The sequence below is a fragment of the Mycobacterium dioxanotrophicus genome, from assembly GCF_002157835.1.
Classification (GTDB): Bacteria; Actinomycetota; Actinomycetes; order Mycobacteriales; family Mycobacteriaceae; genus Mycobacterium; species Mycobacterium dioxanotrophicus.
The window spans coordinates 4,964,813-5,021,133 of record NZ_CP020809.1 but is presented as its reverse complement, the minus strand read 5'-3'; the positions used below and the strand labels follow the sequence as shown (position 1 = coordinate 5,021,133).

Below are 56,321 nucleotides of genomic sequence, written 5' to 3'. Positions count from 1 at the left end.
ACAGGCCCCGGTCTGTGAGTGTTCGGCAACCAAACCCTTACCGACGGCTACACGAACGAAACATCCGGGTGACGCCCCGGACATCGCGGCCCGCTTATCTATCACTTGACAGATATGGACCGGGCGGTAGCGCCCCGCACCCGAGAGACATCGCCTATGACCAGTAGCGCAACAGCGCCAGGACGCGACGTGTCCGACCACACCGGCGACCATCACGACCTGGCCGAATTCGGTTACGACCAGCAGCTGCACCGCAGGCTCGGGCGGTTCGAGTCGTTCGCGGCGGGCTTCTCGTTCGTGTCGATCCTGACGACGATCTTCCAGTTGTTCGGGTTGGGCTTCGGATTCGGCGGCCCGGCGTTCTTCTGGACTTGGCCCGCGGTATTCCTCGGGCAGTTCTTCGTCGCGCTGTGTTTCGCCGAACTGGCGGCGCGCTATCCGATTTCGGGTGCCATCTACCAATGGTCGCGACGCATGGGCGGCGAGGTGATCGGGTGGTTCGGCGGCTGGTTCATGATTCTCGCCCAGATCGTCACCGCCTCGGCCGCCGCCATCGCACTGCAGGTCGTACTGCCCACAATCTCGGCGCGGTTCCAGATCATCGGTGACGACCCGGCTTTGACCTCGCCGAGCGGGGCGGCCAACGCCGTGCTGCTGGGCACGGTCTTGCTTGTGGTCACGACGACGATCAACTGCCTTGGCGTCAAATGGATGTCGCGGGTCAACAGCGCGGGTGTCGTGTGCGAGATCGTGGGTGTCATCGCGGTCATCGGGGTGTTCTTTACCCACGCCCAGCGTGGCCCCCAGGTGGTGTTCGACACGGGCAGCCCTGGCCAACAGCCCGGTTACATGTGGGCGTGGATCATGTCCGGCCTGATGGCCGCCTACGTGATGGTGGGATTCGGCTCGGCCGGCGAACTGGCCGAGGAGACCCGTAATCCGCGCCGGGTGGCGCCGCGCACCATCCGGTTGGCGTTGTCGGTGTCGGCGCTCGGCGGCGGCCTGATGATCTTGGGAGCGCTGATGGCTGCGCCCAGCCTCACCGACGGGCGATTGGCCACCGAGGGGTTGCCCTATGTGCTCGACACCGTGCTGTCCTCGCCGTGGGGAACGGTCCTGCTGGTCGACGTGTGTATCGCGATCACCATCTGCACACTGGCCATTCAGACCGCGGCGTCGCGGCTGATGTTCTCGATGGCGCGCGACAACCGCCTGCCCGGTTCGGCGATCCTGTCCCGGGTCAACGGCCGTACCGGGACGCCCATCTGGCCCTCGGTGCTCATCGGCGTGCTGTGCATCGGGGTCCTGCTGGTCAACGTCGGCAACGCGGCCATTTTCGCGACCTTGGCCAGCGTGTGCATCATTCTGATCTACCTCGCATACCTGATGGTCACCGCGCCACTGTTGTACCGCAGGCTCAAGGGCTGGCCCGCCGAGCGCAATCAGGCTGATTCCGAAGGCCTTCCGCTGTTCTCGCTGGGCCGGTTCGGTGTGGTCGTCAACGTTCTCGCGGTGGCCTATGGCGCCCTGATGATCGTCAACCTGGGTTGGCCGCGAGCCGCGATCTTCAACCCGACCGGCGACATGCCGATCCTGCAATGGGCCGGCCCGCTGAGCATCGCCGTCACCGTGCTGCTCGGCGTGGCCTGCTTCCCCCGCGGGAAGACGCATCCCAAACCCGTCACGATTGGAGCCTGAGCATGACCACTGCGACCACTGCCGGTGCACGCGACCACGCGCGCGCCCAGGCCGGCACCATCACTGACTCGATGCCTGTTGTCCCGGCATCGAATTGGCCGACACCACCGCCGGGGGTGGATCCACAGCGGCTGACCTGGGCCGAGACGGTACCCGGTGGGCGCTACACCACCAAGGTGCTGGCCCGCGGCACCCGGCTGCGATTGCGTGACCTGGACGGCAGCGCGTGCGCCCATGTGTTGATGTGGCGTGCCGACGCCCCATGGGAACGGCTCAACGTCGCCGACACCGTGAAAGTGCCGTGGCAGGCCTACCTTTCGGCCGGGCATCCGGTACTCAGTGATCAGGGGCGAGTGCTGGCCACTGTCGTATCGGATACCTCACACCACCACGATGCGCTATGCGGTACCACCACGCTCACCGGCAACGGCGCGAAATACGGTGCCGGTGAGGCACAGTCGGCAAGCCCCGCCGGCCGCGAGCTCTTGGCGCTCGCCGCGCTGAAGAATGGTCTGACCCGCCGGGACGTCGCACCCAGTGTGTCGTTCTTCCATGGAGTGCGGGTGGAGTCCGACGGCGCACTGGTGTCGACCGGGTCTGCCGGCCCGGATACGGCGGTGGAACTGATCACGCATCTTCCGCTGATCGTGGCCATCGCCAACACCGCTCATCCGCTGGACCCGGCACCGGTGTTCGATGTCGGGCCGGTCGAGGTAGTGGCCTGGTCGGCAGTTGACGACCTCACGGCCATCGGGGACGGGCTCAGTGCCCGCGACCCGGAATACCAACGCGCTTACCTGAATTCCGAAGACGTCTGGAGTGCCCGATGACTGTGCTTGTTGCCGAGACCATCGTTGACGAGATCGTTCCGCCGCGAGCGCCGTGGTCGAAGACTGTGCGCGCCGGTGACGTGCTGACCATCGTCGACCTGCATGGCAATCAGGCGGTGGACACCCTGTTCTACGGAACCGACGATCGCACTGTGCGCTACAGCGCTCCGGTGACGATTGCCATGCAGGGCAACATCTTCCTGACGACCGGGTCGGTGCTGCGGGACAGCGACGGTGCGCCGATGCTGACGATCGTCGAGGACGAGGTCGGTAATCACGACACCCTCGGCGGCGCCTGCTCGCAGGAGTCCAACACACTGCGCTACGGGCACCACACCAAGCACCAGCACGCCTGCGTGGAGAACTTCATCGGCGAGGGTGCGCGCTGGGGGCTGACCAAGGCCGACATCGTCAGCAATATCAACTTTTTCATGAATGTGCCGGTGGATCCGGACGGTTCACTGGGCATCGTCGACGGCTTGTCCGCACCGGGCAAGAAACTGTCGCTGCGCGCCGAGATCGACACCCTGGTGCTGGTGTCGAACTGCCCGCAGATCAACAATCCCTGCAACGGATTCGATCCGACCGCTGTGCGGATGGTGGTGACGCGCCCGTGACGGGTTTCTCGTGTGCTCCTCGCGTGCGGGGGGTGGAGGTCGTCCGGCCCGGCATGGCCACCACCGTCCAAGACTGGCCGGGGCGGGTCGGCTACTGGCAGATCGGAGTTCCGCCGTCAGGACCCATGGACGATGTGTCATTCCGGTTGGCCAACATCGCGGTGGGCAATCCCGAAGGCACGCCGGGGCTCGAGGCCACCATGGCCGGCCCCGCGTTGCGCTTCGACACCGACACCTGGGTGTGTGTCACCGGCGCGCCGGCCCCGGTCACGATCGACGGGATGCGGATACCGCAATGGGAGCCGGCGCTGGTGCGGGCCAATCAGATCCTCGACGTTGGTACGGTCGCCGGCGCCGGTTTGCGCTCGTACATCGCGGTGGCCGGTGGGCTGCGTGCTGACGAATATCTCGGCAGTGCTGCGACATTCACCCTCGGCCGGTTCGGTGGACACGAGGGCCGGGTGCTGTGCGTCGCCGACAAACTCGAAATTGCCGATGCCCCGGGGGCCCGGCGTCGGCGCATCCTGTACGACGAGCAACCCGCCATCGGCAAGCACTGGTACATCGCGGTCACGGTGGGCCCGCATTCAGCACCAGAGTTCTTCACCGACAGTGATATCGACATCCTGTTGCAGCACGACTATGAAGTGCACTTCAATTCCGACCGCACCGGGGTGCGTTTGATCGGTCCGAAACCCGAATGGGCCCGGCCCGACGGTGGCGAGGCTGGACTGCACCCGTCGAACATCCACGACAACGCCTACTCGGTCGGATCGCTCGACTTCACCGGGGACACACCGATTCTGCTGGGGCCCGACGGTCCCAGCCTGGGCGGCTTCGTCTGCCCGGTCACCGTCACCGCCGCCGATCGGTGGAAGCTTGGTCAGCTCGCGCCCGGCGCCACGGTGCGGTTCGTCCCGGTGCGGGCCGATGCGGCACCGTCACCCGCCACCGTCGGCAGGTCGCGGCGCGCCTTCATTCCGGCCGTGTTCTCCTCCGGTGGTGACGAGGACAACGGAATCCTGCACCGGACAACCTCATCCGACGGATCGACGACGGTGACATACCGGCGCTGCGGTGACGACAACGTGCTCGTCGAGTACGGGGAGATGCGTCTCGATCTGGCGCTGCGGGCTCGTGTGCATGCCTTGCACCATGCGCTGGAACAGGAACGGCCCGCCGGCCTGGTCGACCTCACGCCAGGCGTGCGCTCGTTGCAGGTGAAGGTGGACCCGGCCCGGCTGCCGCTGTCGAAGCTGGTGCCCCTGTTGACCGAGCGGGAGGCGTCGTTGCCCGCAGCGCATGATCTCGTCGTGCCCAGCCGCACCGTGCGGCTGCCATTGAGTTGGGACGATCCCGCGACTCGTGAGGCGATCGAGCGGTACATGCACGGCGTGCGGTCGGATGCGCCGTGGTGCCCCTGGAACATCGAGTTCATTCGCCGGATGAACGGCCTGGAGTCAACCGCCGACGTACACCGGATCATCTACGACGCAGAGTATCTCGTACTCGGCTTGGGTGACGTGTATCTCGGTGCGCCGGTGGCGACTCCGCTGGACCCACGACACCGGCTGGTGACCACCAAGTACAACCCGGCTCGCACCTGGACTCCGGCGAACGCTGTGGGCATCGGCGGGGCGTACCTGTGCATCTACGGCATGGAGGGCCCTGGCGGCTATCAGTTCGTCGGGCGCACGACCCAGATCTGGAATCACCGTCATCCGCTTCGCGCCCAGGGGTTCGAACCTGAACATCCTTGGCTACTTCGGTTTTTCGACCGTATCCGGTGGTATCCGGTCTCCGCCGACGAGTTGCTCGACCTGCGGGCCGACATGGCTGCCGGGCGCGGCCGCGTCGAGATCGCCGACGGGACCTTCTCACTGGCCGAACACGATCGGTTCCTGGAGGCCAATGCCGGCGACATCGCCGCCACTCGCGCGGCGATGGAGGCCGCCCGCGCCGAGGAACGGCAGCGGTGGGCCGCGGCAGGGGAGTTCGCCAAGAAGGAGTCCGCATGAGTGAGCTCGCGAGCAAATCATCGGCCATGAATGACGTCAGCGAGATCTACCGGCGCATCGAGAACAGCGGCCGCAGTGAGGTCTTCATCCACCTGCGCCAGCAGGCCGACGTCGAGCGTGACCGCCGACGTGCGACGGGTCCCTTGGCCGGGCTGTTGTTGGCGGTGAAAGACAACGTCGATGTGGCCGGTGTACCCACCACGGCGGCGTGCCCAGGCTTCAGTTACTGTCCCGATGCCGACGCACCGGCGGTCGCCGCTCTCAAGGCCGCCGGTGCCGTCGTCATCGGGAAGACCAACCTGGACCAGTTCGCCACCGGACTGGTCGGAACCCGCAGTCCCTATGGTGCCGTACGAGATTCACGTCGGCCCGAATACATTTCGGGCGGATCGAGCTCAGGTTCGGCGGTCGCGGTCGCGCTGGGGTTCGCCGACATCGCGATCGGTACCGACACCGCCGGATCCGGGCGGGTGCCCGCCGGACTACAGGGTCTGGTCGGGATCAAGCCGACCATCGGCGTCGTGAGCACGGAAGGCGTCGTGCCTGCGTGCGCCAGCTATGACTGCGTGACCATCTTCGCGACCGACCTGGCGACCGCACAGGCTGCCATGGCGGTCATGAGTTCGGGTGCGCCGCAACGAAGCTGGCCTGCCGACATTCCGCTGGCCGCACCGCCTGCTCCGCGCGTCGCAGTGCCTGCGGAATTACCCGAACTCGATGCCGCCTGGCGCTCGGCTTTCGAGGCGGCGGTGCATCGAGCACGGGCGGCGGGATGCGACACCGTGCCCGTGGCCATGGACTCGTTCTTCACCGCCGCCGACCTGCTGTACAACGGCGCGCTTGTTGCCGAACGCTGGGATGCAGCAGGGGGGTTCGTGTCACGCGCTATCCCCGACGCGGGATTGGACCCGACCGTCGCAGCCATCATCATGGCAGCGGGCAGGCACTCGGCGGCAGATCTGCTGCGGGACCGCCGCCGGGTGCAGGAGTTGCGATCCGAGGCGCTGGCACAACTTGCCGGCTGCGACGCGCTCTTGGTGCCCACCGCACCCACACATCCACGTATCGCCGACGTCGCGGCCGACCCGGTGGCGGTGAACGCCCGCATGGGCCGCTACACCAACTTCTGCAACCTGTTCGACATGTGTGCGGTCGCCATTCCTGCCGGAACCGTCGCCGACGGCGCGCAGTTCGGTATCACGCTGCTGGCTCCGGCTTTTCACGACGCCGTCATTGCCGACCTCGCCGGCCGTCTCCTCGGTGAGCCGTCAGCTGCCGGTTGGCCTGAGCGCGGCGGGGCAGCGGTCACGGAGCTCGCCGTGTTCGGCGCGCACCTGCGGGGCCAGCCGTTGGAGCACCAATTGACCAGTCGAGGTGCCCGGTGGGTCGGCGCCGTCAAAACCGCGCCGCACTACCGGCTGTACGCCCTCGATACCGTCCCAGCCAAACCCGGGTTGGTTCGCGTCACGCAAGGTGGCGCGACCATCGTGGGGGAGCGGTGGGCGTTGTCGCGGGCCGCTCTCGGCGACTTCCTCGATGAACTGCCCCAGCCGATGATGCTCGGCAAGGTCGAGCTCGACGACGGTTCTTGGATCACCGGATTCGGTTGCGACCATGCCGCTGCCGAGCACGGCCGGGACATCACCCAATACGGCGGATGGTTGGCAGCGCTTGCGGGCTGACACCCAGACGGTTCTTGATTTCGATCAGCGATCGGTCGTCATCGCGGGCAGGTGTCGACTCCGGCCTGCGGCACGATGAGCGCGACCATGGTTTGCAGTTGCCGGGCCGCTTGCCGGTAGGTCATCGGGCCGGTCTGGGCCTGCAGCAGCGCGCCCCAGAAGACAGACTCCAGCGTCGCGAGCACTTCTGGCCAGGCGCCGGTTCCCAGCGCCGTCGAAATCCGCCGGCGTACCTCATCGGAGATGCGTGATCGGACGTCGGCAATCGCGTCGTCATCGGTACTCACCAGCACGCGGGTGCACATGCGGGCCAACCTGGGCTCGTCGGCCAGCAGCAGGGTCATCGCTGTGAGCTGGTCGCTGACCCGGTCGGCAATGCCAATGTCTGGGTCGATGTCGAGCGGCAGTGTCGTGACCCGATGTAGGTAGAGCTCGGCGAACACCACCTCGAGCGACGGGAAGTGGGCACGCAACGTCGCGGGCGCCATCTGGGCCTGTGCGGCCAACCGCGACACCGAAACGTCGGCATCGCCCTCGAGCAGTTGTGCCGCGGCACCGAAGACGCGGCGGCACGTATGTGCGCGCCGACCGTAGGCGTCATGCAGACAGGTGACTGTCGCCACCGTCGAGCTGGACATGTGTCCAGAATATCGAGCATCGGGCTCTTGGGCAATCAACTGCTCAAGGTACCGCCAGGACAACGGACTTAACGCGCCGACGGTGAAGCGTGGGCATCATGGCGTCGGTTCGAGCCGGGGAAATGCGCAGAGAGGGCACTAATGATGGACAACTGTCCAAATTGAGATTCACCGCGCGATCTCGGTCTCGGGTTCCTTGGGTGCGTGGGTGGCCAGTACCGATCCGGCCAGGATCAAGCCGAGGCCCGCCACATTCCACACCGTCAGCGGCTCGCCGAGGATGATCACCCCGGCGGCCAGCGCCACGGCCGGGTTGATGTAGGTGACTACCAGTGCGCGGGCCGGGCCCACCTCGCGGATCAACGCGAAAAAGATGATGAACGCAAGCGCCGTGCAGACCACGGCCAACACGGCCAGCGCCAGAAGTGCGCGCAGCGACGGCATCTCGTGCGGCCAGGCCGCTACGGCAGGAGCGGTGTAGATCACGGCGGCGAGAGTCAGACATGCCGCGGTCAATGGCAGGGCAGGTACGTCGCCGAGATAGCGCGCGGCCACCAGTGGCGCGATCGCGTAACACGTCGCGACGAGCAGCACCTCGAGGATCGGCACGCCGTGGCCTCCCGTCAGGCCAGGGCCCGCCAGCACCGCCACACCGGCCATCCCGACGGCCAGCCCTGCGATGCGCCGGGCACTCAGGCGTTCTCCGCCGGTGAGCCGGTCGAGCATCGCCGCGATGATCGGCGCCGCGGCGATCAGCAAGCCGGTCATCGAACTGCTCAGCGTGCGTTCGGCGTCTGTGAGCAGTACCCAGGCCGCGATGATCTCGAAGAATGCGAAGGCCAGCACCGGTTTCCAGTGCCGCAGTACCGGCGCCCAGGCCGCGCGGGACAGCGCCAGCGGCAGGAGCACCAGCGCCCCGACGGCGGTGCGGGCCAGAACCAACACAGGCACGGAGACGCTCTCGACCGCAACCTTGATCAGCAGGTAGGGAATGCCCCAGATGATGCTCATCGCGCTGAACAACAACCACCCGCGCGCGCTCACTCCCACACCTTACGGACGCATCACCCCGCCGGGGCGGATTCTGTCGTGAGATCCAGTGCGATGTCGACGAGCAGGTCCTCCTGGCCGCCGACCATGCCACGACGGCCGGCTTCCTCGAGCAGCGTGCGTGCGTCGATGCCGTAGCGCTCGGCCGTCGACTCGGCGTGCCGCAGGAAGCTCGAATACACCCCGGCATAACCGAGAGTCAGAGTTTCCCGGTCCACTCGAACCGGGCGGTCTTGCAAGGGACGCACGATGTCGTCGGCGGCGTCCTGCAACGCGTGCAGGTCGCAGCCGTGTGAGGCGCCGAGCTTGCTGATCGCGGCGACGAACACCTCAAGGGGTGCGTTGCCCGCACCCGCCCCCATGCCGGTGAGCGACGCGTCCACGCGGTGCGCGCCGTGTTCCACGGCCGTGATGGAATTGGCCACGCCGAGTGCCAGGTTGTGGTGCGCATGGATACCGATATCAGTTGTGGCGGAGAGGGTTTGGCGTAGCGCACTGACACGTTCGGCGACATCACGCATGGTCATCGCACCCCCCGAGTCGACGACGTAGACACACGTCGCGCCATAGCCCTCCATCAATCGGGCCTGCTCGGCCAGCACGTTCGGCGTCGTCATGTGGCTCATCATCAGGAAACCGGCGGTGTCCATGCCGAGTTCGCGGGCCGACGCGATGTAGCGGGCGGAGAGGTCGGCTTCGGTGCAATGGGTGGCGACCCGAACCACGGTGGCGCCGGCGTGGTGGGCGTCGGTCAGATTTCGGACGGTCCCGATTCCCGGCAACAGCAAGGTGGCGACCTTGGCCCGGGTCACCGTGTCGGCGACGGCTTCGATCCACTCCAGATCGGTGTGGGCGCCGAAGCCGTAGATGCAGCTCGAACCGCCCAGCCCGTCGCCGTGGGCCACCTCGATCGAGTCGACCCCGGCGGCGTCGAGGGCCTGCGCAATCCGCACGGCCTGGTCGATGCGGTACTGATGACGCACCGCGTGCATGCCATCGCGCAGCGTCACATCGCTGATGTACACGGGGCGGGTCATGAACCAGTTCCATTGGCGTGGAGGGCGATGTGCTCCGCGGTCGCCTTGGCGGCCGCGGTCACCATGTCGAGGTGACCGGCGTAGGCCGGTAGGTGATCGGCCGCGCCGGTGACCTCCAGCATGACGGTGACGCGCGTACCCGTGAACGGGCCGGCCTCCGGGACGTACAGCGGGCTCTCGGTGCCGAACGTCTCGAATTGCACGCGTTGTTTGAGGCGGTAGCCCGGCACGTACCGGCTGACCTCCTCGACCATGTCGACGATGTCGTTCTCGATCACTTCGCGATCGGGGTCGCCCTCGAGGAGGCAGTAGACCGTGCTTCGCATCGACGCCGGAGGATCGGCCGGGCTCAGCAACAGCACGGCCTTACCCCGGAGAGCTCCGCCGACCTCCTGCAGCGCGGCACTGGTGGATTCGATGAACTCGTCGACGCCGGCCCGGTCGTCGGGCGCGGCGGATCGCGACGCCACCGCGCAGACGGTCTCGGCGTACGTCACGACGCCCGATCGTCCGATCGCCGCCGCGATCGGGACGGCGGCCTGCCCGGCACCCGTTCCGATGTGCAAACTGCTGGTGTCTCGGAAGTCGTCGAGATTGATGACCGGCACACAATGCCGACCGGTCGTGGCCGCGGTGAGGTCGATCGTCCGGGCTCCGCTCTGTGTGAGTGCGGCCCAGCCGCCGGTACGGGCCCGGGGCGCGGTGGTGTCGAAAACCAGTCGGATGTCGGCGAAATTCGGCATGGCGAGCAGTTCGTCGACGCCGTCAACCATGGCGGCCACCGACAGCGGGCCGTCGCTCTGCCGGATCTTGACCATCAGGTCGGTGCCGACGCTGCCGGACCCGAGTACCGCCACGGGCCAGCAGAGCGCCGTCATCGGTCGGTGCCTTCGGCGATCATCCGCATCGCCGTGTCGTAGATGGCATGCGCGTGCACCTCGAACAGAGCGAGGATGTCAACCGAATCCCCGCCGATCTCCTTGGCGACGAACAAACCATCCGCCCCGGCGATCGCGTAGGTGACCAGTAGATCAATCTGGGCGTCGGTGAGGCCGGTGGTGAATTCGTGGAATGCGGCTTTCATTTCGTCGGCGGCCTGAGCTCGCGCGCGCAGGAACATCGCTCGGGCCCGCGGCTCGAGCGGGCGTCGTTCCAGCGCCAGCATCAGCCCGAGCCGCAGGAAGTCCGGAGCGTCGAGCAGGGCCTTGGCGATCTGCGTGGCCATCGCGCTCACGCGTTCGCGGGGTTCGCCGTCCTCGGGCAGACGCCAGGCGTTGAGCCAACCGGCGAAACTGCGCTCGATCACCGCGGCGATCAGATCGTCCTTGTCCTTGAAGTGCCAATAGATGGAGCTGGCCGGTAGTCCGCAGGCCTTGCTGACCAGGGCGATGCTCGTTCCCTCGTACCCGCGCTCAGAGGCAATCTCGGTGGCGGCGTCGAGGATTCGTTCGCGGGACTGTTCTCCGTCGGCGCGTTTGCGACGAGGCGTGGGACGTGTCGTGTCTGCCATCTGCCCTCCCTGGACGACCTATTGACTCTGTAGTGATCACTACATTACCGTAGTGATCACTACAGAACAAGCTCTCCGAGAGAGGCGATCAGTGACCAGTGCAGACATCTATGACGTAGCGGTGGTCGGCTATGGGCCGACTGGTGCCACCGCGGCCAATCTGCTGGGGCAGCTTGGATTGAAAGTGGTTGTGATCGAGCGTGATCCGGACATCTACAACCGCGCCCGCGCCATCTCGACCGATGAAGAGGTGATGCGGGTGTGGCAGTCGGTAGGCCTGGCCGCGCGCATGCAGCGCGACATGCTGCCCGGCCGACCGCTGGCGTTCGTCGACGCCGACGGACGAGCCTTCATCGAAACCGTCATCACAGGACGCGGCTGCGGCCATCCGTCACAGCAGTTCCTGTACCAACCCGCCGTCGACGAGGTGTTGCGCGAGGGGGTGGCGCGATTCGCCAACGTCGACGTGCTGCTGGAGCGCGAATGCCTGCGGGTCGCCAACCGCGAAGACCATGTCGAACTCCTGCTGGGTGATCTGCGCACCGACACCTTCACACGACTGCGCGCGTCCTACGTCATCGCCGCCGACGGCGGATCGTCACCGACGCGTGGACTGCTCGGGGTCGGCTACAGCGGCCGCACCTACGCCGAACGTTGGGTCGTCATCGACACCAAGGTGCTGCGGGAGTGGGATGCCCACGACCGCTTGCGGTTCCACTGCAACCCCGAGCGGCCCACCGTGGACTGCCCGACGCCGCTCGGTCATCACCGGTGGGAGTTCCCGGTCGGGCCAGGGGAGGACGAGCACGAGCTCGTCACCGACGAAGCGGTGTGGCGGGTGCTGCGGGCTCAGGGCATCACGCCTGAGCATGTCGAGATCCTGCGCGCGGTGGTCTACAGTCACCACGTCCGCGTCGCCGATCGGTGGCGGGTCGGCCGGGTGTTCCTGGCGGGGGACGCCGCGCATGCCATGCCGCCATGGATCGGTCAGGGCATGTCCGCAGGCGTGCGCGATGCGGCCAACCTGTGCTGGAAGCTGGCCGGAGTGCTCCGCGGCGAGGTCGCCGAATCGATCCTGAATTCGTATGAGGCCGAACGCAAACCGCACGTGACCGAAGTGACCCGACGTGCGGTGGTCGTCGGCCGTGTGATCACCGAACGCCGCCCGGTAGTGGCGGCGTTCCGCAATCACGTGCTCCGGGCGCTGACGAAGGTGCCCGGTGTTCTCGCCGCCGGACAGCGGCGGTTCTGGATTCCGGAGGCCCGCTACGGCGACGGATTCTTCGCCGCCATGCCCAACCCCGCCGTTGGCAGGCAGATCCCGCAACCGACCGTCACGCACGACGGGGTGGCGATGCCCCTCGACGACCTCCTCGGCGGGACATGGGCGCTGGTCTACACGGGCGCCCTGCCCGCCGGTGCGCGGACGTGGCAACAGATCGGTCTTCAGGCCCGCCGAATCTCCGAGCCTGGCCTGACGCGGTGGCTGCGCGATCACGGCGCCCACGCGGCGGTGCTCCGGCCAGACGGATTCATCTATGCCGCAGCCGGACTCGGCGAATCACTACCCAATCCACCGGCGGGACTGACCCTGCACAACTTGACTGGAGCCCACGCATGACCATCACCCTCACCGAACATATCGTCCGGGTTGCCGACAAAGACATCTTCTTCGCCGAGGCCGGCGCGGGACCCGCTGTCGTCATGCTGCACGGCGGCGGGCCCGGCGCCTCCGGCGTCACGAACTACTCCCGCAACATCGACGCCCTGTCCCAGCACTACCGGGTGATCGTGCCGGACATGCCCGGCTACGGGAGATCCGACAAGCGCATCGACAAGAGCGACCCGTTCGGCTATCTCGGTGACGCCATCCGGGGCCTGCTCGACGAACTCGACATCGACACAGCGCATCTCGTCGGCAATTCCTACGGTGGTGCGGCGGCCCTGCGGCTGGCGCTGGACACGCCGCACCGCGTCGGCAAGCTCGTCCTGATGGGTCCGGGAGGCATCGGCACCACCCGCATGCTGCCCACCGCCGGGCTCAACAGCCTGCTGTCCTACTACGGCGGCACCGGGCCCAGCCGCGACAAGCTGGCCGCCTTCATCCGTAACTACCTTGTCCACGACGCTGATTCGGTCCCCGACGAGCTGATCGACGTACGCTACCGGGCATCGATCGATCCCGAGGTGGTGGCGAACCCACCTCTGAGCCGCCCGTCCGGTCCGCTGGCACTGCGTACCCTGTGGCGCATGGACCTGACCCGCGACCCGCGGTTGGCGACCTTGCAGACACCGACCCTCGTGCTGTGGGGTCGCGACGACAAGGTCAACCGCCCGGCCGGGGGCCCGCTACTGCTCAACACGATGCCGAGCGCCGAACTGGTGATGACCAGTCGCACCGGCCACTGGCTGCAGTGGGAGCGGGCCGAGTTCTTCAACCGAATCGTGTCCGAATTCCTCTCCGACGGATCGGTGCTCGCGTCATGAACATCTTCGGTCAACTGCGCCTGGGCTATCTGGTTGTCGAGACCGAGCGATTCAGCGACTGGCGACGCTTCGGTCGCGACGCCATCGGCATGCACCTCGACGACACCGTCCCGTGCGTCATGCGATTTCGCCTGGACGACAACGCCTGCCGGTTCCTGCTGCAGCGTGGGCCGTCCGAGGATGTCACGGCCATCGGCTGGCAGGTCGACGACCACGCCACCTTCGACGAGATCCTGGCCCGGGTGACAGGTCACGGCGTTCGAGTGGCCGAGGGGACGTCCGAGGAGGCCGCGCTACGCGGAGTCGAACGACTGGTACGCCTGCCGGGCCCCAACGGTCTGAGCCAGGAGATCTTCACCAGTCCTTGTGCCGCAGCTGAACCCCCAGCCCTCGCGGTGCGCGGCGGGTTCGTCACCGGCGAGTACGGCATGGGACACGTCGCGCTCACGGCGAAGGACCCGCATCGGGTGCGTGGCTACTACGAGACCGTCTTCGACGCTCGGCTGTCCGACTACATCGACGAGACGATCAGCGGTGTCAAGTTCAAGATCAGGTTCCTGCGGGTCAACTCCCGGCACCATTCGGTGGCCATCGCCGCGGTGAACCGCCTGCCCATCAACCCGATTCGCACCCGGGTGCAGCACCTCAACATTCAGGTCGCCGACCTCAACGACCTGACGCGGTCCTACCAACGCGTCAAAGCGCTCGGTTTCGACATGGCGCTCGGAGTAGGGCAGCACACCAACGACCGGGAACTGTCCTACTACGCGGTGACGCCGTCTGGATTCGAATGGGAGGTGGGCTGGAACCCGATCGTGGTCGATGAATCCACGTGGGAGCCCACCACGTATCAGGGCATCAGCATCTGGGGCCATACGCCGGAAGGGCAGAGCATCATCGACAAGCTCGCCCAGTTCAAGGTCGGTGCGCTCTCGCTGGCGCACCGAGAAGACGTCGTGCCGGCGCTGGCCGGCGCAGGCATACCCGACAACTGAGAAGAGACCAGACATGCGCCGCATCGACACCCACCACCACATGATCCCCGCGGACTACCGAAAAGCACTGCAAAAAGCGGGAATCGACGAAGCAGGTGGCCGGGCTGTGCCGGACTGGAGCGCCGAGGCGTCGCTGGAGACGATGGCCGAGCTCGGCGTCGCGACCGCGATCCTGTCGGTGTCCACGCCCGGTACGACGTTCCTGCCCGCGGCTGCCGACGCCGCCGCGCTGGCGCGCGACCTCAACGACTTCGGCGCCGACCTGGCCGCGGCCCACCCGGACAGGTTCGGCTTCTTCGCGACCGTGCCCATGCCGCACCTCGCGGAATCGGTCACCGAAGCGGTCCGTGCGCTTGATGATCTGCACGCCGACGGGATCGTCCTGCTGGCCAACAGCTCCGGCACGTATCTCGGTCAGGACGGGCAGGACGAGCTGTGGGCCGCGCTGGACACGCGGTCGGCGGTGGTCTTCATCCATCCGGCCGACCTGCCCGGTCCGGTGGTCACCGGTGTCGCGCCGTTCGCCGCGGACTTCCTGCTCGACACCACGCGGGCCGCCTATCTGTTGGTGCGTAACGGGATCCGGCGCAGGTATCCGAACATCCGTTTCATCCTCAGCCACGCGGGGGGCTTCGTGCCCTATGCGTCGCACCGCATGGCGGTGGCGATCACGGGTGACACGGGTGCCAGCCCGGCCGACAGCCTCGACGACTTCGCCGGCTTCTACTTCGACACCGCACTGTCGTCGAGCGCCGCCGCCTTGCCGACGCTGCTGGCGTTCGCCAAGCCCGGGCACGTCACGTTCGGATCGGACTGGCCGTTCGCGCCCGTCGCGGCAGGCAAGCTGTTCGCCGCGGGTCTGGAGACCTACGGTGCTCTGGACGCCGCCGGACGTGCGGCCATCGACCGGGGCAACGCGCTGGCCCTGTTTCCCCGCCTCGGAACCGCACCTGAGCTGCCGGCACCCACACCACTGGAGCAGATCCGCCACACCGTCAGCCGGGCCGTCATGCGCGGTGTCGCGCGGATGATGCAGCCCGGCTGATCCGACGTCCCCGCCGCTACGGTCGAGTCAACTCCGCATATCGACTCACGTGCGCGTCGGTCGATCCGAACTCGTACTGAACGGCGGTGAGCCGCTTGAAATAATGGCCGATCGCCAGCTCTTCGGTCATGCCCATGCCGCCGTGCAGCTGCACCGCGTTCTGGCCGACGAACCGGGCTGCGCGGCCGATCGTGGCCTTGGCCGCCGACACCGCCTTGGCCCTGCCTGCCGCGTCGGAGTCGAGATGCAACACCGCGAGGTACACCGCGGCCGCGGCCTGCTCGACCTCCATGTGCATGTCCACCATGCGGTGCTGCAGGGCCTGGAAACTGCCGATCGCCGTGCCGAATTGGTGCCGCTGCTTGCAGTACTCGACGGTGTCGGCGAGGACCTTGCGCATGGCGCCGACGGCTTCCGCGCATACGGCGGCAGCGCCCTCGTCACGGGCCTGCTGCAGGGACGGCCACGCCCGGCCCGCTTCTCCGAGCAGCGCGTCTGCCGGAAGCCGCAGGTTCTCCAGCATCAGGTCGGCGGCCCGCCGATCGTCGACGGTGCGGTACGGGTGAATGGTGAGACCCGCTGGAGGTGAGGCGATCTGGACCAGGAACAGCGAAACCCCGTCGGTATCGGCGGGTTCACCCGACGTGCGTGCGGTGATCAGCAGATGCGTCGCCAGCGAAGCGTTGAGAACCATCGCCTTGCTGCCGTCGAGCACCCAGTCGTCGCCCTCACGGCGTGCGGTGGTGGCGACCTCACCCCAGTTGTCCCCGGAGGCCGGCTCACCGGCAGCGAGCGCCACGACGGCGCCGCCGTCGACGATGTCGGCCAGCAGCTGCCCGGCCCCGCCGGCGCGGTGCAGCAGTCCACCGGCCACCACCACGGTGTCGACGAACGGTTCGATCACCAGCGCGTGGCCCAGTGCTTCGGCGATGAGCATGGCCTCGACCGGTCCGCCGCCGCTGCCGCCGGCATCCTCGGGGAGCGTGGCGCCCAGGATGCCGAGCTCGTCGGCGAAGGCACGCCAGATCTCTGGCTGCCAACCCGGTCCGGTCTTGGCGGCAGCCCGGCTCGAGGTGAGGTCGTAGCGGCTGCACAGGAACTTGGTCAGTCCCTCGCGCAGCAGTTCCTGCTCGTTGGTCAGATTGAAGTCCATCTACAGCCCCAATTCCGCTTTGGCGAGGATGTTCCGCTGAATTTCGTTGCTGCCGGCGTAGATTGAGCCGGCCCGGTCGTTGAAGTAGCGCAGCGGGGCCACCGCCTGCCAGGCCTGGCCACTGACATACCCATCGACCGGCGGTACGAAGTCGGCCACCGGACCGCCCGGGCGCGTGGCATGCGGCTGGTAGGCGCGCCCACGCGGCCCGGCCGCCTCCATCGACAGTTCGGTCAACGTCTGGCTCAATTCCGTACCGAGGATCTTCAGCATCGACGACGCCGTTCCCGGATTCCGGCCTTCGGACACTGCCGCCAGCACCCGGTATTCGAGGATCTCCAGCACATCGGTGCGGATGCGGGCCTCGGCGAGCTTGCGGCTGAACGCGGCGTTGTCGATGAGGCGGCCGCCGGCAGGTCCGGGCTGTTCGGTGGCGACCGTCGCGATCTCCTCGGCGAGCACCTGCAGCGCCGGAGCCGACGCGCCGCCTCCGCGCTCGAATTCCAGCAGGTACTTGGCGACGGTCCAGCCATCGTCGATGGCACCGACGACGTTGCCCTTCGGCACCCGGACGTCGTCGAAGAAGACCTGGTTCTGGACCTCCTCACCGGAAGTCATGACCAGGGGCCGGATCTCGATGCCGGGTGTGGTCATGTCGATCAGCACGAACGTGATGCCCTGCTGCTTCTTCGCGCCGCGCGTGGTGCGGACCAGTGCAAACATCCAGTTCGCCTCGCGGGCGTGGGTGGTCCAGATCTTGCTCCCGGTGCACACCAGGTGGTCGCCATCGTCGACGGCGGCCATGGACAGGGCGGCCAGGTCCGAGCCGGCCTCGGGCTCGGAGTAGCCCTGGCAGAAGAACACCTCGCCGGTGAGGATGCGCGGCAGGAAGTAGTCCTTCTGGGCCGTGGTGCCGAACTTGATGATCGCGTGGGCGACCATGCGGATACCCATCGGTGACAGCGACGGCGCTCCGGCGAGCGTGGATTCCCTGCTGAAGATGTAGTGCTGGGTCAAGCTCCAGTCACAGCCTCCGTACTCCACGGGCCACGCCGGAGCCGCCCAGCCGTGCTGGTGCAGGACGCGCTGCCAGGCCATGCTGGCGTCATGGTCGGCGTAGACGCTGGTCATCAGCCGCCCCGCCTGCCGAAGATCGTCGGTCAGATTCTCTGCGAGGAAGTCGCGCACCTCGTCGCGAAATTCCTGGTCGGTCGTAGACCACTTCAGGTCCATGCGTGCCCCTGTCTGCCGGTGTCGCCCCTCACAGAGTAAACCTAGTTAGTTAAGTGGTGCGTGTTGCCCCTGCGCGCGAGACGCCGGCGGGCGCCTCCATGCTGTGAGCTGCACAGCTGCGCTGGTACCAAGCTGGTGCATCGGGCAATAATTGAGGACGTGGAGCGGCGTCGGAGCGAGCAGGACACCCGATCTCCGATGACTACCTTGCAGCAAATGCCGGCGTTGGTCGTCTTGGAGCGGTTCCCCGTTCCGGTGCTCGCAATCGCCGAGGACGGCAGCATTCTCTTCGCTAACAGTGCATTCGCCGAAATGGTCGGTCACAGCGCCGAATCAGTGAAGGCGCTGAAGTTTGCCGAGATCTTTCATTCGCTGCCCGATGACGAGTCCGCGGTGTCGGTCGTGCGGGCCAACGCCGAGCTGGTCGTCGACCTCGTGCACCGGGACCGCTCGATCGTGCGCGCTCGGATGAGCAAGTCCGCGCTGCTGCGTGGGGACGATCCAGTGGCGCTGGCGGCGTTCCACGATCTCACCGAGCAGTTATGGGTGGAGGAACTCTAGGCGCGCTACGCACCGCCGACCATCGGCGATCGGCGCAGCGACTCGCGCGCGAGGAACTCACGGAAGTATTCGAGTGACCCGTCGTCGACCATCGCGGGTAGCAGCAGCTCCCACGTGCGCGCCATGCGTTCCCGCAGGTCATCGCCGATCCCCGTGGCGCGCGACAGCGCTTCGGCACCCAGCATCGAACCCAGGATCACCTCCGCGGCGCTCTTGGGGTCGACGTCGCTGCGGAGGTCACCTTCGGCGGCGGCGTGGCCGACCTGCTCGACGAGGTCGTCGAGCCAGCTCCCGTAGACCCGGCCGGCCGCGTCATTGAGGCCGCTGAAGGTCCGCAGTAGCTGCATGCCGATCCAGGCCAGCTTGTCGGCCGCGGTGAAATCGGTCACCACGAACATCCCGTGGATCAGGTTCTCCAGTGCGGGTGAGGACGATCCGGTGATGGTGCGGAATGTCGCCAACATGCGGGTGCCTGCCTCCTCGATGATGGCCTCGGCCAGAGCCTCCTTGGCGTCGAAGTGGTAGTAGAACGCGCCTTTGGTCAGCTCGGCGCGTTCAATGATATCGCCCAATCCTGTTGCTGGATAACCAGTTTCGGTGAACTGATCGACGGCGGCGTCGATGATCTTTCTGCGGGTTACCTCCGACCGGGCCTGGCGTGCCATGTCGCGCTTCCTCAGGCCGGCCCGGTGGCCGGGTCGGCGTTGTGGCGAGGCCCGGCGGGTTTGATGGGTGCGGCCTTCTTGAGCGCCACCGTGGTGCGACGCCTGATGAACTGGGCCAGGTAGCCGAGTCGGTCCGGGTTGGCCAAGCCGGGCAGCACCAATTTCCAGGCCCGCTCGAGGTCGGTGAGGAACCGTTGGGGGTCGTCCAGATCGCTGGTCTGGCGGATGCCCAGCTGCATCGATACCAGCAGCATCGCCGCCACCTGCGGATCGGTGCCGTCGGTGAAATCGCCCTCGTCGACCGCGCGCCGGACGATCGTGGCGTACCCGGAGATCCAGGGTGCTAGGACCTGCGGTCCTAGCCTGTCGGTGCGTCCGATGGATTCCAACAGGTTCCCGGCCGCTCGGGACATCGTGTCGCCGATGTCGTCGACGGCCAGCTGGTACGAGATGTCGACCAAGGTCTCCATCGCGGACAGATTGCGGGCGAGCACCTCGTTGACGCGTTCGCGGGCACGTTCGGCGCGGTTGTCGATGATGGATGACGCGAGCGCGTACTTGGACCTGAAATGGAAGTACAGCGCCCCTTTGGTGACTGCCGCGTCGGCAAGGATGTCGTCAAGGCTCACCGCGCTGTAGGGCTTGTGCGCGAACTGGCGCGCCGCGGCCTGCAGGATCTGAAGCCGTGTGACGTCGGCTCGCCGGTCGAGCTGCTCAGTCACCAGGACACCCCAAAATCTCCACGGCTGCGTGATCGGACGAGGCATCGGGCGCCGTCCGGCGCGTGCACCGGAATTGTTTCATTCGGTTTCCTCGGACACGAACACCCCGGCGGCTGGGCTCGTCCGTCCACTCGCCAACTGAGATACTCGAAGTCATCGTCACGCGTGCAAATCATTCTAAAGGTATGTAGGGTGCTTAGCGTGATAACTGTTGGTTCGCAGTCGGCGGACCACGCAGCCCTGCTGGGTGTCACCCGCCGACGGTCGCCGATGGTTATCGTGGAGACGTTGCCATAGCCTGTGCTGGCTATCCCCCTCGAATCCCGGTGCGGGCTGTGGCAACCTCCTCGACGGTTCACCGACGCAACGTCGAAGAGCCGGCAAACACACTGAAAATGATCTGTTGAGTACTGTTGATCGCGCACCGATCAGTACCGGCGCGTCTGGGCTGGCGGGCCGCGTGCTGCCGGAGCTGGCAAACTAGAGGTATCGGTAGATGATGTGGGACGACGAATTTGACGTCGTTTGCTGTGGTTCAGGCTCCGGGGTGCTGGCGTGCGCCATCGCCGCGGCCGACGCCGAACTGGACGTGCTGCTTGCGCAACCCCGGGCCGAGAGCCGACACGATGCCGACGCCCCGCTGCTGGGTCCCGGCATCGAAGATCCCGAGACGCGGGAGTACCTCGATGCGCTGTCCGCCGACGTCGGTTCGTTGCCGACCGGGCCGAACGACGTCGAGCTCACCGTCCGGTCTGTGCGCGCTCCCGCGCCGCCCCGGCCCGGGTCCCCGATAGCGCCGTTCTACGGCGCCCGCCTGCGTGACTGGGCCGTCCAATGCCTGCTGTCGCCCTACGGTGTGCTCTACACCCGGCTGACCGACCGGGAGACCAAGGTCATGCAGACGGCCACGGGCGAGGATATCGAGGTGAAGGTCATCGGTTCGGTGCCGTCCGGCGCCGCCGCGGTATCAGCGCTCGACGAATGGCTGACCGCCCAGACCCGGGATCGCGACATTCCGACATACGAGAACAGCGCCCTGGAGCGCATCGTCTTCGAGGAGGACGAGATCGTCGGTGTCGTGCTCGACACCCCTGAAGGCTCACGGGCGGTCCGGGTCCGGCACGGTATCGCCATCGCCGGCCGGCTGAACGGCCCGGCGCGTGGCGCACTGCCGGTCGGCACACCGGACGGCGAGCTTGAGGTGGGGCTGGTCGGGCACAGCGCGAGCCGGTTCGCCCGCGTCGAGCTGCTCGCCACCGACCTCAGCGCAGAGTCGAGCCGCTCGGAGTACTGCAGCTCCGGTCCCGCCCGCGACGGCGGTCGTTCACATGTGCGGCACTGGCGGAAAGCGGACCGGAACCCGCCCCTTGGCTAGCAACTGCTGCATCTCCCGCCCCGAGATCGGCCTGGACAGCAGGAATCCCTGAGCGCGGTAACAGCCGTGCCGAAGCAGCGTGAGCGCCGCGGTTTCGGTCTCGACGCCCTCGGCGACCAGTTGTAGGCCGAAGGCGCCGGCGAGCGCGATGACGGCTCGGACGATCGGCAGGTCGCCGGGGTTGGAACCCAGTTCGGCGACGAAACTCCGGTCGATCTTGAGCGTGTCGACCGGCAGAGATTTCAGCAGGGACAGCGCGCTGTAGCCGGTACCGAAGTCGTCGATCGCCACATGCACGCCCACGTTCTGGAGCCCGAACAAGGTGCGACGCGTGGTCTCGATGTCCTGAACCACGACACTTTCGGTGATCTCCAGGCACACCGAGCCGCGCGGTAGCCCGAATTCGTTCATGATGCTGGCGACCGAGTCGACGAATCCTTCGGTCACCAACTGCACCGGCGAGACGTTGATCCGCAACAGGATGCGCCTGCCCAGGCCGTTGGCGCGCCATCGGGCGAATTCGGCACACGCGTTGCGCAGCACCCATCGACCCAATTCGCCTGCCAGGTTGATGGATTCGGCGACCCCGATGAACGAATCCGGGGCGAGCAGCCCGCGCGTCGGATGCTGCCACCGGACCAACGCCTCGGCCGCGAGCACCTCTCCGGTGCGCATGTCGATCTCGGGCAGGTAATGCAGCACCAGCGATCCGTCCTCGATCACGTTCTGTAGGTGCAGCTCGATGTCGTTGCGGAAATCGATCTCCATGGCCATCACGTCGGAGAACACCGCCACCTGGTTCCCGCCAGCGCTCTTGGCGGTCAGAACCGCCTGGTCGGCGCGGCTGAGCAGATCCGAGGTCGAGTCCCGGCCGGGAATGCCCTCGGCCAGGCCGATACTCACCGTCCGGGTGAGCATCTCGCCGTCGACCGTCACCCGCTCGCGCAACATCGCCTGCAGTCGATAGGCCAGCGCTTCTGCGTCGTCGGCCGACATCGGTGCGGCCGGCACCACGACGAACTCGTCACCGCCGAGGCGTGCGATCAGTTTGGGCTCGTCGTCGCCCTCCTCGAGACGCTGCGCAAGGACTCTGATGAACGCATCCCCGGCGGTGTGGCCGAGATAGTCGTTGATGGCCTTGAGCCGGTCCAGATCGAGGAACATCACCGACACGGGGCCTGGTTGACCGGGCGCGAGCCGGTCATCGAGATGAGCGAGCAACGCCCGGCGGTTGTACAACCCGGTGAGGTGGTCGTGGTCGGCCAGGTAGCGCAGGCGCTCCTCGGCGGCGATGCGGGCCTGCACCTGGGCGAACAACGAGGCGATCGCCTGCAGCGCGTTGAGTTCCTCGGGCAGCCATTCGCGGTCACCGAACTTGACGAAGCCGAGCACGCCGGTGGTGACCTCGCCCGACAGCAATGGCACCGACGCCATCGAGGTACTCGGAACCTGACGGCCCGCCTCGATGGTGCGCTGGTAATCGTCGGTGGCGGGTTCTGGGCGGAACACCGCCGGCTCTTTGAGATTCTCGGCCATGGCGAACACCGGGTCGGCGTCGGCGAACCGGACGACCGCGATCGGATCGGTCGGCGCGTCCACCGGCCGCGGCGGCCACTCGGCGACCAGTTTCGTGGTGTGGGCCAGGTGATCGTTGTGCCGCAGGAAGCTCACATCGACGTCGAAGTAGGACACCAGATCTGCCAGCACCTGCTGGCTGACCGCCGCGGCGGTGGCGGCGTTGACGGCCATCAGCTGAGTGGCCACCGACGTGACGACCAGTTCCAGACTGCGTGGCACACCAACCTCCGGAGTCACCTCAGCCATGGAGCGGCTCATGGACCAGCGGCAGCGGCCTGCGGCGGCTGCGTACCGTTGGGCGTGGCGCATAGAACAGCCTGAGCACCAACGCCTGGGACGCATCGCGTTCGGTCGCCGTCAACTGGCGGAAAGAGTACTGCAGATCGCTCAGCGCCTCGGCATGGTCGGGGGACAGGAGCCGACGCTCGTCGTCGCTGTGCGCGTACAGGAACACCGGCGACACCGGCTGTACCGCCACTCCGCATTGCTGAGCGGTGACCCATAGCGCCTGCACCGCTGACCCGGCCTTGGCGTAGTCGGTCAACCGTCGGCCCGGGGTCGACACGACCGCGACGGCCGAGCTCGATGTGACTCGCTCGTAGGTGTCGTCCCCGAGCGCCGACCCTGCGTCCCACTCGGCGAGTCTGGCCATCACCTCGGGCCGGCGCAGGATGTCCAGCAGCACCAGATCGGCCGGGTCCAGACCGAGCGACGTCACGTCGAGTCCAGTGTCGGGATCCGGATCTCCGGGCCAGCGCAGTTCGGAGAACATCTCACGATGCAGTGTCGGCGTGAGGTATCGGATCCGGTCCGCCGCGGCGAGAATGCGCGCTGCCCGTTCGATCTCCGGCGTGGTGGTCAGGATGTGCGCCTCGCCGCCTTCGGCCCGTGCCGCGCCCGCCAGGGCGTCGAGGACGTCGCCCGGGATGGTGGCCCCGGATCCGCGCTCGCGGTTGGTCTCGCGCTGCATCATCGGTTCGTACAACTGCGCCAGTGCGGGTGCCTGGCCCGGGGTCAGGGACATGACGCCGAACAGCGGTGATCCTTCGTCACCCCGCTGCCATTCCAGCGCACCGGTGAGATCGTGGGCGGCCGCGGCCACCCGGGCATTGAATGCGGCCGCGCCCAGCGCCACCGCGCTGCCGCGGAAACCGACGTCCATCGCCGTGGTGTATCCGGTCGCCAGCCGCAGATTGAGCCGGTCGGCAGTCCATTCGATCCGCCAGGGCTGGGCATTGCCGCCCGAGGGAGCGCGATTGGCCGCCACAGCGACGGCGGACAGGGGATCGGCAGGTGCCGTGGGTTCGGGTGCCGGCTGTGGTGCGGGCTCATCGATCCGCAGTGTCAACGGGTCGACGATGTCGTCGAGCGCGGCACCGACATCCATCCGGACCCGGCCGGACGCCAGAGGTTCGCCGATGCCGATGCGCCGGACGGCGTCGGCCACCATCGTCGCCCCGAGCTGGACCTCAGCGGTCAACTGCGGCCAGGTGGTCAGGGTCTTGCTCACCTCGACGAGCGAGGCGGCCATTCGTGGCGACAATTCCGCGGCGTCCAGTAAGCGCAGGACGTGGGGAACTTTGTCCTTGCTGGACAGTCCCGCGAGGGCCGCGGTGTCGACCGTGCCGAGCAAGCCATGCATGATCGGCCGCTCGGCGTCCTGATCGAAGCGCTCGACGTCGATGAGGCCCCGGTCGGCGGTGGCCATCAGCACCGGCAGCCGTCGGGCCCGTGCCGCCTCCCGGACGAGGACCTTCGCATCGAGCGAGTCACACTCCTCGACCACCACGTCGAGGCCGTGGAGAAATGCGTCGATGGAGTCGGAGTGCGCACCGCCGCGGTCGATCTGCACGCGCAGGTAGGGATCGAGCTCGGCGATCCTGCGAGCGGCCACCACGGCCTTGTTCAGCCCGAGATCGAACAACGAGGCCGGTACCCGGTTGAGGTTCGCCAATTCCAGTTCATCGAAATCGGTCAGCCGTAGCTCACCGCAGAGCCCTTCGGCGGCAAGCGCGTAGGCGATGGCATGCCCGACGCTCAGCCCGATGACACCGACCCGCAGCTGAGCGAGTTGCCGGTCCTCCTCGGCGCTGATCAGATTGCGGTTGCGGTCCAGGCGCAGCCGCCTGAACCCCAGCGGGCCGAGGATGTGCACGACGCTGCGCCGCCACGGGTAATACGCCCACGACGTGGGTTCGTCCAGGATGTCGGTCCCGGGCAGGGGAGTCAGTTCGCGCAGCGCCTCCTGCTGACGTCGGCAGGTGTCGATGACGGTGATGTGTGGATCCGCGAGCAGGGCCGCCAACGCACCCGACGGATCGTCAGAGCCGATGATGACCGCATTGCCGTCCGCTGACTCGTCGATGGTGTCGATCATTGTCCTGCCGCTGCGGAGGCGTCAACGGCTTCGACGTCGTGCAGCCCGGCCGAGATCCGCTGTACTTCGCCGTAGAACGCCGAAAGCTGTTTGGGCTCAGCATGGTTGGCGAACGTGCGCCGATCCCACCACATCATCTTGGTCTGGTAGCGCTCATCCGGGTACGGGGTTGCGGGGATCTTCGCGGCGAGCACACCGCCGGAGGACAGCCAGCGCTTGAGCACATAGGCCGCGGCGGTGGCCATCGCGAAACCGATGTCCAGGCGCGTCATGAAATGCAGTGGCATGCGGGCCAGGGTGTCCGTCAGCGCCCGGCTCTGGTCGGGGTCGTCGCACACCCACGCGGTCTTCATCTCGACGACGCCGAACGGCAGCCGGTCGTCGATCATCTTGCGCACTGCGCTGAGTCCGGGCTGGCCTGCCCACTCGACGGTGGCATGGCATTCGTCGGTGTGCTGATAGGGGCCTTTGGCTCGCAGACCGCCGACCACCACGCCCGCTTGATTGATGCCTGCGCAGAACAATGCCGTGTCATCACCCGTGCGCAGTGCGTCCATGTCGAGCGCCCGTTCCACGCCATGCTTGCGATAGTTGCGTTGGGCCCCGTTGACGTAGTCGTGCCACAATTCACGTTCCGAACCAGGGGTCGCGATGACGATCGTGCAGTCGCTGCCCGGATCCCACCAACTGTGGGATTGGTCCGCAGACAGGGCGGAACGAGCAGCGACATCGCGCTGGGGAGCGGTCATTGGTGATCCATTTCTTCTGGCAGCCGCACCCCCCGGACCGGTTCGGCTGATTTGTTGTGCGCACCACGGTTGTGCGATTACGCGAGATGAGTATCACGCCGCAGGGACAGGTAATTCCAGCTAGCAGACGAAACTTGTCCAGTAGTGTGTCCATTTCTGCACTCCGGAAGTCCATTTATTTACGGAGGCGTGCAAATTTGGCAAATCATATGGACGATAACGCTACTGGATATTCCTGCTGAATGTTTGTCGAGCAAAGTTTGTGCACTGCCGAGATTCGGCTTCACCATTCTTCGTGTCGGTTCCGGTCAGTTTTGCTGTCTGGACACGAGCCAGTCATACGCACGACGTTTCGGGCGGCGAGGCGATCGTGGTACCCGGGTCGAGCGCCGGGCGGCCACACGGGCGAGAATCTGGAGGGTGACGACTGAGGAGTACCCGAGAGCCAAAACCCTGCCGGTCCGTGATGTGGGCCGGCTCCTGCTGCGTTGTGCGGACCGACCGGGACTGGTGGCAGCCATCAGCAGCTTTCTCACCGGGGCCGGTGCGAACATCGTGTCGCTGGATCAGCATTCGACTGAGCAGACCGGTGGCACCTTCATGCAGCGCACCATTTTCCACCTGCCCGGCTTGACCGCGGCCCGTGAGGAACTGGAGCGCGAGTTCCGGGAGCGCGTGGCCGAGCCGTTCGAGATGGACTTTCGGCTCACCGAGGCCGCCAAGCCAAAACGGGTGGCGCTGATGGCTTCCCGGGAGGATCACTGCCTGCTCGACCTGCTGTGGCGCAACCGCCGCGGTGAGTTGGACATGTCCGTGGTGATGGTCATCTCGAATCACCCGGACCTCGCCGAGCAGGTTCGTGCGTTCGGTGTGCCCTACATCTACGTTCCTGCGACCCGCGACAATCGGGCAGAAGCCGAGCAGCGACTGCTCGAACTCCTGCGCGGCAACGTCGACCTCGTCGTGCTCGCGCGGTACATGCAGATCCTCACGCCGGAGTTCCTCGACGCCATCGGGTGCCCGCTGATCAACATCCACCATTCGTTCCTGCCCGCGTTCATCGGCGCTGCACCGTATCGGCGGGCCAAGGAGCGGGGGGTGAAACTGGTCGGGGCCACAGCGCATTACGTGACGGGCGACCTCGACGAAGGACCGATCATCGAACAGGACGTGGTTCGGGTCGACCATCGCCACGCCGTCGAGGACCTGGCGCGCCTCGGCTCCGATGTCGAGCGGGTGGTGTTGTCGCGGGCGGTGCTGTGGCACTGTGAGGATCGCGTCATCCGGTTCGGGAACCAGACCGTAGTGTTCTGAACGTCGTTCGGGTGCGGTCCGAGAGGAGTTGCGATGAAGGTGTTCAGCGGGCTCGACGAGTTCGTGGCGGCGGCAGGCAGTGAGCTCGGGCCGACCGAGTGGATGGAGATCACTCAGGACCGCGTCAATCTGTTCGCCGACGCGACCGACGATCACCAGTGGATCCACGTCGACCCGGACAAGGCGGCCGCCGGCCCGTTCGGCGGGACCATCGCACACGGTCTGCTCACCCTGTCTCTGCTGCCGCACTTCACTCACGACCTCTACCGTGTCGACAACATCGCGATGGCGATCAACTACGGCTACAACAAGGTTCGCTTCATCACGCCGGTGAAGGTCGGCTCCAGTGTGCGGGCCCGCGCGCGGATCGACGACGTCGCCAAGCTGGACGGTGCCGTGCAGGCGACCGTGACGGTGACCGTGGAGATCGACGGCGTGGCCAAGCCCGCCGCGGTGGCCGAGTCCATCGTCCGATTCATCGGCTGAGGCTTTCCCGGCGAGCAGTCGCTCGGGTACCCGACACGCCGGTGTTCCGGGGCCTTGCTGTCTGCTCGCGCTGGGACTGTCAGGGCGCGTGGGTGGCGCAGTCCGCGATTGCGTCCAGCCGCGAGATCGCCTCGACGGGAAGCGTGATACCGCCGACTGCGACGTTGTCTTTCAGGTGCGCGGCGGACCTCGTGCCCGCGATGAGCAGTGTGTTCGGTGCGTGTGCTAGCAGCCAGGCCAGTCCCACTTGGGCCGTGGAGAGTCCCAGTTCGGCTGCCACCGCACATATTTCGGCATTGTCGGCGACCTTCGGGGCATCCGGAAATGCCGATCCGAGCGGGAAGAACGGGACCCACGCGATGCCCTCGGCAACACAGGCGTCAAGCATCGCCTCCTGTGATCGGTCGAGCACGTTGTAGGCGTTCTGCACGCAGACCACGCCGGCGGGTAGGGCCCGTCGCAACGCTTCGAGCGACACGTTGCTCACGCCGATCCCGCCGATCTTGCCCTGGTCGCGCAGCGTCATCAGTTCGGCGAGTTGATCGTCGAGGTCGACGATCTGACTACCGGTCGCCTGCAGGCCGGGTCCGACGTCCAGGCGCCGCAGGTTCACCACCGGGATCTGATCGAGCTGTAGCTGCGTGAGATCGTCGTGGACCGCAGCGCGCAACTCGGCCGGGCGCTGGGCGGCGACCAGCGGAATGGCGCCGGTGGGGGGGTGCGCCGCGCCGACCTTGCTGACTATCACCAGATCGTCGCGATACGGGGCGAGGGCCTGCCGAATTCGCCGATTCACCTCACCTCCTGCGTAGAACGAGGCGGTATCGATGTGGTTGATGCCGAGTTCGGTCGCTGTGCGCAGTAGGGCCACGGCATCCTCGGTGGGCATCGACTCGTCGAGCTGCATGGCTCCGTAGCCGATCCTGGCCACTGTGTGCTGCCCGATTCGGCCGGTGCCTCCTGGTACTGCGGCGATGGTCATGCTCGCTCCGTTCGTGTGGCATAGTCGCGATATGCGGAGGGACCTCCGCTTCTCACCGTACAGAAACGGAGGACCCTCCGCTATGGTCGATCGGGTCCGCTCGGATGCACGTCGTAATCGAGAGCGCCTGCTGGAGAAGGCGACCGAGGCGTTCGCGAACGCGGACGCTTCAGTGTCGCTGGAGGCGATCGCGCGCGCGGCCGGAGTCGGGATCGGCACGCTGTACAGGCACTTCCCCAGCCGCGAGGCGCTTGTCGAGGCGGTCTATCGCGCGGAACTCGCCGAGGTCTCGGCGACGGCGGGCCGACTGGTCGCGCGTCATCCGCCACCTGTAGCCCTGCGCCGGTGGATGGATCGGTACGCCGGCTTTGTCGCGGCCAAGCAGGGGATGGCGGAGTCGCTACGGGCCATGTTCGAATCCGGCACCGTGGCGCCCGGGGACACTCGCGCCAACATCGTCGGTGCGGTGCAAGCCATCCTGACCGCCGGCGTCGACGACGGCAGTCTGCGCTCCGATGTGCGTGCCGAGGATGTCGTGTCCAGCCTCCTGGGCATCTTCCTCGCCAGCCAATCGCGCGAGCAGGCGGGCAGGCTGCTCGACCTGTTGGTAGACGGCCTGGTCACATCGCGCTGACGGTTCGGCCGTGGTGCGGATGATGCAGTGCCGCCACCTCTCCCGGTCGTATCGCCGTGGCGGCGTTGCGGGTGCCGTTCGCGCCGCTCAGAACTGAGTGGAGCCCAGATCGACGGCGACCCGGCTCGCGGTGACGAACCGGGATTCGTCGCTGGCCAACCAGCAGGCCGCGTCGGCAATGTCCTCGGGCTCGGCGATGAAGTCGGGCAGGAACGGCGTGACCATCTGCATCAGGCCGGGATTGGTCTCGTTGGCCCGGTTGAGCGCGGCCATCATGTCGCCGGTGCCCATCGGGGTGTTGACGGCGCCGGGGTGCAGACTGTTGACGCGGATCTTGTGCTTGCCGAGTTCGGCCGCGAACGCCCGGGCCAGCCCAGTGACGCCGTGCTTGCTGGCCGTGTAGTGCACCATGAACGGCTGCATCTTGATACCTGCCGCGGAGCTGATCAAGATGATCGAGCCGCCGCGCCCACCGTCGATGATGTGCTGGGCCCCCGCCATGACGGTGTTCCAGGTTCCGGTGAGGTTGATGTCGATGACATCGCGGAACGACTCGGGTGTGGTCTCGTTCCAGGCCTCCGGAACCGTGATGCCCGCATTGGCGATGATGATGTCGAGCCTGCCGAACTCCGCCACCCCTTTGTCTACGACGGCCCGCAGCCCCTCCAGATCTCGCGTGTCCACGGCTGCGGCGAGCACTCTTCGGCCCGTGGCCTCGACCAGCCGCACCGTCTCGGCCAGATCGTCCGGCGTGGCGGAATCATAAGGGACACTGGGCGGTAGCGGGCCGGCGATGTCGATGGCGATGATGTCAGCGCCCTCCTTGGCCATCCGGACGGCGTGCGCGCGGCCCTGGCCGCGGGCTGCTCCGGTGATGAAGGCGACTTTTCCGGTGAGCCGATCACTCATCGATGCTCCTTAACGGTTGGTGTTGCGCTGCGCGGCCTTGACCAGACCGCCGCCGATGATGAGACGCTGGATCTCGCTGGTGCCCTCGTAGAGTCGCAGCAACCGGACTTCGCGATAGATGCGCTCCACCGGGACCTCACGCATGTAGCCGGTGCCGCCGTGGATCTGCACTGCGAGATCGGCCACTTTGCCTGCCATTTCGGTACAGAACAGCTTGGCGGCCGACGGCGCGATGCGGCGATCCTCACCCGACACCCACTGGCGGGCGGCATCGCGTACCAACGCCCGGCCCGCCATCACGCCGGTCTGCTGGTCGGCGATCATTGCTTGGACGAGCTGGAAGTTGCCGATCGGCTCGCCGCCCTGCGTGGCCGCGGCGGCGTAGGCCACCGACTCGTCGAGAGCGCGCTGTGCCGAGCCGACGGCCAGGGCGGCGATGTGTACCCGTCCGCGCGCCAGTGAGGTCATCGCGGCCCGGTAACCCACGTCTTCGCTCCCGCCGACCAGGGCGCCGCCCGGAACGCGGACCTCGGTGAAGGTGACATCGGCTGTCCAGGCACCTTCTTGCCCCATCTTGGCGTCCTTCGCCCCGATCTGGACACCAGCCGCGTCGGCCGGTACGAGAAAGACCGCGATGCCCGGTCCGGCATCGTCGGCGGGCCGGGTCCGCGCGAACACCACGAACAGATCGGCCGTCGGGGCATTGGTGATGAAGCGCTTCTGGCCGTCGATCACCCAGTCGTCCCCGTCGCGAATGGCCTTGGTGCGCAATCCCGCCGGGTTCGAACCCGCTCCGGGTTCGGTGAGGGCGAACGATGCGACGACGTCTCCGGAGGCGATGCCTTCGAGCCACTGCGCCTTCTGCTCGTCGGTGCCGAAGCCGACCAGGACCTGGCCGGCGATGCCGTTGTTGGTTCCGAACATCGACCGTAGCGCCAGGGCGGTGTAGCCGAATTCCATTGCCAGTTCGACATCTTGGGCGAGGTTGAGGCCGAGGCCGCCCCACCGCTGCGGTATGGCGTAGCCGAACAGGCCCATCTTCTTGGCCTGGTCACGCAGGTCGTCGGGCACCGTGTCGGTGGCCAGGATCTCGTTCTCGCGGGGCACCACGGCGGTGCGGATGAAGCTGCGGGTCTGCGCCAGGATCTCCTGAAAATCCTCGTCGCCGACTTCTGTGGTGGCCGCAGTGGTGGTCACGGGGCAGCTCCATTTCTTTCACGCGGGAACCCGGGGGCGAGTATTTGCAATATCGTATATGAAATATGATCACTGCCTGAGGCAGCCCCACGAGCGAGAGTTAGGTGATCAGGTGTCATTGCTTACCGGCCAGACTGCGGTGGTGACCGGCGGTGCTCAGGGTCTGGGCCTGGCCATCGCGCGGCGCTTCGTCGACGAGGGGGCCCGGGTGGTGCTCGGTGATCTCAACCTGGAGGCGACCGAGGCAGCGGCCGCCCAGCTCGGCGGTCCCGACGTCGCCACCGCCGTACGCTGCGACGTCACCTCGGGCGCCGAGGTCGAAGCCCTGGTGCAAGCCGCCGTGGAGCGGTTCGGCGGTCTGGACATCATGGTCAACAACGCGGGCATCACCCGTGACGCGACCTTGCGCAAGATGACCGAGGACCAGTTCGATCAGGTCATCGCCGTGCACCTCAAAGGCACCTGGAATGGCACCAAGTCGGCCGCGGCGATCATGCGGGAGAACAAGCGCGGCGCGATCGTGAACATGTCGTCGATCTCCGGCAAGGTCGGCCTGATCGGCCAGACCAACTATTCGGCGGCCAAGGCAGGCATCGTCGGCATGACGAAGGCCGCTGCCAAGGAACTGGCCCACGTCGGGGTGCGGGTCAACGCGATTCAGCCCGGCTTGATCCGCTCGGCGATGACCGAGGCCATGCCGCAACGTATTTGGGACCAGAAGCTGGCCGAGGTGCCGATGGGCCGCGCAGGCGAGCCTGACGAGGTCGCCAAGGTCGCGCTGTTCCTGGCCAGTGATCTGTCGTCGTACATGACCGGCACAGTGCTCGAGGTGACCGGCGGGCGATACGTGTGAGCACGCGCGACGCCGTCATCTGCGAACCGGTTCGCACGCCGATCGGGCGCTATGGCGGCATGTTCGCCTCGCTGTCCGCCGTCGAACTCGGCGTGGCGGCGCTCAAGGGTCTGCTGGAACGCACCGGCGTTGCCCGAGAGTTGGTGCAGGACGTGATCCTGGGCCATTGCTATCCGAACAGCGACGCCCCCGCGATCGGCCGTGTCGTGGCACTGGATGCGGGTCTGCCGGTGACCGTTCCGGGCATGCAGGTCGACCGGCGCTGCGGGTCGGGTCTGCAGGCTGTGATCCAGGCGTGCCTGCAGGTGCGCAGCGGTGACAACGAGCTCGTCGTGGCCGGTGGCACCGAGAGCATGAGCAACGTCGCGTTCTACTCCACCGACATGCGGTGGGGCGGATCCCGCGGTGGAGTGCAGATCCACGACGGGCTCGCGCGGGGACGTACCACCGCGGGTGGGCAGTTCTATCCGGTGCCCGGCGGCATGCTGGAGACGGCCGAGAACCTACGTCGTGAGTACGGCATCACGCGGGCCGAGCAGGACGAGCTCGCGGTGCGGTCGCATCAGCGGGCGGTGGCCGCGCAGACCGACGGCGTACTGGCCGACGAGATCATTCCGGTCACTGTCCGCTCGCGCAAAGGTGAGACCGTGATCGACACCGATGAGCACCCGCGCGCCGACACCACGGTCGAAGCCCTGGCCACGCTCAAACCCGTTCTGCTCAAGCAAGATCCGGATGCCACTGTCACAGCCGGGAACTCCAGCGGTCAGAACGATGCTGCGTCGATGTGCATCGTCACCACCCCGGACAAGGCGACCGAACTCGGCCTGCGGCCACTCGTGCGCATGGTGTCCTGGGGCGCGGCGGGCGTCGCTCCCCACGTCATGGGTATCGGCCCGGTGCCCGCCACCGAGGCGGCGCTGGCCAAGGCCGATCTGCAGCTGAGCGATATCGACCTCATCGAACTCAACGAAGCCTTCGCCGCCCAGGCGCTCGCGGTGATGAAGGAATGGAAATTCGGGGCGGCTGACCGGGACCGCACCAATGTGCGGGGCTCGGGGATCTCGCTGGGCCATCCTGTCGGGGCCACCGGGGGCCGGATGCTCGCGACACTCGCGCGCGAACTGCAGCGACGCGACGCGCGCTACGGCCTGGAGACCATGTGCATCGGCGGCGGGCAGGGGCTGGCCGCCGTGTTCGAAAGGGTGGCACCGTGACCAGACTTGCGCAAACCCTGGGACTCACCGAGTTCCAGACCGAGATCGTCTCGACCGTGCGGCAATTCGTCGACAAGCAAGTCATCCCCACCGCCCAGGAGTTGGAGCATTCCGATACCTACCCGCAGGCCATCGTCGATCAGATGAAAGAGATGGGCCTCTTCGGGCTGATGATCCCCGAGGAGTACGGCGGCCTCGGTGAATCGCTGCTCACGTATGCGCTGTGCGTCGAGGAGCTGGCCCGCGGGTGGATGAGCGTGTCCGGGGTGATCAACACCCACTTCATCGTGGCCTACATGATCCGGCAGCACGGCACCGACACTCAGAAGCAGAAGTTCCTGCCGCGCATGGCCACCGGGGAAACGCGTGGCGCGTTCTCGATGTCCGAACCCGAGCTGGGCTCCGACGTCGCCGCGATCCGTACCCGCGCCGCCAAGCAGAGCAACGGCGACTACATCATCGACGGCCAGAAAATGTGGCTCACCAACGGCGGCAGTTCGACGCTGGTGGCCGCGCTGGTGCGCACCGACGAAGGCGCGGACAAGCCACACCGCAACCTCACCACATTCCTGGTTGAGAAGCCCACCGGTTTCGGCGAAGTCGTTGCCGGGCTGACCATCCCGGGCAAGCTCGACAAGCTCGGCTACAAGGGTATCGACACCACCGAGCTGATCTTCGACGGCTACCGCGCCGCTGCCGACGATGTTCTCGGTGGCGTCACCGGCCGAGGCTTCTTCCAGATGATGGACGGCGTCGAGGTCGGCCGCGTCAACGTGTCCGCGCGCGCCTGCGGCGTCGGTATCCGCGCCTTCGAACTCGCCGTGCGCTACGCACAGCAGCGACAGACCTTCGGTAGGCCGATCGCCGAGCATCAGGCCGTTGCATTCCAATTGGCAGAGATGGCAACCAAAGTCGAGGCCGCTCACCTGATGATGGTCAATGCCGCGCGGCTCAAGGACTCCGGGGAGCGCAACGATGTGGCCGCGGGGATGGCCAAGTACCTGGCCAGTGAGTTCTGCGCGGAGGTAACGCAGCAGAGTTTCCGCATTCACGGTGGCTACGGCTACTCCAAGGAGTACGAGATCGAGCGGTTGATGCGCGACGCGCCGTTCCTGCTGATCGGCGAAGGCACCAGCGAGATCCAGAAGAACATCATCAGCAAGCGGCTGCTGGCCGACTATCGGATCTGAGCCGTGACCATACCCGATTTCGCCTCGCGCCCACAGCTTGCCGAAGATGTCGCCCGTCTCATCCGCCGGCGGATCTTCGACGGCACGTACCCGTCGGGAAAGTTCATCCGCCTCGAGCAGCTCGCGGCGGAACTCGGTATCAGCGTCACGCCCGTGCGCGAAGCGCTGTTCGGTCTGCGCGCCGAGGGGCTGCTCACCCAACAACCCCGGCGCGGATTCCTGGTGCTGCCGGTCACCCGTCGGGACATCGACGATGTGGCGGGTGTGCAGGCGCACATCGGCGGCCAGCTGGCCGCCCGTGCGGCCGGCCAGATCACCGACGGTCAGCTCGACGAACTCGACCGGATCCAGCGGGAGCTGGAGGACGCGTACACACACAACGATCATGAGCGGGCCGTCCGGCTCAACCACGCCTTCCATCGGGGCGTGAACCGCGCGGCCGATTCGCCGAAGCTCGCGCAGTTGATGTCCCAAATCACCCGCTACGCCTTGGAATCGGTCTACCCCACAGTGGAAGGCTGGCCTGAGCAGTCCACCCACGATCACCGTCGGATACTGGCCGCCCTCAAGGCGCGCGATGGGGATTCGGCCCGCGACGCCATGGCCGAGCATCTGTGCGCGGCGTCCAAGCCGCTCAGCGATCACCTGGAGCGCATGGGCGTCTTGGAGTAGCGGTACGAGAGGAAGGTGAGTGTATGCCAGGCGTTCTCGACGGGATTCGGGTTCTCGACTACGGCCGGTTCATCGCGGCGCCATGGTGCAGCGCGATCCTGGCGGACATGGGCGCCGACGTGTTGCGGGTGGAGAAGCGCGAGGGCGGCGAGGACCGCTGGGTGCAGGCCGTCACCGAAAGCGGCGAGGGCGGCACGTTTCTGCAGTGCAATCGCAACAAGCGTTCGCTCACCCTGGATTCGACGACGCCCGACGGTGCGGAGATCACCCGGCGCCTGGTGGCCCGGTCCGACATTGTCGTCGCCAACATGCCTGCGGCGGGCATGCGGGCCAGCGGTCTGGACTACCAATCGCTCAAAGCGGTCAAGCCGGACATCATCCTGGCCAGCGCCACCGCCTACGGCGAAGGCGGCCCGTACAGCGACAAGATCGGGTTCGACGGGGCCGGCCAGGTGATGTCCGGCGCGGTCTATCGGCAGGGTCTGCCGGACCTCCCGATCCGAACTGTGGTGCCGTACGCGGACTTCGGGACAGCGTTGACGCTGACGATCGGGGTGATGATGGCGCTCTATCACCGGGACCGGACGGGTGAAGGGCAGCACGTCGAGGGTGCGCTGTTGCCGACCGCGCTCATGTTGTCCAACGCGTTTTTGATCGAGCGGGAACTGCTGCAGGTCGACAAACCCAGGATGGGCAACCGGGGCGCCTCGGTGGCGCCGTGCGACCTCTACCGCACCGCCGACGAACAGTGGGTGTTGCTGCAGGTCGCCGGGCAGCCGATGTTCAAACGGTGGTGCCGGCTGGTCGGACGGGACGAGCTGTTCGACGACCCGCGCTTCGCCGATGACGACACCAGGTGGGCCAACGGGGACATCCTCAACGACATCATGGCCGACTGGTGTGCCGACAAGTCCAAGGCCGAGGTGCTGACGCTGTTGGAAGCGGCCAAAATGCCTGCGGCGCCGCTGCATTCGACCCAAGATGTGCTCGACGACCCCCATGTGCAGGCCATGGGCTACCTGCATCGGATGCCGTTTCCAGGTGCTGCGTGTGACGTCCCGATCATCGAAACACCATTCCGGATGTCGGCGACGCCGGGATCGATCCGTCGCCGTGCGCCGTTGCTCGGCGAGCACACCGACGACGTGCTCGGTGAGATCGGCTATGACGCAGCGCGAATCGCCGAGCTGCGGGCCAACTCCGTCGTGTGAATCCGCGGGTCGCGGGCAAGTCGAGTAGCGGACTACTCGTGCTGCCCACAGGGCGGGTGGATATTTTTCAGTGAGCCCGCAGTTATCACCCAGGGAGGATGCCATGTGTTGTGGCGACGACGAGATTGTCGGTCCGACGGTCGATGTCGAGTTCTTCACCGAAGTCTGGAAAGCGTTCGACAAGTACCCCGACGCCCGTCAGAAGTATTCGATCAGCACGCTGCCACTGCAAGCGAAGCGGCTCGGCGTCAATCTGCAAACCGATGAAGCGGTCACGCGGTACGACGGTGACCGCATCATCACGGAGTTCGAGCCGCGGCAAGCTCGCCGCGCCCACCACATGTGTTGCGAATGGTCCGAACCGCACCACTGGGGATCATGTGTGCGGTGGTGTCAGGAGTGATGCCACATAACGGCCGGGAGCTCACTCGCCGGTGAAATGCTCCCGTACCGCAACGAGATCGGGCTTGCCCGAGGGTGTTCTGGGGATCGCCTCGACGATGACCATGGCGGTGGGGATCTCGTAGCGGGCGAGCCGGCCCTGCAGGAAATCGACCAGTTCGGCGACGGTGGCGCTACCGTGCAATTCGACCATGGCCACCGGGGTTTCGCCGAGCCGTTCGTCGCCGATGCCGATCACCGCGGCGCCTCGGACCGCCGGGTGGCTCTCCAGTGCGGCCCGCACGTCGTCGGGCATGATCTTGAACCCGCCGCGGATGATGGCCTGATCGGCCCGGCCAAGAATCCACACGAACCCGTCGGCATCGATCCGCGCCAGGTCGGTGGTGCGCATCCACTCGGTGGTGTTCACCTGGGCGGGTATCACCTCGAGCAGGCCCTGCTGTCCGGGCTCGCGCGGGATGCCGTTGTGATCGACGACCCGCAGCCGCGCGCCCGGATTGGCCCTGCCGACGCTGCCCCGCTTGGTGCGCCAGTATTTCTCGTGGTCGGCCAAGGTCCAGCCGGCCACGCCGCCGCCGAATTCGGTGGCGGCGTACGAGGTCAGCACCGGAATGCCGAACTTCTCGGTGAAGGCGTCGGCGTCGTCGGCCGACAACGGCGCGGTTCCCGAGGTGACCGCCCGGATACCGGCGAGGTCCTCGCGGGTCAGGTCCGAGTGCAGCACCATGCGCAGCGCTGCCGGAACCAGCGACACGGCGCGCGGCCGGTGCTCGCGTACGGCGTCGGCCCATCGGTCGAGTTCGAACTTGGGTAGCAGGACGAACGGCCGCGCCTCGGCGATGCACAGCAGCACCCGGAACACCCCACCGACGTGCACCAGAGGCGCGTTGACGATCGCCACCCCGCGTCGTAATTCCGTTGGCGCAGCTGTATTCTCGGGGTCGTTGCCCATGACGCTGCGAGCCAGCATGTCGTAGGTGAGGTCGACGCGTTTCGGTGGCCCGGTGGTACCGCTGGTCAACATCCATACCGCGACCCCGGGGCGGCCGGCGTCAACGGCGGGCGTGGTCGGCTCCGTGACCGTCGCAGGGGAGCGGAGGTCGGAGATGCTCACGACGGTGGTGTGAGGCGACGGACTCATCAGACCGGCGATGTCGGAGGCCAGGCCGACCACCACGGGGAGCTCGAGCGTCGCGATGTCGGCCCGGGTGCGATCGTCGCCACGCGACGGGTTGATCACCACGACCGTGCCGCCGGCCTCGAGCACTCCGAGAACCGCTGCCACGTGGGCAGGCTGGTTGCGGAGCAGGATTCCGACGCGAGCCGTACTGGTCACCTTCCCGATCTGTCGGGCCAATGCGGCGATCTCGCCCCAATTGCACCAGACGCCGCCGTACTGGATTGCCCGAGCCTGAGGTTGCAGGTCGAGCACCCCAGTGATGCGCCGGGACAGCGGGTGTGGCATCAACGAATCCGTGGCACGGTCTTGGCGATCGGACGAGCGGTCAATTCGGCCTTGGCGATCGGATTGCCCAGGCGGGTGTAAATGAGGCCCTGATCCATGGCGGCCCGGTACGGCTTGTCCAGCGACTCCCAGATGGCTTTCACGGTGCCCTGCGTGGCGGTCGGGGGTTTGGTCGCGATGGCCGCGGCGATCTGCTGGGCGCGTCCCCAAAGATGGTCGCGGGCGACCACTTCGGTGACCAGGCCGATGCGCAGCGCCGTTTCGGCGGCGACCCTTTCGTCGTTGCCCATCAACGCCATCCGCAGGGTTTCGCCCAATCCGATGCGGCGCATCAGGCCGACCGGCTCCAGCGCGGACACCAGCCCGGCGCTCACATGGGAATCGAAGAACGTCGCGTCGGTCGAGCAGATCACCACGTCTGCTTCGTTGACGAAGTAGAGCGCGCCGGCCGTGCACATGCCCTGCACGGCACACACCACGGGTTTCCACATCTTCTGCCACTTCGGGCTCAACAGCTCGCCCGGATCCTCGTGGTTCCACACGATATCCGGTTGCCCATAGCTGGATTTCACATCGAGGCCGGCGCTGAACGCCCGGTCCCCGGCCGCCCGCAGCACCACGGCATTGATGCCTTCGTCGGTCTTGACGGTGCGCCAGACGTCGCGCATCTCCTCACACATGGTGCGGTTGAAGGAGTTCAGCGCTTCGGGGCGGTTCAGCGTGACCGTCGCGACCCGTGATTCATGGTCGAAGTCGACGAGCAACGTTTCCATCACCGGGCCTGCCAGTTGGGCTTGCGCTTCTCCACGAACGCCTGCGGCCCTTCGCGGGCGTCCTCGGTGCGCACCACGCGTTCGCGGAACGTCTCGGCCAGGATCTCGCCTTCGAGCAGCGGCAGGTCGAGGGTCTTGTGGATGGCCAGCCGGGTACCCCGAACAGCCAGCGGCGCATTGGAGTTCACGATGTCGGCGATCTCGTGGGCACGCTGCAGCAGCTCGTCATGCTCGACCACCTCGGTGATCATGCCCAGCTCGTAGGCCCGCTCGGCGCTCATCCGCTCGTGCTTGCCCATCAACGCCATCCGCAACGCGACCGACCGCGGTAGTGCGCGGGCCAGGCGAACCATCTCGCGGGCGGCGACCAGACCGATGCTCACATGTGGGTCGAAGAATGTCGCCTTGTCCGAGGCGATCACGATGTCTCCCGTGGTCACCCAGTCCAGCCCTGCGCCGCAACAGATTCCGTTGATCGCGGCCAGAACCGGCTTGGCCATCCGGCGGAACGGGGGAGTGCCCTCCTGGGGCGCCTCCCACTGGTCGTAGGTGGACAGGTAGGGCCGCTCGTAGATGACCTTGCCGTCGGCGGGAATCTCTTTGACGTCCGCGCCGGTGCAGAATGCCCGGCCGCTACCGGTGACGATCAGCAGCCAGACGTCGTCGTCGCCCTCGGCTTGATCGTAGGCGGCGCGCAGTTCGGTGATCATGTGCGGCGACAACGCGTTGAGGGCGTCGGGACGGTTCAGCGTGATGGTTGCCTTGTGCCCGTCGACCTCGTATTTGATGGTGTCATAGGTCAATTGAGTTCCTCACTGCCGGTGTCTAGCGCCCTTGGAAGTCGGGGTCCCGCCGCTCCCGGAAGGCCGCCAGGCCTTCCTTGAAATCACTGGTGCGGCAGGCAAGCTCAAGATTGAACAGTTCCTGGTTCATGGACTGGTTCAGCGTGGCGTGCTGGCCGTAGGCGATGGCCTGCTTGGCCAGGCCAAGGGCCACCGTCGGCCCGGCGGCCAACCGGGCCAGCAATGCGTCTGCTGCGGCGTCGACCTCGTCGGCGGGCACGGCGTCGTGGATGAGTCCCCAGTCGGCGGCTTGTGTTCCGGTGATCTTCTCGCCCAGTAGCAGCATCCGCCTGGCGCGGGCCACGCCGGCCAGTCGCGGGAGCAACCACGTCCCTCCCGAATCGGGGCTGAAACCACGGCTGAGGAAGGGTTCCCAGAAGGTCGCGCCATGCTCGGCCACGGTGAAATCGGCGGCCAGTGCCAGGTTACAGCCGAGTCCGACCGCCCAGCCTTTCACTGCGCACACGACCGGCAGTTGGATGGTCGCGACCAGTTCGATGATCCGGTGTGCGCCGTGCGGGATACGCCGCACCAGATCACCGGAACGGGGACGGGGGCCGGTGCTGTTGGTGGCAATCCAATCGGCACCGGCACAGAAGTCTTTTCCTGCGCCTGTGATGGCCACTGCCCGCAGCGAGTCGTCGGACGCGGCGGCGGTCAGGGTGGTGGCCAGCATGTCGATCATAGTGTGGTCCAACGAGTTACGCCGGTCGGAGCGTTCGATGGTGATGCGCAGGACGGCGCCGTCGCTGGCTGTGGTGATCACCTGTGTGCGACCCTTTCCAGGTACATACCGTTGACCATACAGTAGGTGATGCGGTTAATATCCTGTACAAATTAGCAAGGAAAGGTCGCCGATGGAAGGACGAGCGTCGCGCCTCCGGCCGCCTCGGATCGCCGAGATCGTGGCGTCGAAACTGCAAAACCCTTGAAGCGAGGCTGATTTCGCATGACCGATGACCGGGTGCTCTTCGAGGTCGACGCGGATCACCGCATCGCCACCATCACGTTCAACAATCCCACACGGCGCAACTCCTACGACGCGGTCATGCGGGACGCGGTCGCCCGCTACCTGGACATCGTTGCCGACGACGATGACCTCACCGTGGTGCTGTTGCGGGGTGCCGGAGGGGTCTTCAGCACCGGGGCGGACATGAACAATGCCTACGGTTGGTATGGCGATGGAAACACGCGGACCGACGAGAGCAGGCCCAGTCAGCGTCGTCGACTGACCGTGGACCGCAGGACCTTTGGGTTCTACCACAATTTCATGGGCTTTCCGAAGATCACCGTGGGCGAGATTGGGGGATATGCGCTCGGGGGAGGGTTCGAGATGGCGTTGATGACCGATATCTCCGTGATCGCGCGCGACACCAAGATCGGCATGCCTGCCACTCGGTTCCTCGGCCCCGCGCTGGGCAGCCTGCACATGTTCTTCCATCGCCTCGGCCCGGTGTTGGCCCGGCGCATGCTGCTCACCGGCGACATCATCGAAGCCCGCGCGATCGAACACCTCGGCATCTTCACCGACACGTGCGACGCCGATCAGGTTCGGTCCAGGGCGCAGTACTGGGCGGCCAAGGCGGCCAAGATGCCGGCCGACGGCGTCGTCATCGCCAAGGAAGCGTTCCGACTCGTCGAGCAGAGTCAGGCGTACCAGGGCGAGGAGGTCGCGAGTTACCTCTTCCACGCCTACGGAACCAACCTGCAGTTCTCACCCGGCGAATTCAACTTCGTCAAGACGCGCGCCGAGCACGGCACCAAAGAGGCGTTCCGCATGCGTGACGAGCATTTCCACGTTCCCGAGCCGCAGTAGCCAACCGCGTGTCGCGGCACCTACAGTAGGTGCTACGTTTACATTATCAACCAATATCGTAAAGGTGGAAACATGCCGACACCCGTCATCGTCGGTGCAGCCCGCACCGCCATCGGCCGGTCTTTCAAGGGCACGTTGGTCAACACGCCGCCCGAAACCCTGATCACCACCGTCCTGCCCGAGGTCGTCCGTCGTGCCGGCATCGCTCCCGAGACCATCGACGACCTCATCTTCGCGGAATCGAACTACGGTGGGGGCGACATCGCGCGCTACGCCGCAGACGCCCTGGGCTGGGAGTCCGTCCCGGGGCAGTCGGTGAATCGGCACTGTGCGGGCAGCCTCACCGCGATCGGCAACGCGTCGGCGCAGATCGGCTCCGGCATGGAGCGGGTCCTGGTGGCGGGCGGTGTGCAATCGCTGTCGTCGTCCCCGCTGATGAAATGGCGGGTGCCGGGCCCGGAGCTGACCTTCATCGAACCCTGGATGACGCCCACGCACGTGGAAACCCCCGACGCACCGATGCGGGACATGTCGATCACGGTCGGGTGGAACACCGCACAGGCCGCTGGGATCACCCGCGAGGAGATGGACGCCTGGGCGGCCCGGTCGCATCAACGTGCCATCGCGGCGATCGACGAGGGCCGGTTCCTCGACGAGATCGTGCCGTTGAAGGTGACCCAACCGGACGGCTCGGTGGTCGAGTTCAGCGTTGACGAGCACCCGCGTCGCGGCACGACTGCCGAGAAGTTGGCGGAGCTCAAGGTCCTGCACCCGGAGATCGAAGGATTCTCCATCACCGCGGGCAACAGCAGCGGCACCAACGATGCTGCCGCTGCTGTCACGCTCGTCGATGCGGACTACGCCGCCGCCGAGCGACTCGGTGTGCTGGCCACTGTCAAGGCTTGGGCCGCAGTCGGAGTCGCGGCGCGCGACACCGGTCTGGGTGGGGTCAAGGTGATCGGCAAAGTGCTCGACCGCGCCGGGCTCAAGCCTTCTGACGTGGCGCTGTGGGAGATCAACGAGGCCTTCGCATCGGTCCCGATCGCGGCGGTTCGCGAATACGGTCTCGATGAAGAATTGGTCAACTTCTCCGGAAGTGGCTGCAGCCTCGGGCATCCCATCGCCGCCTCCGGTGCGCGCATGGTCACCACGTTGGTCTACGAGCTGCGGCGCCGTGGCGGTGGCATCGGCGTAGCCGCCATGTGTGCCGGTGGCGGGCAGGGCGGCGCAGTCGTGATCGAGGTGTAGTCGACTGGGTCAGACCGCCTTACGGCGGCCCGGCGCCTTCTTGGCGGGCTTCGCGCCCTGCTCGATCAACCGCGCAGCATGGTCGAGGATGCATTCCAGGCCGTACTCGAAGTTCTTCTCGTCGGCGGCGCCGATGCGGTGGCCTTCACCGGTCACCTGCGCGATGAGGGGAGTGGTCTCGGGGTCGATCACCATGGTCTCCTCGTAATCGCCTGGCGCGTTGTCGTTGGCCCGGTTCTTCTCGTAGAGCCGGTGCAGCACCACCGATCCGCGGACGTGCACAGAGACCGCCGAATAGGTGTCGAACGCGTCCTCGACCGAAAGTCCGGCTTCGACCAGACCACTGATCGCGGTTTCCATCTCCTGGACGCCCAGGCGTGCGGCTCGCGGACTCAGTGCCGACCGGATCAGGATCAGATCACAGAGGATGGGATTGCCCATGAACGCCGTGCGCATCGTCCGCGCGTGGTTGGCGAGTGACTCGCGCCAATCCTTGGCTTCCACATACGGCGTCGCGACGACGAATTCGCGCAATGCGCGATCGGTCATCGCGTTGAGCAGATCGTCCTTCTTGCGGAAGTACCAGTAGATGCTCGTGACACCGACGCCGAGGTGTTTACCGAGCAGCGGCATGCTGAGGTTGTCGATCGATACCTGCTCGGCGAGTTCGAACGCGCCGGCGATGATGTCGTCGGGGTTGATGGATCCTCGTTCGCGGCGCTGACGCTTCTCCGCGGTCGGTTGCTTTGCCACTGCGGACACCTCCATCGAAATCGATACTGCTCAGGCAGTTCCTGCGCCGCGGGTCAACGCCACCGAATTTACCGTCAGCTACCACCTGAACTGCGCCTACGGGCGCGTGTCTTGCGGGTATTGTCACCGTCAACCTTACCGGTAGACCTCCCGTAGCTTTGCCCTGCGGTTGTTTCCAGGCCGTCGCTGGGCGATGGCGGACGGTCCGCCAGCCTATTACTGTAATCCATATAGTAGGCTTTTCCGGGGAATTGGACCGCGAGCGAAGGGGCACCGGTGTCAGAGGTAGTTCTGCGGGAGCGTCAAGGTCGAACGCTCATCATCACGATCAACAGGCCGGAGGCCCGTAACGCGTTCAATCTGGCGGTCGCCCAAGGCCTCGCCGATGCGGTCGACGAACTCGACGACACTGCAGAGCTCTCGGTGGCGGTCATCACCGGCGCGGGCGGCAACTTCTGCGCCGGCATGGATCTGAAGGCGTTCGCCTCCGGGGAACTGCCCCACGTGCCGGGCCGTGGAATCGGGTTCACCGAACAGCCGCCCCGCAAGCCGCTCATCGCCGCGGTTGAAGGCTATGCGCTGGCCGGTGGGACCGAGATCGTCCTCGCCACCGATCTGGTGGTGGCTTCCAAGGCGGCCAAGTTCGGCATCCCCGAGGTGAAGCGTGGTCTGGTCGCCGCGGGCGGCGGTCTGTTGCGGCTGCCCAAGCGCATCCCGTACCAGAAGGCCCTCGAGTTGGCGCTCACCGGAGACAGCTTCACCGCCGAGGAAGCCGCGGCATGGGGCTTCGTCAACAAACTCACCGAGCCGGGGGAGGCGTTGGCCGGGGCCCTCGAGCTGGCCGAGCGGATCACCGCGAACGGCCCGCTCGCGGTGGCGGTGACCAAGGAGATCATCATCAAGTCGGCCGGCTGGTCCGAGGACGAGATGTGGAAGAAGCAGGGCGAGTTGATCACTCCGGTGTTCACGTCGAAAGACGCGATCGAGGGTGCGACGGCGTTCGCCGAGAAGCGTGCCCCGAACTGGACCGGCTCCTGACCGACCGATGGATCTCGGGTTCGCCGGAGCGGCCGCCGTCGTCGTGGGTGGTGGCCGGGGCATGGGTCTGGCGACCGCGCAATGCCTGGCCGACGACGGTGCTCGGGTGGCCGTCGTCGGGCGCTCCAAAGACGTACTCGACGCCGCCGCAGCCGATCTCGCGAGCCGGGGCTCCCCGGACGCCGTGGCCATCGTCGCCGACACGCGCGACGCGGCACAGATCGAGCAGGTGTTCACCGAGGTCGGTGACCGCTGGCGCGGCGAACTCAATGTGCTCGTCAACACCGTCGGCCCCGGCGCCGCAGGCACGTTCGAGGAGTTGACCGACGCGCAGTGGCAGGAAGCCTTCGATGCCGGGCTGATGGGCATGGTGCGATGTATCCGGGCCGCGTTACCGCTACTTCGCAAAGCCGATTGGGCGCGGATCGTCAACTTCTCGGCGCATTCGACACAGCGGCAGAGCACCCGGCTGCCCGCGTACACCGCCGCCAAGGCCGCGGTGAACAGCGTTTCCAAGAACCTCTCGCTGCTGCTGGCCAAAGACGAGATTCTGGTCAATGTCGTTTCGCCGGGCAGCATCTCGTCGGAGGCCCTACTGGGATGGGCCCAATCGGTCGGCGTCGACGGCACTGATCCCTACCGGTTGATGGCCGCGATCGACGAGCATTTCGGACATCCCGCGCACCTGCCGCGAGCCGGTCTTCCCGGCGAGATAGGGCCGGTTGCGGCTTTTTTGGCCTCGCGTCGCAATTCCTACATGACCGGGGCGAACATCAACGTCGACGGAGGCTCGGACTTCACCTAGCGAGGCCTGAAAGCCACATCGAGACGACGTATTCCACGCTGGGATCGATGACCCTCCGGCACCGCCTTTGCGCTGGTCGCAGGCGGGTCCGCGGCCTTGCGGAATGCTCTACCGATAGGTATACAGTATCTGTGGCTGCAGACAGTTCTGTGGGTGATCGGGTGGCGACCGAAGCGGTGCTCTACGACGTCACCGACAGCGGCGTCGCGGTTCTCACACTCAACCGGCCCGAGCGGCTGAACTCCTGGGGTGCCGACATCTCTGCCGGGGTCTACGCGAGTTTCGACCGCGCCGAAGCCGATCCGGCGGTGCGCGTCATCGTGCTGACGGGAAGCGGTCGTGGGTTCTGCGCCGGTGCGTACATGGGATCCATGGCGGCCCTTGGCGAATCGATCAACGAGGACACCGACGTCAGCAAGATCGTCGGCGAGCGGCATCCGCACTTCCTCACCGCCCTGCGCAAGCCCGTCATCGCGGCCATCAACGGGGCGTGCGTCGGCATCGGCCTGACCCATGCCCTGATGTGTGATGTGCGGTTCGCCGCTGCGGGCGCGAAGTTCGCCACCGCGTTCCCGCGGCGAGGCTTGATCGGCGAGTACGGCATCACCTGGATCCTGCCGCGGCTGGCGGGCTGGGGCGCGGCGGCCGATCTGTTGTTGAGCGGCCGCACGTTCCATGCCGAGGAGGCCGCGCAACTCGGCCTCGTGAAAGAGGTTGTGGCGCCCGAGGATCTGTTGCGCCGAACACTGGAGTATGCCGAGGACCTGGCGCGCAACTGCTCGCCGGCGTCGATGGCTGTCATCAAACGGCAGCTGTACGGCGATGCCCACGATGACGTGCTGGCTGTCAGCAGCCGCGCGGAGCGCCTCATGCACGAGTCGATGGTCCGGCCCGACCTGGTCGAGGGCATCACCGCGTTCTTCGAGAAGCGACCGCCGAATTTCCCGCCGCTGAAAGGTTGATGACATGACCGATTCCCCAGACCGGCTGCCGTACTTGGCCGTTGACGTCGACAATCACTATTACGAGCCGGTCGACGCCTTCACCCGGCACCTGCCCAAGGAATTCAAGCGCCGTGGCGTGCAGATGGTCGCCGACGGCAAGCGCACCCTGGCAATGATGGGGGAGAAGGTCAACCACTTCATCCCCAACCCGACCTTCGACCCGATCATCGAACCCGGCTGCCTGGACTTGCTCTTCCGCGGCGAGATCCCCGACGGTGTCGACCCCGCATCGCTGATGAAGGTCGACCGGCTCTCCGAGCACCCCGAATACCAGAACCGCGACGCAAGGGTTACGGTGCTGGACCGCCAGCGGCTGGAGACCGTGTTCATGCTGCCGACTTTCGCGTGCGGTGTCGAGGAGGGGCTCAAGCACGACATCGAGGCGACCATGGCCTCGGTACACGCGTTCAACCTGTGGCTCGATGAGGACTGGGGATACGACCGGCCCGACGGCCGGATCGTCTCGGCGCCCATCATCGCGCTGGCCGATCCCGAAAAGGCGGTCGAAGAGGTCGAATTCGTGCTGGGCCGCGGCGCGAAGCTGGTGTTGGTACGTCCGGCTCCGGTGCCGGGTGTGGTGAAGCCGCGCTCGCTCGGTGACCCGTCGCACGATCCGGTGTGGGCGCGGCTGGCCGAAGCCGGTGTGCCGGTGGGCTTTCACCTTTCCGACAGCGGATACCTGGCGATCTCGGCGCTGTGGGGCGGCAAGGCGACGTTCGAAGGGTTCGGCAAGCGTGACCCGCTGGACAATGTATTGCTCGACGACCGGGCCATCCACGACACGATGGCCTCGCTGATCGTGCATCAGGTGTTCACCCGACATCCCACGCTCAAGGTGGTCAGCATCGAGAATGGCTCGTATTTCGTCTACCGGCTGATCAAGCGATTGAAGAAGGCCGCCAACAATGCGCCGTACCACTTCAAGCAGGATCCGGTCGAGCAACTGCGCACCCATGTGTGGATCGCGCCGTACTACGAAGACGACGTGAAACTACTTGCCGACACCATCGGGGTCGACAAGATTCTCTTCGGGTCGGATTGGCCGCACGGCGAGGGATTGGCCGACCCGACCACGTTCACCGCCGACATTCCACAATTCCCGGAATTCAGCCATGACGACACCCGAAAGGTCATGCGCGACAACGCGCTGGAACTGCTCGGTGATCCACAACGGACCGCGCCGGGTGCCCGCCACCTGGTGTCGGTCTAGCGCCGCGATGGGTGAGTGGACCATCGGCGCCGTCGTCGACGCGATCGCCGATGCGGTGCCGGACCGGGAGATGACGGTGTGCGGTGAGCGCCGCACGACTTTCGCCGGGGGCGCCGACCGTACCCGCCGACTGGCGAATTTCCTGGCGTCCCGCGGTCTGGGTGCGCATCGGGAACGTCGGGAACTGCACCGGTGGGAATGCGGGCAGGACGTGGTCGCACTCATCATGCACAACGATCTGTATCCCGACATGGTGATCGGTTGCCTCAAGGCCCGCACGGTGCCGGTCAACGTCAACCACTACTACTCGCCTGGCGAGGTCGCCGACCTGCTGGCCTACCTGAAGCCACGCGCGGTGATCTACCACCGCTCGTTGGGCGCGAAGTTCGCCGACGTACTCGACGTGGAATTGCTGATCGGCATCGATGACGGTGACGGAGCGGAACTGAGCGGCGCCCTGTCACTGGATGACGCTCTGGCGCACGGAAGCGATGACCGTGTCGGTCCGGTGTCGCCCGATGACCTGTTGATGATCTGTACCGGCGGCACGACGGGACGGCCGAAGGCTGTGTTGTGGCGGCAGGGTGACATCTACGTGTCCTCGATGAACGGCGCCGATCACGACGCGGTCGACGAGATCCACGCCAAGGTCGCCAACGCGGGTCCACCGTGGTTCGCGGTGTCCCCGTTGATGCACGCCGCAGGCCTGTGGACGGCGTTTTCCGGGCTGCTGTCCGGCCAGACCGTCGTATTGCATGACACCAGGCCGAAATTCGATCCACGCACCGTACTGGAAACCGCCGAACGCGAGAAGGTCGGCCTGATGACGATGGTCGGCGACGCCTATGCCGCACCGATCGTGGAGGAATTGGGCCGGCATTCTTATGACCTGTCGTCGATGTTTGCCATCGGCACCGGCGGTGCGGCCACCAACCCCAAACACCAACGGGCGCTGCTGGAGCACATTCCGCAGATCACCGTCATCAACGGATTCGGCTCGTCGGAGACCGGAAACATGGGTTTCGGGCATACCCAGCGTGAAACGCCCACCGCCGACACCTTCCAGTTGCGTTCCGGCGGCTTGGTACTCGCGAACGACTACGCCCGGTTCCTGCAGCCGGGCGAAACCCAAGTCGGCTGGGTGGCACGCACCGGGCGAATCCCGTTGGGCTACTTCAACGATGCCGAAGCCACCGCCAAGACCTTCCCTGAAGTCGGCGGCGAACGCGTGGTCGTCTCCGGTGATCGGGCATCGTTGGAGGCCGACGGCACGCTGCGGTTGTACGGACGCGACTCACTGGTGATCAACACCGGCGGCGAGAAGGTGTTCGTCGAGGAGGTCGAAGAGATCCTGCGCACCGTCCCCGAGGTCATCGACGCGGTGGTGATCGGTAGACCCAGTGAGCGCTGGGGCCAGGAAGTTGTCGCGATCGTGGCGCCGCGTTCCCCGCTGGAGGTGGACGTTCTGCAGGAACACTGCGCGGCGTGGCTCGCGCGGTTCAAGATTCCCAAGGACGTGGTGTTCGTCGAGGCGGTGCGCAGGCTCGGCAACGGCAAGGCAGATTACCGCTGGGCCCAGAGCGTGGCGACCGCAGGCCAGACGAAGAGAGAATGCGTATGAGTCACAAGGTCATCGATTGTCTGGCCAACGTGCACTTCGGCGAGACCGAGAACCAGCCCACCTTCATGACCAAGGTGCGCGACGACTACTTCAAGGGTCCGCAATCGATGTACGCCCCGATCGACCTCGCCGAACTGCTCGACGAGATGGACACGCACGGGGTGCACCGGGCCATCCTGATGGACTCGCTGGCCAAACCATCGGTGACGGCGCGGAAGTTCGTCGAGGCCCACCCGGAGCGCTTCGCACTGGCGATGGGTGGGGTCGACCTGCTGCGACCCATGCCGTCGTTGCGCGAACTCGCCGCCGTGGCCCGTGATCTTCCGGTGGCCTACGCCGTGGTGGGGCCGAGCTTCTGGGGTGACGGACAGTACCCGCCCAGCGACGCGGTCTATTACCCGCTGTACACCAAGTGCGCCGAACTCGAACTGCCGTTGTGCGTCAACACCGGTATCCCGGGGCCGCCCATTCCCGGGGAGGTGCAGAACCCGATCCACCTGGACCGGGTGTGCGTGCGGTTCCCGGAACTCAAGCTGTGCATGATCCACGGGGCCGATCCGTGGTGGGACATCGCGATCCGGATGCTGATCAAATACCAGAACCTGCGGTTGATGACGTCGGCATGGTCGCCGAAACGGTTGCCGGAGAGCCTGTTGCACTTCATGCGCACGCGCGGCAAGGACAAGATCATCTTCGCCTCGGACTTCCCCGTGCTGCGGATGCATCGTGTGGTCCCCGAGGCGCTGGCCCTGGACCTTCCCCCGGACGTGCTCGACAACTACCTGTACCACAACGCCGCCGGGTTCTTCTTCGGCGAGAGCCGAGAAGGGGAACGCTGATGGACCGCTACGAACTGCGCAGGCAGGATTACCATCTGACCGAAGATCATGTCGACCTGCAGTCCGCGTACCGGCAGTTCTTCAAGACCCATTGCGATATCGACACGGTTCGGGCCGCCGAGCCCTCTGGTTTCGACAAGAGTCTGTGGGAACGGTTGTGCGCCATGGGCGCCACGACGATGGCCGTGCCGGAATCCTTCGGTGGCGACGGCGCGACACTCGTCGACCTGACACTGGTCGCCGAAGAGCTCGGCAGGTCGCTGGCCCCGGTGCCGTGGATCGACCATGTTGTCGCCGCGCGGCTGCTCGCGCGGTTGGGTGTCCTGAATTCCCCGGAGATCGTGCAGGGCACGCAGATCGTCGGACTCGACCCGCAGCAGGTCGCACCGACCGGGGCCCGGTTGATCCCGACGGCGTCGATCGCCGACCACCTCATCGTCCGCGACGGCCAGAATGTGGTGAAGCTGGCATTTTCCACGCGACCGGCGCGGGTCGACAACATCGGCAAGCTCCCGATGGCGTGGGTGGATCCAGCGGCCGCCGACAGCAGGGTCGTCCTGGCCGGCGGCGCGGCCGCCTTGACGGAATACCAACGCGCGCTGGATGAATGGCGACTGCTGACCGCTTCGGCATTGGTCGGTCTTGTCGAGGAGACCATGACCATCGCCGCCGAGTTCGCCAAGACGCGGTACACCCTGGGGGTGCCGATCTCGACACTGCAAGGCATTTCGCATCCGCTGGCCAATATCGCCATCGCCGTGCAGGGCGGGCGCGGCCTGGCCCGAAGGGCCGCCTGGTTTCTCGACAACGAACCCGAGGAACGGCCCGAGCTGGCGCCCTCGGCGTTCGTGTTCATGGCCGAGGAGGCGGCCAAGGCCGCCACCATGGCCGTCCATGTGCAGGGCGGACTCGGCGTGTCAGCCGAGGCCGCCGCCACTGCCTACCTGGTGCGGGCCCGCGGCTGGGCGCTCGCCGGCGGCGATCCGGGCGCCACCGCGGTGCGCATCGCCCACATCGTGACAGCCCGGGAAAGCGCGAAGGCTTAGGACAGACATGGATTTCTCACAGGTCGACCTGTCCGCAGAAGACGAAGCGTTCCGCGCCGAGGTTCGGGAGTTCCTCGGCCGCATCGTCACCGACGATGTCATCCGGCGTGACCGCGAGACCGGCGACAATTTCGACGAGGGTGTGCACCTGCAACTCGCGGCCGCCGGATATCTGGAGAAGGAGTGGAAATCCGAGGCGGACGGCGGGTTCAGCCGGGTGCGGCGCCGGATCTGGGAATTGGAGAAACGCCGGGCTGAAGTGCCGTGGGTGACGTGGGGTACCACCGCGATGGTGGCCCGATCCGTGGCGAAATTCGCCTCCCCGGAGATCCGCGACGAGGTGCTGCGCGGGGTGTTCGACGGCACGGTGCGGTTGTGCCTGGGTTACACCGAACCCGACGGCGGTTCGGACGTCGCGACCTGCAAGACCCGCGCGGTGCGCGACGGCGGCCAGTGGATCATCAACGGCTCCAAGATGTTCACCACCGGCGCTCACAACTGTCAGTACGTCTTCCTGATCACCAACACCGACCCAGAGGCACCGAAACACAAGAGCCTCACCATGTTTCTGGTGCCGCTCGACTCGCCGGGCATCGAGATCCAGGGCATCCGCACCGTCGACGGAGACCGCACCAACATCGTCTACTACTCCGACGTCCGGGTGGACGACCGGTACCGGCTCGGTGATGTCAACGGCGGCTGGACCGTGGTGCGCGAACCTCTCGACGCCGAACACGGGGCGGTGGCCGCGGCCGACGACGGCCTGGCCGACGTGGCAATCATGATGCACCAGGCCGGGTTCATGGCGGAAGCGGCCGACAACGTCGCGGCGCTGGTGAGTACACCCGACGCCGGTGGCCATCGGGCCGTCGATGACGGGTCGGTGGCGTATCGGTTGGGGCGCAACATGGCTCGGCTGGAGGTGGCACTGTCCACCCCGAGCATCTTCGGTCGGGTGGCGCTGGCTCAGACCATGCGTGACATCGCCCCCGATCTCATGGACATCGCCGGGTCGGTGGCGTCGCTGCCGATCGGGGCCGAAGGCGGCGCCGATGATCGCAGTGAGTATGTGTACCGATTCGCACCGCTGGTCGGCATCTATGGCGGCACCCTCGAGGTGTTCCGCAACATGATCGCCCAGCATGTGCTGGGTCTCGGTAAGGCGAATTACTCGCCGCCGCGCAAGGCGTCCTGACCGGTCGTCGGCTCGATGCGGGCGCGCTGGGTGTCCACCCACTCCACATAGCCCGAACCGGCGACGGAATCTCCGCGGTAGCGGCCGTCGAATGTGTAGGCACTCACATAGCCGCGACCGTGCCCGTAGCGCCACGGGGCGTCGACGGCGCAGTCGAGGGTGAGGACCGGCGCTTCGGCCTCGTCGGTCACCGTCCACCGGAATCGCTCGGGCACGTCCATGCTGCGGCCACACTCATCGATCAGCGGAGTGTCGCGGTATTCGAGGACGTCCATGCGGGTGTTGGTGCAGACGTCGGAGGACTTGCCCAGGACACGCAAATGTGCGAGGCGGCAGGCGATTCGACCGCGGGCCCGCACATCGGTCAGCAGGATCTGGGTTTCGGCGTCGAGATTGACGATCTGGTAGGTGAAGAAGTCGATCGGCAGCTTCAGCGGTGGCGGGACGGGCCGCCGGGCCAGTGACTGGTGGGTGAGGAAGCGCGCGTACTCGACCGTGCCGAGCCCGCCGATCGCCGTGGTACCCGATTCGTCCGCGATGGTCCCCGTGTAGGTGGCCAAGAGGCTGAGGTGGTCGTAGATCGGTGCCTTGACGAAATACGAGACCTGGTCGGTGACGGCGAGCTGCAGGTCGACCGAAAAGTCTTGGTAGCGGCCGCGGACCGTGACGCTCGGGTGGCGCACGTCGATGGTGAGATCGTCACCCCAGCGCAGGGACGTGCCGTCCTCGCTGAACTGGCAATCGGCCGCCGTGTCGTACCCGCGGTAGTGGTGCTGGTCGCCCGCGGCCGTGGACGACAGGACGGTGGCGGTGTTTCGAGCGTCACGCGCGGCCAGGTAGTCGTTGTCGAACAACTCCGAGCCGGTCGCCCCGATGAGCGTCATGGTGTTCAGATACCGGTGCGGTGCAGGCAATTGCGGGATGAACACCCCGTAGTGGGTGGCCGTCCACGGTCCGGATGTGGCGTGAGGGCGCAGCATCGCGGGCGAGTCGAACGGCCGGCGAGAGGCCGGTAGGCGTCGATCGACCCGGGGCCACAATCCGTCGACGACGATGCGCGACACGGCGCGGGAGATGGGCTGTTCGATCATCGCCAACCTTCGATCTGGATGTCCGGACCACGCGTTCCGTGAAGTGACCTATCGGTAATATACGGCGAAGTGACTTCAAGGTCAATCCATGGCTGGGTCTAGATGTCACATGCGGCGGGCCGGGTGATCGGCGGTTCGATAGCGTCATACAGGTGCGACCCAACCGAACCGGCACCAAGGGCATGCCCCGCCAGCAGCGAGAACAAACGATCCTCTCGGCGGCGTCGGCCGAGTTCGGCGCGTCGAGCTACGCGGGTGCGCACATGAGCGTCATCGCCGCCAATGCCGACGTGTCGAAGGCGCTCGTACTGTCGTACTTCGGCTCGAAAGAGGATCTCTACATCGCCTGCGTCGAGCGTGCCGGGGAAACGCTGGCCGGCGCCATCGGGGACGCGATGCCCGTGCCGTCGGGCGGCGCGAGCGACGGCGAGCGGGTCCTCGAGGCGATCTTCACCACGCTGGCCGACCGGCCCAGCGACTGGCCCGTCGTCTATGACCGGACGGTGCCCGCCGGTCGCGCCCGCGACGCGGCGCGCGAGCAGCGCACCATCTTGCGGGAACAGGCCATGGCTGGGGTCACCCGTGCGCTTGCCGACGTCGGCCTCGACGATCCCGACGACCTCTCGGCCGCCACGATGGTCTGGGAGCACATCGTCTCGGCATTGGTGCAGTGGTGGCAGCAGCATCCCGAGCAGTCGGCCGCGGAAATGACCGCGCGCGGACGCCGGATCCTCGCAGCGTTGTCGGACCGTCCTGTGCCGACGACGTAGCGGTGTCTCAGGCGTCGGCGAGCGCAGGTGCGTCGAGAGCCGACGGATCCGGATTGGCGATCGGCAGCCCCATGAACCGCCGGGCATTGTCACCCATGAAGTCGTAGGTACGTCGAACATCCATGCCTTCGGCGTACTTCCAGAACCCGTTCGGTTCGGCCAGGCCCTCGGGGTGTGGATAGTCGGACCCGAACAGCACCCGGTCCCAGCCGACGGTGTCGACCACGTCGGCTACACAGCCCTCCCAGAACGGGCTGACCCAGACGTTGCGGCGGAACACCTCGTGCGGATGTTCGGGGAAGTTCTGCGGCATCTTCTTGTACAGGTCGGCGAAGTCGTGGAACAACGGGAAGATCCAACTGCTGCCATTCTCGACGCTGGCGATGCGCAGCTTCGGGAACCGGGTCAGCGTGCCGTGGCAGATCAGTGCCGTGAGCATGTCCGCGATCTCGCGGTGCCCGAGCACCATCCAGCGGAATGCACTCTGCGCCATGAAGTTCTGGGTGTGCGGTGGTTCCCATTTGTTGACGTAATCGTCCAGGGGTGGGTAGCTGGCGTGCAGGACGATGGGCAGCCCGACGGCTTCGACGTCACGCCAGAACGGGTCGAACTCGGGTAGTGCGGGGGAGCGCCACCCGTGCAGGCCGTTGACCGGGCCGGGTTTGACGAGGGCGACCTTGGCGCCTTTGGCCAGGATGTAGTCGAGTTCCCGTTGTGCCGCATCGACTTCCGAGAGGTTGACGATCGGGGTGGTGAACACCCGGTTTCGGTGATTGAAACCCCAGTGTTCATGGATCCATTCGTTGAGGGCGTGGATGATGGCGAGCGTCAGCTGCGGATCGTCGGCACTTGAGTGTTCGACGAGACTGCCTAGGGTCGGGTAGTTCAGCACCTCGACCACGCCTTGGCGATCCAATTCCTTGACCCGGTCCTCGGGGTTCCGGGTGGCCGCCGGTGCCTCGATGGACTTGCCCTGCATCTCGCGCAGCGTCAGGCCCTCGGCGTTCTCGCCGGCAAAGAACTTCTCGTGTGCACCGGGGGCGGCGACCCGCTCGAAGGTCGGGTTGGGGATGAAGTCGGTGACCCGGTTGTTGATCACGACCCGGGTCTGCCGGCCGAACTGGGCGTATTGCACTGCGCGGCGGTACTTCTCGGGAAGGAACTTCGTCAGCGCATCGGCCGTCTCGTACATGTGTTGGTCGGCGTCGAAAATCGGCGCGTCCCTGAACTGTTCGGTCATGGGTTCCTTCCCCTCGCGAGCGGGCGCAGAGTCGCACAAAAAGGGCTACCACCATGCGATTCTGTGGCTGCTCGGCGGTCAAAGTGTCAAGACGGTGGCGCCCGCGGTGCCCGGCGCGCCGTAGAGCTGAGCGAAACCGACCTTGGGGCCGCCGGGGACCTGGCGATCACCGGCCTCACCGCGCAGTTGGCGCACCAGCTCGTGGATCTGGCGCAGGCCCGAGGCGCCAATGGGCTCGCCGTTGGCGATCAGCCCGCCGTCGGTGTTGACCGGCAGCGGGCCGCCGATCTCGGTCGCCCCGTCCGCCAGCAGCTTTTCTTGATCCCCGTCGGCGCAGAAGCCGCACTCGGCCATGTGGATGATCTCGGCCCCGGCGTCGGTGTCCTGCAACTGCACGACATCGACGTCATCGGGTGCCACCCCGGCCTTTTCGAACGCTGAGCGCGCCGCGTACACGGTGGGCGCGACGTCTTCGTCC

The 56,321-nt window shown here is 66.4% G+C and carries 54 protein-coding genes (1 of these 54 cut by a window edge); 31 read left to right on the top strand and 23 right to left on the bottom strand.

Features of this window, described 5'->3' with window-relative positions:
• Window positions 1-156 precede the first annotated feature (156 nt).
• The 5 genes from BTO20_RS24500 to atzF are packed head-to-tail and all read left to right on the top strand — an operon-like array spanning window position 157 to window position 6,845.
• Window positions 157-1,698 (top strand): amino acid permease, encoded by a 1,542-nt coding sequence (locus BTO20_RS24500; protein WP_087078664.1) that lies wholly within the window; start codon window positions 157-159, stop codon window positions 1,696-1,698.
• Between the two features lie 2 nt (window positions 1,699-1,700).
• On the top strand, window positions 1,701-2,528 hold the full coding sequence (locus BTO20_RS24495; protein ID WP_087078663.1) for an urea amidolyase associated protein UAAP1: 828 nt from the start codon (window positions 1,701-1,703) through the stop codon (window positions 2,526-2,528).
• Window positions 2,525-3,145 (top strand): urea amidolyase associated protein UAAP2, encoded by a 621-nt coding sequence (locus BTO20_RS24490; RefSeq protein WP_087078662.1) that lies wholly within the window; start codon window positions 2,525-2,527, stop codon window positions 3,143-3,145. Before BTO20_RS24495 ends, BTO20_RS24490 begins: the two co-directional genes overlap by 4 nt.
• A 23-nt stretch (window positions 3,146-3,168) precedes the next feature.
• Window positions 3,169-5,163 (top strand): 5-oxoprolinase/urea amidolyase family protein, encoded by a 1,995-nt coding sequence (locus tag BTO20_RS24485; protein WP_087078661.1) that lies wholly within the window; start codon window positions 3,169-3,171, stop codon window positions 5,161-5,163.
• Window positions 5,160-6,845 carry an allophanate hydrolase gene (gene atzF, locus BTO20_RS24480; protein WP_087078660.1) on the top strand — a complete coding sequence of 562 codons (1,686 nt, stop codon included), beginning with the start codon at window positions 5,160-5,162 and terminating at the stop codon, window positions 6,843-6,845. The genes BTO20_RS24485 and atzF overlap by 4 nt, the downstream gene beginning before the upstream one ends.
• A gap of 38 nt (window positions 6,846-6,883) precedes the next feature.
• Here the strand turns inward: atzF and BTO20_RS24475 are convergent, their stop codons facing one another.
• From BTO20_RS24475 to BTO20_RS24455, 5 genes are all read right to left on the bottom strand, one after another.
• Complete coding sequence (locus BTO20_RS24475; RefSeq protein ID WP_198344049.1) at window positions 6,884-7,483, bottom strand: TetR/AcrR family transcriptional regulator; 600 nt, start codon at window positions 7,481-7,483, stop codon at window positions 6,884-6,886.
• A gap of 168 nt (window positions 7,484-7,651) precedes the next feature.
• Window positions 7,652-8,527, bottom strand: a complete 876-nt coding sequence (locus BTO20_RS24470) for a DMT family transporter (RefSeq protein ID WP_083165884.1) — start codon at window positions 8,525-8,527, stop codon at window positions 7,652-7,654.
• Between the two features lie 20 nt (window positions 8,528-8,547).
• Complete coding sequence (gene dmpG, locus BTO20_RS24465; protein ID WP_083165885.1) at window positions 8,548-9,570, bottom strand: 4-hydroxy-2-oxovalerate aldolase; 1,023 nt, start codon at window positions 9,568-9,570, stop codon at window positions 8,548-8,550.
• Window positions 9,567-10,448 carry an acetylating acetaldehyde dehydrogenase gene (locus tag BTO20_RS24460; RefSeq protein ID WP_170064309.1) on the bottom strand — a complete coding sequence of 294 codons (882 nt, stop codon included), beginning with the start codon at window positions 10,446-10,448 and terminating at the stop codon, window positions 9,567-9,569. The genes dmpG and BTO20_RS24460 overlap by 4 nt, the downstream gene beginning before the upstream one ends.
• A complete protein-coding gene (locus BTO20_RS24455; protein ID WP_087078659.1) occupies window positions 10,445-11,080 on the bottom strand; it encodes a TetR/AcrR family transcriptional regulator in 636 nt (211 codons plus the stop codon). The genes BTO20_RS24460 and BTO20_RS24455 overlap by 4 nt, the downstream gene beginning before the upstream one ends.
• 91 nt (window positions 11,081-11,171) lie before the next feature.
• Between BTO20_RS24455 and BTO20_RS24450 the strand changes: the two genes are divergently transcribed.
• Genes BTO20_RS24450 through BTO20_RS24435 form a run of 4 tightly spaced genes read left to right on the top strand, consistent with a single transcriptional unit; the run spans window position 11,172 to window position 15,607 of the window.
• A complete protein-coding gene (locus tag BTO20_RS24450) occupies window positions 11,172-12,701 on the top strand; it encodes a bifunctional 3-(3-hydroxy-phenyl)propionate/3-hydroxycinnamic acid hydroxylase (protein ID WP_087078658.1) in 1,530 nt (509 codons plus the stop codon).
• Entirely contained in the window at window positions 12,698-13,567 is an 870-nt protein-coding gene (locus BTO20_RS24445) for an alpha/beta fold hydrolase (protein WP_087078657.1), read from the top strand. Before BTO20_RS24450 ends, BTO20_RS24445 begins: the two co-directional genes overlap by 4 nt.
• Window positions 13,564-14,562: a VOC family protein gene (locus BTO20_RS24440; RefSeq protein WP_087078656.1), complete on the top strand. Its 999-nt coding sequence runs from the start codon at window positions 13,564-13,566 to the stop codon at window positions 14,560-14,562. The genes BTO20_RS24445 and BTO20_RS24440 overlap by 4 nt, the downstream gene beginning before the upstream one ends.
• Before the next feature lie 13 nt (window positions 14,563-14,575).
• The gene (locus BTO20_RS24435; RefSeq protein ID WP_087078655.1) at window positions 14,576-15,607 is read left to right on the top strand and encodes an amidohydrolase family protein; all 1,032 of its coding nucleotides are present in this window, start codon (window positions 14,576-14,578) and stop codon (window positions 15,605-15,607) included.
• 16 nt (window positions 15,608-15,623) lie between these two features.
• On the opposite strand, the gene BTO20_RS24430 is transcribed toward BTO20_RS24435, so the two are convergent.
• The gene (locus BTO20_RS24430; protein WP_087078654.1) at window positions 15,624-16,760 is read right to left on the bottom strand and encodes an acyl-CoA dehydrogenase family protein; all 1,137 of its coding nucleotides are present in this window, start codon (window positions 16,758-16,760) and stop codon (window positions 15,624-15,626) included.
• Window positions 16,761-17,993: an acyl-CoA dehydrogenase family protein gene (locus tag BTO20_RS24425; RefSeq protein ID WP_087078653.1), complete on the bottom strand. Its 1,233-nt coding sequence runs from the start codon at window positions 17,991-17,993 to the stop codon at window positions 16,761-16,763.
• 198 nt (window positions 17,994-18,191) lie between these two features.
• Between BTO20_RS24425 and BTO20_RS24420 the strand changes: the two genes are divergently transcribed.
• Window positions 18,192-18,554, top strand: a complete 363-nt coding sequence (locus tag BTO20_RS24420; protein ID WP_198344048.1) for a PAS domain S-box protein — start codon at window positions 18,192-18,194, stop codon at window positions 18,552-18,554.
• 5 nt (window positions 18,555-18,559) lie between these two features.
• On the opposite strand, the gene BTO20_RS24415 is transcribed toward BTO20_RS24420, so the two are convergent.
• Together BTO20_RS24415 and BTO20_RS24410 are read right to left on the bottom strand one after the other, a co-directional pair.
• Entirely contained in the window at window positions 18,560-19,219 is a 660-nt protein-coding gene (locus tag BTO20_RS24415) for a TetR/AcrR family transcriptional regulator (RefSeq protein ID WP_087078651.1), read from the bottom strand.
• Between the two features lie 11 nt (window positions 19,220-19,230).
• Window positions 19,231-19,941, bottom strand: a complete 711-nt coding sequence (locus BTO20_RS24410; RefSeq protein ID WP_087078650.1) for a TetR/AcrR family transcriptional regulator — start codon at window positions 19,939-19,941, stop codon at window positions 19,231-19,233.
• A 496-nt stretch (window positions 19,942-20,437) separates the two neighbouring features.
• On the opposite strand from BTO20_RS24410, the gene BTO20_RS24405 reads away from it, so the two are divergent.
• Complete coding sequence (locus BTO20_RS24405) at window positions 20,438-21,316, top strand: hypothetical protein (RefSeq protein ID WP_087078649.1); 879 nt, start codon at window positions 20,438-20,440, stop codon at window positions 21,314-21,316.
• On the opposite strand, the gene BTO20_RS24400 is transcribed toward BTO20_RS24405, so the two are convergent.
• Genes BTO20_RS24400 through BTO20_RS24390 form a run of 3 tightly spaced genes read right to left on the bottom strand, consistent with a single transcriptional unit; the run spans window position 21,266 to window position 26,020 of the window.
• Entirely contained in the window at window positions 21,266-23,140 is a 1,875-nt protein-coding gene (locus BTO20_RS24400) for a putative bifunctional diguanylate cyclase/phosphodiesterase (RefSeq protein WP_408632124.1), read from the bottom strand. The genes BTO20_RS24405 and BTO20_RS24400 overlap by 51 nt on opposite strands.
• Window positions 23,133-25,271 (bottom strand): Rv1355c family protein, encoded by a 2,139-nt coding sequence (locus BTO20_RS24395; protein ID WP_087078648.1) that lies wholly within the window; start codon window positions 25,269-25,271, stop codon window positions 23,133-23,135. Before BTO20_RS24395 ends, BTO20_RS24400 begins: the two co-directional genes overlap by 8 nt.
• Window positions 25,268-26,020 carry a hypothetical protein gene (locus tag BTO20_RS24390; RefSeq protein WP_087078647.1) on the bottom strand — a complete coding sequence of 251 codons (753 nt, stop codon included), beginning with the start codon at window positions 26,018-26,020 and terminating at the stop codon, window positions 25,268-25,270. Before BTO20_RS24390 ends, BTO20_RS24395 begins: the two co-directional genes overlap by 4 nt.
• Window positions 26,021-26,440: 420 nt before the next feature.
• Between BTO20_RS24390 and purU the strand changes: the two genes are divergently transcribed.
• Entirely contained in the window at window positions 26,441-27,334 is an 894-nt protein-coding gene (gene purU / locus BTO20_RS24385) for a formyltetrahydrofolate deformylase (RefSeq protein ID WP_087078646.1), read from the top strand.
• Between the two features lie 33 nt (window positions 27,335-27,367).
• The gene (locus BTO20_RS24380) at window positions 27,368-27,820 is read left to right on the top strand and encodes a MaoC family dehydratase (RefSeq protein ID WP_087078645.1); all 453 of its coding nucleotides are present in this window, start codon (window positions 27,368-27,370) and stop codon (window positions 27,818-27,820) included.
• Between the two features lie 79 nt (window positions 27,821-27,899).
• On the opposite strand, the gene BTO20_RS24375 is transcribed toward BTO20_RS24380, so the two are convergent.
• On the bottom strand, window positions 27,900-28,802 hold the full coding sequence (locus tag BTO20_RS24375; RefSeq protein ID WP_087078644.1) for an aldo/keto reductase: 903 nt from the start codon (window positions 28,800-28,802) through the stop codon (window positions 27,900-27,902).
• 82 nt (window positions 28,803-28,884) lie between these two features.
• Here BTO20_RS24375 and BTO20_RS24370 point away from each other — a divergent pair, with 82 nt between their 5' ends.
• Complete coding sequence (locus BTO20_RS24370; RefSeq protein WP_087078643.1) at window positions 28,885-29,436, top strand: TetR/AcrR family transcriptional regulator; 552 nt, start codon at window positions 28,885-28,887, stop codon at window positions 29,434-29,436.
• An 87-nt stretch (window positions 29,437-29,523) separates the two neighbouring features.
• On the opposite strand, the gene BTO20_RS24365 is transcribed toward BTO20_RS24370, so the two are convergent.
• A complete protein-coding gene (locus tag BTO20_RS24365) occupies window positions 29,524-30,345 on the bottom strand; it encodes a mycofactocin-coupled SDR family oxidoreductase (protein WP_087078642.1) in 822 nt (273 codons plus the stop codon).
• A 9-nt stretch (window positions 30,346-30,354) separates the two neighbouring features.
• The gene (locus BTO20_RS24360; RefSeq protein ID WP_087078641.1) at window positions 30,355-31,542 is read right to left on the bottom strand and encodes an acyl-CoA dehydrogenase family protein; all 1,188 of its coding nucleotides are present in this window, start codon (window positions 31,540-31,542) and stop codon (window positions 30,355-30,357) included.
• A gap of 58 nt (window positions 31,543-31,600) precedes the next feature.
• On the opposite strand from BTO20_RS24360, the gene fabG reads away from it, so the two are divergent.
• From fabG to BTO20_RS24330, 6 genes are all read left to right on the top strand, one after another.
• On the top strand, window positions 31,601-32,395 hold the full coding sequence (fabG, locus tag BTO20_RS24355; RefSeq protein WP_198344047.1) for a 3-oxoacyl-ACP reductase FabG: 795 nt from the start codon (window positions 31,601-31,603) through the stop codon (window positions 32,393-32,395).
• Entirely contained in the window at window positions 32,392-33,612 is a 1,221-nt protein-coding gene (locus BTO20_RS24350; protein ID WP_087078640.1) for an acetyl-CoA C-acetyltransferase, read from the top strand. Before fabG ends, BTO20_RS24350 begins: the two co-directional genes overlap by 4 nt.
• Window positions 33,609-34,802, top strand: coding sequence for an acyl-CoA dehydrogenase family protein (locus BTO20_RS24345; RefSeq protein ID WP_087078639.1), 1,194 nt, complete (start codon window positions 33,609-33,611; stop codon window positions 34,800-34,802). Before BTO20_RS24350 ends, BTO20_RS24345 begins: the two co-directional genes overlap by 4 nt.
• A 3-nt stretch (window positions 34,803-34,805) precedes the next feature.
• Entirely contained in the window at window positions 34,806-35,474 is a 669-nt protein-coding gene (locus BTO20_RS24340) for a GntR family transcriptional regulator (RefSeq protein ID WP_087078638.1), read from the top strand.
• Window positions 35,475-35,497: 23 nt separating this feature from the next.
• Window positions 35,498-36,685: a CaiB/BaiF CoA transferase family protein gene (locus BTO20_RS24335; RefSeq protein ID WP_087078637.1), complete on the top strand. Its 1,188-nt coding sequence runs from the start codon at window positions 35,498-35,500 to the stop codon at window positions 36,683-36,685.
• 103 nt (window positions 36,686-36,788) lie between these two features.
• Complete coding sequence (locus BTO20_RS24330) at window positions 36,789-37,088, top strand: hypothetical protein (protein WP_087078636.1); 300 nt, start codon at window positions 36,789-36,791, stop codon at window positions 37,086-37,088.
• Between the two features lie 21 nt (window positions 37,089-37,109).
• Here BTO20_RS24330 and BTO20_RS24325 read toward each other — a convergent pair whose 3' ends face one another.
• The 4 genes from BTO20_RS24325 to BTO20_RS24310 are packed head-to-tail and all read right to left on the bottom strand — an operon-like array spanning window position 37,110 to window position 40,933.
• A complete protein-coding gene (locus tag BTO20_RS24325) occupies window positions 37,110-38,552 on the bottom strand; it encodes a class I adenylate-forming enzyme family protein (RefSeq protein ID WP_087078635.1) in 1,443 nt (480 codons plus the stop codon).
• Window positions 38,552-39,325, bottom strand: a complete 774-nt coding sequence (locus tag BTO20_RS24320) for an enoyl-CoA hydratase/isomerase family protein (protein ID WP_087078634.1) — start codon at window positions 39,323-39,325, stop codon at window positions 38,552-38,554. Before BTO20_RS24320 ends, BTO20_RS24325 begins: the two co-directional genes overlap by 1 nt.
• Window positions 39,325-40,128, bottom strand: a complete 804-nt coding sequence (locus BTO20_RS24315; RefSeq protein WP_087078633.1) for an enoyl-CoA hydratase/isomerase family protein — start codon at window positions 40,126-40,128, stop codon at window positions 39,325-39,327. Before BTO20_RS24315 ends, BTO20_RS24320 begins: the two co-directional genes overlap by 1 nt.
• A 22-nt stretch (window positions 40,129-40,150) precedes the next feature.
• Window positions 40,151-40,933 (bottom strand): enoyl-CoA hydratase/isomerase family protein, encoded by a 783-nt coding sequence (locus BTO20_RS24310; protein ID WP_087078632.1) that lies wholly within the window; start codon window positions 40,931-40,933, stop codon window positions 40,151-40,153.
• Between the two features lie 183 nt (window positions 40,934-41,116).
• On the opposite strand from BTO20_RS24310, the gene BTO20_RS24305 reads away from it, so the two are divergent.
• Window positions 41,117-41,983, top strand: coding sequence for an enoyl-CoA hydratase/isomerase family protein (locus tag BTO20_RS24305; RefSeq protein ID WP_198344046.1), 867 nt, complete (start codon window positions 41,117-41,119; stop codon window positions 41,981-41,983).
• A 72-nt stretch (window positions 41,984-42,055) separates the two neighbouring features.
• Entirely contained in the window at window positions 42,056-43,231 is a 1,176-nt protein-coding gene (locus BTO20_RS24300) for a thiolase family protein (RefSeq protein ID WP_087078631.1), read from the top strand.
• 9 nt (window positions 43,232-43,240) lie between these two features.
• On the opposite strand, the gene BTO20_RS24295 is transcribed toward BTO20_RS24300, so the two are convergent.
• Complete coding sequence (locus BTO20_RS24295; RefSeq protein WP_087078630.1) at window positions 43,241-43,984, bottom strand: TetR/AcrR family transcriptional regulator; 744 nt, start codon at window positions 43,982-43,984, stop codon at window positions 43,241-43,243.
• Window positions 43,985-44,260: 276 nt separating this feature from the next.
• Between BTO20_RS24295 and BTO20_RS24290 the strand changes: the two genes are divergently transcribed.
• The 8 genes from BTO20_RS24290 to BTO20_RS24255 all read left to right on the top strand — a co-directional run bounded on the left by BTO20_RS24290 (window position 44,261) and on the right by BTO20_RS24255 (window position 52,742).
• Window positions 44,261-45,022 carry a crotonase/enoyl-CoA hydratase family protein gene (locus BTO20_RS24290; protein WP_087078629.1) on the top strand — a complete coding sequence of 254 codons (762 nt, stop codon included), beginning with the start codon at window positions 44,261-44,263 and terminating at the stop codon, window positions 45,020-45,022.
• Between the two features lie 7 nt (window positions 45,023-45,029).
• Window positions 45,030-45,827 carry an SDR family NAD(P)-dependent oxidoreductase gene (locus BTO20_RS24285; protein WP_087078628.1) on the top strand — a complete coding sequence of 266 codons (798 nt, stop codon included), beginning with the start codon at window positions 45,030-45,032 and terminating at the stop codon, window positions 45,825-45,827.
• Window positions 45,828-45,958: 131 nt separating this feature from the next.
• A complete protein-coding gene (locus tag BTO20_RS24280; protein ID WP_232490835.1) occupies window positions 45,959-46,789 on the top strand; it encodes an enoyl-CoA hydratase in 831 nt (276 codons plus the stop codon).
• A gap of 4 nt (window positions 46,790-46,793) precedes the next feature.
• The gene (locus tag BTO20_RS24275; RefSeq protein ID WP_087078626.1) at window positions 46,794-48,041 is read left to right on the top strand and encodes an amidohydrolase family protein; all 1,248 of its coding nucleotides are present in this window, start codon (window positions 46,794-46,796) and stop codon (window positions 48,039-48,041) included.
• Window positions 48,042-48,048: 7 nt separating this feature from the next.
• Window positions 48,049-49,662: an acyl-CoA synthetase gene (locus tag BTO20_RS24270; protein WP_087078625.1), complete on the top strand. Its 1,614-nt coding sequence runs from the start codon at window positions 48,049-48,051 to the stop codon at window positions 49,660-49,662.
• Window positions 49,659-50,501, top strand: coding sequence for an amidohydrolase family protein (locus BTO20_RS24265; protein WP_198344045.1), 843 nt, complete (start codon window positions 49,659-49,661; stop codon window positions 50,499-50,501). Before BTO20_RS24270 ends, BTO20_RS24265 begins: the two co-directional genes overlap by 4 nt.
• The gene (locus BTO20_RS24260; protein ID WP_087078623.1) at window positions 50,501-51,547 is read left to right on the top strand and encodes an acyl-CoA dehydrogenase family protein; all 1,047 of its coding nucleotides are present in this window, start codon (window positions 50,501-50,503) and stop codon (window positions 51,545-51,547) included. Before BTO20_RS24265 ends, BTO20_RS24260 begins: the two co-directional genes overlap by 1 nt.
• 7 nt (window positions 51,548-51,554) lie before the next feature.
• Window positions 51,555-52,742 carry an acyl-CoA dehydrogenase family protein gene (locus tag BTO20_RS24255; protein WP_087078622.1) on the top strand — a complete coding sequence of 396 codons (1,188 nt, stop codon included), beginning with the start codon at window positions 51,555-51,557 and terminating at the stop codon, window positions 52,740-52,742.
• Here the strand turns inward: BTO20_RS24255 and BTO20_RS24250 are convergent.
• The gene (locus BTO20_RS24250) at window positions 52,715-53,833 is read right to left on the bottom strand and encodes a DUF6670 family protein (protein WP_087078621.1); all 1,119 of its coding nucleotides are present in this window, start codon (window positions 53,831-53,833) and stop codon (window positions 52,715-52,717) included. The two genes, BTO20_RS24255 and BTO20_RS24250, sit on opposite strands and share 28 nt — an antisense overlap.
• 182 nt (window positions 53,834-54,015) lie before the next feature.
• Between BTO20_RS24250 and BTO20_RS24245 the strand changes: the two genes are divergently transcribed.
• On the top strand, window positions 54,016-54,603 hold the full coding sequence (locus tag BTO20_RS24245; protein ID WP_087082583.1) for a TetR/AcrR family transcriptional regulator: 588 nt from the start codon (window positions 54,016-54,018) through the stop codon (window positions 54,601-54,603).
• Window positions 54,604-54,610: 7 nt separating this feature from the next.
• Here BTO20_RS24245 and BTO20_RS24240 read toward each other — a convergent pair whose 3' ends face one another.
• Together BTO20_RS24240 and BTO20_RS24235 are read right to left on the bottom strand one after the other, a co-directional pair.
• Window positions 54,611-55,843, bottom strand: coding sequence for an amidohydrolase family protein (locus BTO20_RS24240; protein ID WP_087078620.1), 1,233 nt, complete (start codon window positions 55,841-55,843; stop codon window positions 54,611-54,613).
• A gap of 78 nt (window positions 55,844-55,921) precedes the next feature.
• A protein-coding gene (locus BTO20_RS24235; RefSeq protein ID WP_087078619.1) for a thiolase family protein crosses the window boundary here: on the bottom strand, window positions 55,922-56,321 show its 3' end. Its footprint extends 746 nt past the window's final position; only the last 400 of its 1,146 coding nucleotides appear in the window; its start codon lies beyond the right edge, outside the window — the gene reads right to left on this strand; its stop codon occupies window positions 55,922-55,924.

Excerpts from the sequence above, each read along its gene's own strand:
- BTO20_RS24265 (WP_198344045.1), top strand. The coding sequence starts at position 49,659 with ATGAGTCACAAGGTCATCGATTGTCTGGCCAACGTGCACTTCGGCGAG.
- BTO20_RS24430 (WP_087078654.1), bottom strand. The coding sequence starts at position 16,760 with ATGGACTTCAATCTGACCAACGAGCAGGAACTGCTGCGCGAGGGACTG.
- BTO20_RS24380 (WP_087078645.1), top strand. The coding sequence starts at position 27,368 with ATGAAGGTGTTCAGCGGGCTCGACGAGTTCGTGGCGGCGGCAGGCAGT.
- BTO20_RS24500 (WP_087078664.1), top strand. The coding sequence starts at position 157 with ATGACCAGTAGCGCAACAGCGCCAGGACGCGACGTGTCCGACCACACC.
- BTO20_RS24320 (WP_087078634.1), bottom strand. The coding sequence starts at position 39,325 with ATGGAAACGTTGCTCGTCGACTTCGACCATGAATCACGGGTCGCGACG.
- BTO20_RS24415 (WP_087078651.1), bottom strand. The coding sequence starts at position 19,219 with ATGGCACGCCAGGCCCGGTCGGAGGTAACCCGCAGAAAGATCATCGAC.
- BTO20_RS24375 (WP_087078644.1), bottom strand. The coding sequence starts at position 28,802 with ATGACCATCGCCGCAGTACCAGGAGGCACCGGCCGAATCGGGCAGCAC.
- BTO20_RS24330 (WP_087078636.1), top strand. The coding sequence starts at position 36,789 with ATGTGTTGTGGCGACGACGAGATTGTCGGTCCGACGGTCGATGTCGAG.
- BTO20_RS24405 (WP_087078649.1), top strand. The coding sequence starts at position 20,438 with ATGATGTGGGACGACGAATTTGACGTCGTTTGCTGTGGTTCAGGCTCC.
- BTO20_RS24420 (WP_198344048.1), top strand. The coding sequence starts at position 18,192 with ATGACTACCTTGCAGCAAATGCCGGCGTTGGTCGTCTTGGAGCGGTTC.
- BTO20_RS24495 (WP_087078663.1), top strand. The coding sequence starts at position 1,701 with ATGACCACTGCGACCACTGCCGGTGCACGCGACCACGCGCGCGCCCAG.
- BTO20_RS24475 (WP_198344049.1), bottom strand. The coding sequence starts at position 7,483 with ATGTCCAGCTCGACGGTGGCGACAGTCACCTGTCTGCATGACGCCTAC.
- BTO20_RS24260 (WP_087078623.1), top strand. The coding sequence starts at position 50,501 with ATGGACCGCTACGAACTGCGCAGGCAGGATTACCATCTGACCGAAGAT.
- BTO20_RS24240 (WP_087078620.1), bottom strand. The coding sequence starts at position 55,843 with ATGACCGAACAGTTCAGGGACGCGCCGATTTTCGACGCCGACCAACAC.
- BTO20_RS24255 (WP_087078622.1), top strand. The coding sequence starts at position 51,555 with ATGGATTTCTCACAGGTCGACCTGTCCGCAGAAGACGAAGCGTTCCGC.
- BTO20_RS24300 (WP_087078631.1), top strand. The coding sequence starts at position 42,056 with ATGCCGACACCCGTCATCGTCGGTGCAGCCCGCACCGCCATCGGCCGG.
- BTO20_RS24250 (WP_087078621.1), bottom strand. The coding sequence starts at position 53,833 with ATGATCGAACAGCCCATCTCCCGCGCCGTGTCGCGCATCGTCGTCGAC.
- BTO20_RS24445 (WP_087078657.1), top strand. The coding sequence starts at position 12,698 with ATGACCATCACCCTCACCGAACATATCGTCCGGGTTGCCGACAAAGAC.
- BTO20_RS24275 (WP_087078626.1), top strand. The coding sequence starts at position 46,794 with ATGACCGATTCCCCAGACCGGCTGCCGTACTTGGCCGTTGACGTCGAC.
- fabG (WP_198344047.1), top strand. The coding sequence starts at position 31,601 with ATGAAATATGATCACTGCCTGAGGCAGCCCCACGAGCGAGAGTTAGGT.
- BTO20_RS24400 (WP_408632124.1), bottom strand. The coding sequence starts at position 23,140 with ATGGCTGAGGTGACTCCGGAGGTTGGTGTGCCACGCAGTCTGGAACTG.
- BTO20_RS24365 (WP_087078642.1), bottom strand. The coding sequence starts at position 30,345 with ATGAGTGATCGGCTCACCGGAAAAGTCGCCTTCATCACCGGAGCAGCC.
- dmpG (WP_083165885.1), bottom strand. The coding sequence starts at position 9,570 with ATGACCCGCCCCGTGTACATCAGCGATGTGACGCTGCGCGATGGCATG.
- BTO20_RS24425 (WP_087078653.1), bottom strand. The coding sequence starts at position 17,993 with ATGGACCTGAAGTGGTCTACGACCGACCAGGAATTTCGCGACGAGGTG.
- BTO20_RS24390 (WP_087078647.1), bottom strand. The coding sequence starts at position 26,020 with ATGACCGCTCCCCAGCGCGATGTCGCTGCTCGTTCCGCCCTGTCTGCG.
- atzF (WP_087078660.1), top strand. The coding sequence starts at position 5,160 with ATGAGTGAGCTCGCGAGCAAATCATCGGCCATGAATGACGTCAGCGAG.
- BTO20_RS24270 (WP_087078625.1), top strand. The coding sequence starts at position 48,049 with ATGGGTGAGTGGACCATCGGCGCCGTCGTCGACGCGATCGCCGATGCG.
- BTO20_RS24440 (WP_087078656.1), top strand. The coding sequence starts at position 13,564 with ATGAACATCTTCGGTCAACTGCGCCTGGGCTATCTGGTTGTCGAGACC.
- BTO20_RS24455 (WP_087078659.1), bottom strand. The coding sequence starts at position 11,080 with ATGGCAGACACGACACGTCCCACGCCTCGTCGCAAACGCGCCGACGGA.
- BTO20_RS24335 (WP_087078637.1), top strand. The coding sequence starts at position 35,498 with ATGCCAGGCGTTCTCGACGGGATTCGGGTTCTCGACTACGGCCGGTTC.
- BTO20_RS24460 (WP_170064309.1), bottom strand. The coding sequence starts at position 10,448 with ATGACGGCGCTCTGCTGGCCCGTGGCGGTACTCGGGTCCGGCAGCGTC.
- BTO20_RS24305 (WP_198344046.1), top strand. The coding sequence starts at position 41,117 with ATGACCGATGACCGGGTGCTCTTCGAGGTCGACGCGGATCACCGCATC.
- BTO20_RS24370 (WP_087078643.1), top strand. The coding sequence starts at position 28,885 with ATGGTCGATCGGGTCCGCTCGGATGCACGTCGTAATCGAGAGCGCCTG.
- BTO20_RS24490 (WP_087078662.1), top strand. The coding sequence starts at position 2,525 with ATGACTGTGCTTGTTGCCGAGACCATCGTTGACGAGATCGTTCCGCCG.
- BTO20_RS24395 (WP_087078648.1), bottom strand. The coding sequence starts at position 25,271 with ATGATCGACACCATCGACGAGTCAGCGGACGGCAATGCGGTCATCATC.
- BTO20_RS24245 (WP_087082583.1), top strand. The coding sequence starts at position 54,016 with ATGCCCCGCCAGCAGCGAGAACAAACGATCCTCTCGGCGGCGTCGGCC.
- BTO20_RS24435 (WP_087078655.1), top strand. The coding sequence starts at position 14,576 with ATGCGCCGCATCGACACCCACCACCACATGATCCCCGCGGACTACCGA.
- BTO20_RS24325 (WP_087078635.1), bottom strand. The coding sequence starts at position 38,552 with ATGCCACACCCGCTGTCCCGGCGCATCACTGGGGTGCTCGACCTGCAA.
- BTO20_RS24285 (WP_087078628.1), top strand. The coding sequence starts at position 45,030 with ATGGATCTCGGGTTCGCCGGAGCGGCCGCCGTCGTCGTGGGTGGTGGC.